Raw genomic sequence first — 57,671 nt, 5'->3', positions numbered from 1 at the left:
GCGGCCCTTTAACCTGCACACCGTTCTCATCTAAAAACGCGTTGCGAAAATTAGGCTGGTTAACAATTTTAAAATCGGTGCTTACATAAGTGAAGCTGAAACCAAAGCTCAGGTCCTGCTGATCGGCGCCTCCACCCCATGCGGGTACACGTTGCGCAAACAATAAATTGCTGCTAAAAATAAGTACAACTACAAGCAGGTAACGGTTTATAATCATTTAATACCGGTGTATATTGAACAGATACCAAACGTTAAAGACCTGCATTTGGTATTTTTAAAGCCCACTTTATCCATCAACCCAACAAAAGCCTGCCCATCCGGAAAAGCAGCCACCGACTCGGGCAAGTAACTGTAAGCCCTTGCATCTTTACTGAACAATTTGCCAATCCCCGGGGTAATATAGCTGAAATAGAAATTATACAACTGCTTTACAGGGAACACTTTAGGCTTCGAAAACTCAAGCACCACTACTTTCCCTCCCGGTTTCAGCACCCGGTTTATATCGGCCAGGCCCTTTTCCAGGTTTTCAAAGTTGCGTACACCAAAAGCAACGGTAACAGCCTCAAACTCTGCCCCCTCAAAAGGCAGCCTTTCCGAGTCGCCCAGTTTTACTGCAAATTTATCGCCTAATCCACGCTTTGCTATCTTTTGCTCGGCAACGTCAAGCATCCCCCTTGAAATATCAACACCGATAATTTTTTCGGGCTTCAGAATAGATAAAGCCTCAAAAGCAAAATCGCCGGTACCGGTAGCAACATCCAGGATCAGTTTTGGTTTATCCTTTTTTAATTCGTTGATGGCCTTTTTACGCCAGATGATATCAATACCAAGCGACATGAAATGGTTCAGGAAATCATAGGTTTTTGATATATTGTTGAACATATCTGCCACCTGCTCTTTTTTGGTAGCCTGCTCATCATGGTACGGTGTTATGGTTTTGCTCATCGCGGCAAAGATAGTGATTGTATGCCGAATGCATTAACACTAACAAAGCCGAAAAACGAATACTGAAACAAGGCTGACAAGTTGACTCACCCCGACATCGCTGCGCTCGTCACCCCTCTCTGCTTCGCAAAGAGGGGATTTTAATATTTATGTTTTTATTATACCCTGTTTACGCAAAGCGTAGAGGATGATCCGGCAAAACACAGACCGGATGAGTTCACTATGCCTTACGCCGTAACTAAACCGATTTTTAAGTTACTACAATTATGTAAATGTTAAGTCAATTCATTATTTTTAAAAACCAATTTTAGCCGGCACATCCCGGCAAATCACATTTAAAAATTTGTTTCCTTATCCTTATGAAAGACGAACAAGAATCCTCGCGCCGCAGTTTTATTAAAAAACTAACCACAGCAACCGCGGCTGTAGCTGCCGGATCGGGCCTTTTAGCCAGCCAAAGCCAGGCCAAATCTTTTTCCATCCAGAAACGCCTTGTAGGCAACAGTCCTAACGACCAGGTAAACATCGCCCTCATTGGTGCCGGTGGCATGGGCACCCAGGATACTATCACCGCCCTGCAGGTGCCCGGTGTTAAACTGGTAGCCGTATGCGATCTGTACGACGGTCGCCTGAAAGATGCCAAGACCCGCTGGGGAGCCGACATTTTTACTACCCGGGTTTACAAAGAGATCCTGAACCGTAAAGACATTGACGCGGTGATCATCGCCACACCTGATCACTGGCACCAGCAAATTTCTGTTGATGCCATGCATGCCGGTAAACATGTGTATTGCGAAAAACCTATGGTACACGCCATTACCGAAGGCCCGGCGGTGATCAAAGCACAAAAGGAAACCGGTATGATATTCCAGGTGGGAAGCCAGGGCGTATCATCATTAGGTAATGAAAAAGCGCATGAGCTGTTAAAAAGCGGCGCTATCGGCGAGTTAAACTATGCCGAAGGTTTCTGGGCCCGTCGCGCGCCGCTTGAGGTTTGGCAATACCCTATCCCTGAAGATGCTTCGCCTCAAACTGTTGATTGGGAAACTTATATCAGCAATACCAAAAAACGCCCGTTTGATGAAAAGCGCTTTTTCCGCTGGAGAAACTATACCGACTATGGTACCGGCATGGCGGGCGACCTTTTTGTTCACCTTTTTTCAAGTCTGCATTTTATAACTGATTCTGTAGGCCCGAATAAAATTTATGCATCCGGCGGCTTACGTTTCTGGAACGATGGCCGCGAAGTGCCCGATGTACTTTTAGGCACTTTTGATTATGGCAAAACCCAGGCGCACCCGGCCTTTAACCTTTCCTTACGATGCAACTTTGTGGATGGCACCAGCGGTACAACTTACCTTAAACTGGTAGGCAGCGAGGGCTCCATGGATATAACCTGGGATAAGGTAACCTTAAAACGAAATAAGATATTAGCGTCTGACGATCCGTTTTACCTTGATAAGCTCAAAAAAGCAGGAAGCGGCTACGCTGAACGTAAAAAAATGCTCCCGCCCGAAGAGATTACCTATGATGCCGATAAAGGCTACCTCGGTGGCCCTTATGATCACATGAACAATTTCTTTACGGCTATTCGTAACAAGGGTAAAGTAACCGAAGATGCTATATTTGGCTATCGCGCGGCGGCCCCTGCCCTGCTTTGTAATGACAGCTATTACAACAACAGCCCAATGTTCTGGGATCCGGAAAAAATGCAGGTTGTTAAAAAATAACAGTTCACAGCAAATACCTTATTATGAAACAACAGTTTAAAAAACTTGGTTTGGTACTGGCTGCCGCAGGCTTAGTTTGCGTGCAAACGTCGGGAATCCCGGTTTATGACGCTAAACCTGCTAAACAGGCTACTCCTGCGAAAAGTACCTGGATAAATTTATTTGATGGCAAAACACTAAAAGGCTGGCATGGCTTCAATAAAAAAGGTAAAGTAAAAAACTGGGCCATTATTGATGGTGCCCTGGTTTGTCTTGGTGCAGCGCAGGGCGATACCGGCGGTGATATAGTAACCGATAAAGCTTACACCAATTTTGAGCTTTCATGGGAATGGAAGATAGAAAAAGGCAGTAATAGTGGTGTAATATACCATGTGGTTGAAGATCCGAAATACCATGGCCCCTATGAAACCGGTCCGGAATACCAGATCATTGACGATACCGGCTGGCCCGACAAACTGGAAGACTGGCAAAAAACAGGCTGCGATTATGCCATGTACCTGCCAAACGCTTCAAAAAAAGTAGCCCCGGTTGGCACCTGGAACACCAGCAAAATTATTTTTAATAATGGGCATGTTGAACACTGGCTCAATGGCAAAAAGATTTTAGCTTTTGAAGCCTGGACCAGCGACTGGAAAAAGAAAAAGGCCGAAGGCAAATGGAAAGATTATCCCGACTATGGCAATGCCAAAACCGGCTTAATTGCCCTGCAGGACCATGGGCATAAAGCTTATTTCAGGAGCATTAAAATAAAGGAATTATAAAATTTATGATTTTTGCTTCGTACCTTCGCGCAACAGTTTTATCTTTATAAAAAAACTCATTGGGGGTACGAAGCAATCCTTAACAGCAGGCAACCATGCAATATCGCCGGCAGAGGACTGCTTCGCCGTTCCGCCTCCCAATGACCGGGAAAGAAATAATCTTTTGATCCCCCGTTGAATATATAACCCGCAATGAGTTTTTTTGTTTGCTTTTAATCTGTTAATTAGCCAGTTGCAGTAAATTTTCTATATCCAGCCTGCGGGTAAACATGGTCAAATTCCCATCCTCATCTATAGGCCATCGTTCTTTTGGGCGGTCCCAGTAAAGTTCAACACCGTTTTGGTCCGGATCGTTAAGATAGATGGCCTCAGATACGCCATGATCAGATGCTCCTGTAATATTGTAACGGGCATCAATCAGTCTTTTAAGTATAATTGCAAGGTCTTTTCTTTCAGGATATAAAATTGCCGTATGATATAGCCCTGGTGCATATTCCGGGGCAGGCGAAGCACCTTTGCTGTGCCAGGTATTTAACCCTATATGATGGTGATAGCCGCCGGCCGATATAAAGGCGGCCTGGTCGCCATACATTGCCATTTTTTCAAAACCCAGCAATCCGCAATAAAAATCAAGCGACTTTTGCAGATTACTTACCTTTAAATGTACATGGCCTATGCGGGTTTGGGCGGGTATTTTATAATCGTTCATTACATTATATGTTTAAACATCAAATTTAGTTATTATTGCGTTAGCTTTTGTTTAACTATTGTAAAACAAGCTTATAAGTAAGCAATGGCTATTTAAACCGGGATTTTACCGCAGTGAACGCATAAAGTAAAAATACTACCTTTGCAGAATGATCGTAAAATCGGCCGAATTTATTTGCAGTAATAGCCAGGTAAGCAAGTTACCACCACCCGTAAAGGCGGAGTATGCTTTCATCGGGCGCTCAAATGTGGGCAAATCATCCCTTATCAATACCTTAACCGGTAAAAAGGGCCTTGCCAAAACATCGCAAACTCCCGGCAAAACACAGCTGATCAATCATTTTTTGATCAACGAGAGCTGGTACATTGTCGATTTACCTGGTTATGGCTATGCCCGCGCATCAAAAACAGAAAAGGCCAAATGGGATAAATTCATCCACACCTATCTGGATAAGCGCGAAAGCCTGCAATGCGTAATGGTGCTGATAGACAGCCGCCTTGAGCCGCAAAAGATCGACCTTGAATTTTGCAACTGGCTTGGTGAAAAAGGACTTTCCTTTGTGCTGGTGTTTACCAAGGCTGATAAACAATCAAGCATTAAAACAGATCAAACAATTGCCCGGTTCAAAAAAACCCTGCTGGCTACATTTGATGAAATGCCACAGTTTTTCATCACGTCGTCAGAAACACAACTGGGCAGGGATGAGATCCTTGAGTTTATAGGTAATATAAATCAGAATTTTGAAGTGCCGTTTTTCCAATCCCCTCTTGAGAATAACAAACAATGAAAAAATACTTATCCTTAGTAACCTTCGCCCATACCATTTTCGCCATGCCGTTTGCTTTTATCGGCTTCTTTTTGGCGGTAACTACTACGCAATATCATTTCGACTGGCTTAAACTGGTGCTAATGGTGCTTTGCATGATTTTCGCCCGAAACTCGGCGATGGCCTTTAACCGATACCTGGACAGGGATATCGATATTCAAAACCCGCGTACCAAACAGCGTGATATCCCGGCCGGGCGGATCAGTCCAAAAGCAGCTTTAACATTCGTTATTATAAACTGCTTGCTGTTTATTACAGCTACCTGGTTCATCAACAGGCTTTGTTTCTTTTTATCGCCGGTAGCTTTATTTGTGGTGATGGGTTACAGCGCAACCAAACGTTTTACCGCGCTCTGCCATTTGGTATTGGGCTTAGGTTTATCGCTTGCTCCTATCGGCTCTTATTTAGTGGTTACGGGGCAGTTTGCAATTACTCCTATCTTTTTTTCATTATCGGTACTTTGTTGGGTTAGCGGCTTTGATATTATTTATGCCCTGCAGGATGAAGATTTTGATCGCAGCAAAAACCTTCACTCTATCCCAGCTTATCTGGGTAAAGTAAACGCATTAAGATTATCTACCTTTTTGCATGTGCTTTCGGCTGTTTTCATCATGATGCCCGCATTTGGAACTCAAGTAGGCTTCCTGTACTACATCGGTATCGCGTTCTTTTGCGCTATGCTTGTTTACCAGCACCTGCTTGTAAAACCAAACGACCTGAGCCGCGTTAACTTTGCATTTATGACAACCAACGGCATTGCCAGCGTAGTATTTGCTGTATTGTTTTTACTCGACAGGATATGGATCCACTAACCGCCCTCCAAAAATTTCGGCAATATTTTGAAAGATATGTTCCGCTTACCGACGAAGAGTGGCAGGCTTTATCACAATACCTAACGGTAGATGCCTTAAAAAAGAAAAGGTTTTATGTTGAAGCCGGTAAAGTATGTGATCATATCGGCCTGGTGGTAAAAGGTTCTGTGCGTTATTACCATGTAAAAGACGGCGAGGAAATAACCGGCTATTTCAGCTTTGAAGATGAAATGCTGAGCTCATACAAAAGTTTCCTCACCCGTACCCCTGCGGCAAATTATATCCAGGCGCTCGAAGATTCGGTGATTGTGAATTTAAGCCACAAAAACCTGAAACAAGCTTGCATGAATGAATTGCTCAGTTTTAAGATGGAGCGTTTTGGCAGATTAACAGCCGAACACTATCTCATCTGCTATGAAGAACGCATTACCGCTTTCATCACCCAATCGCCCGAAGAGCGTTACAGCGATCTTTTACAAACAGGCGGCGAAGCATTGTACCGCATCCCTCAACACTATATTGCCAATTATTTAGGGATTACCCCAGTTTCGCTATCGCGGATCAGGAGAAGGATCATGAAGATAAGCGCGTAACCTCACCCCTGCCCTCTCCAAAGGAGAGGGAGTTAAAACTTTTTTTTTAAGTCCTCTCCTTTGGAGAGGATTTAGGAGAGGTAAATTCCTTATCTTTTGTTAACGTTTTGATTTACAAAGGCCGCCTACCTTTGTAATACACAAAACGAAAAAGATCATGCATACTATATTAGGAGCCGGCGGTCCGGTAGCAAACGCCCTCACCAAAGAATTAATCAACCATAACGAAACCATCCGTTTAGTTAGCCGCAAGCCGGTTAACACCACTAACGATAAAGTAACCTGGCAAAAAGCCGATCTGCTCAATTACGATGAAGTACTGTCGGCAGTAAAAGGATCGACAGTAATTTATCTCGTTGCCGGCCTGGTTTATGATAAAGACATTTGGCGGGCACAGTGGCCCGTAATCATGCAAAACGTAATCAACGTTACCAGAGCCACCGGCGCACGTTTAATATTTTTTGATAACGTTTACATGTACGGGCTGGTTAACGGCTCCATGACCGAAGAAACGCCATATAAACCCAACAGCGTTAAAGGTGAGATCCGTGCAGGCATTGCCGAAATGCTGATGAACGAGGTTAAAGCGGGAAACATCAACGCAACCATTGCCCGCGCACCTGATTTTTATGGCACCGACTCAACCAATAGCTTTATTGATATGATGGTGTTGAGCAACTACTCTAAAAAACAAAGCGCCAAATGGATTGGAGATCCCCATTGTAAACACAATTTTATTTATGTGCCCGATGCGGGTAAAGCCATGTTTTTGCTTGGACAAAATCCGGATAGCGACAACCAGATCTGGCACCTCCCTACCCCGCCTGCCATCACCGGTAAACAGTTTTTGGCTATTGCCGCCGGGGTTTATAAAGTTAAACCCAAATATACGCGCGTTAATAAAGTAATGCTATGGATGCTTGGCCTGTTTAAAAAAGTGGTAATGGGTACTGTAGAAATGTACTACCAGTACGATCACGATTATATTTTCGACAGTAGCAAATTTGAGAAAGCATTCAACTTTAAACCAACAAGCTATGAGGATGCGATAACTGAGATGTCGGAAACGTTTTATAAGTCTTAAGTCCGAAAGTCGGAAAAGTCCGGAAGTCCGAAAGTTGAATAAACTTTCGGATTTTCTTTTTAATGTCAATAACTTTCCTGCGGACTTTCCGACTTGCGGACTTTCCGACTAAAACCGCATATTTGCATATCTCCACATCTAAAAATCATGATCCACAAAAAAACGAGAACATATATCCCGGCTTCCCTTGATATTAAATGGGAAACCCTTGAACCTTTTTATAAAGAATTATTAAATCGCCCTATTAACTCAGTTGAAGAACTGGAGAAATGGCTGCGCGATAAAAGTGAGCTGGAAGCTGCATTAGAGGAAGATTTTGCCTGGCGCTATATCCGGATGACCTGCGATACCACCAGCGAAGATCTGCTTCAAAAGTTCCAGTACTTTGCCACCGAAATTGAACCTAAAATTGCCCCATACAGTAACGAACTGAACAAAAAACTGGTCGCCAGCGCGTTTGTTGATAAACTGGACGGCGAAAAATATTTCATCTTTTTGCGTGCTGTAAAAAAAGCATTGGAGCTTTTCCGCGAGGAAAATATCCCGGTACAAACCGAGATCCAGGTGGAACAGCAAAAGTATCAGTCCATCACCGGTTCCATGTCTGTTCATGTTGATGATAAGGAATTTACTTTAGAACAAGCTTCCGTATTTTTAAAAGGTACCGACCGTGCTAAGCGCCAGGAAGTTTGGGAAAAGATCACCAGCCGTCGTTTACAGGATAAAGACAAACTTGATGAACTTTTCGACCATTTGCGCAAGCTTCGCCACACCGTAGCAACAAACGCTAATTTTGAGAACTTCCGCGATTATATGTTCCAGGCTTTAGGCCGTTTCGATTATACCCCGCAGGATTGTTACGCTTTTCATGCAGCTATTGAAACCGAAATAGTCCCTATCCTCAGAATACAAGCCGAAAAACGCCGCGAGGCTTTGGATCTGCCCGCGCTTAAGCCCTGGGATATGGACGTAGATATATCTGGTAAACCAGCCCTCAAACCATTCCAGAATGGCGATGACCTGATCGAAAAATCCATCCAGTGCTTCAGCAATATCAACCGCTATTTGGGCGAACGTCTGGAGATCATGAAAGATAATGGCCTGTTTGATGTAGAAAGCCGTAAGGGCAAAGCCCCCGGTGGTTATAACTACCCGCTGGCTGAAACCGGCGCACCTTTCATTTTCATGAACTCGGCCAATACTTTTCGTGATTTAACCACCATGGTTCATGAAGGTGGCCACGCAGTGCATACCTTCCTTACCGCCGATCTGGAACTGAATGATTTTAAACACTGCCCATCTGAAGTGGCCGAACTTGCTTCCATGTCGATGGAGCTGATCTCGATGGATAACTGGAACGTTTATTTTGATAACGAAGAAGATTTGAAACGCGCCAAACGTGATCAGTTGGTTGATGTTTTGAAAACCCTGCCCTGGGTGGCTGTAGTCGATCAGTTTCAGCACTGGATCTATACTAATCCAGACCATACCGATGCTGACCGTACCACAGCCTGGATAGAGATCTTTGAACCATTCGGTGCCGGTTTTGCCGATTGGAGCGAACATCGCGAAGCATTAGCAAATCTTTGGCAAAAACAATTGCACATCTTCGAGGTGCCTTTTTACTATATTGAATACGGCATGGCCCAGTTAGGCGCTATAGCTGTATGGAAAAACTACAAAGAAAATCCTGAAAAGGGCTTGCAACAATACTTAGATGCCCTTAAACTCGGCTATACTAAAACTATTAAGGAGATCTACGAAACCGCAGGGATTAAGTTTGATTTCAGCGCGGCTTATGTAAAAGAACTGGCTGAGTTTGTTAAGGCCGAGTTGGATAAATTGAATTAATCAACCCATACAAACAACAAAAGCGCCATTGGCGCTTTTGTTGTTTTATACCTATCTGCCGCAGGTTTAGCGCAGCGTAACCTGTGGTTGGCTATGGCTAAAGTTTCCAACTTTAGTCCCGATGAGCTGAAAGCTCAAATCATACATTACCACGGGTTACGCTACGCTAAACCCGCGGCAGCTTCTTTGCTTTTATCCCAATATCCTATTATACAGCTCCCAATAATCCTTCACCATTTTATCACTCGAAAACTGCGAATTTGCCCAATTGTAACAATCAGCCCTGCTGATCTGATTAAGCCAGTCAACCGCCTGGGCGGCTTCATCAACCGTATTAACCAAAAAGCCGGTCTCTGCGTTTTTGATTAATTCGGGCATAGAGCCGCGGTTAAAAGCTATGACCGGCGTGCCGCAAAGCATTGCTTCAGCCACGCTCAAGCCGAAAGGCTCATCAAAGCTGATGGGATGCAATAGCGCATAAGCCCTGCCTAAAAGTTCCCGCCGCTTATCAGGCCCGGCATGGCCAATATATTCTATATCCGCAGAAAGCAACGGCTCTATCTTTTCCTTAAAGTAATCCGCATCCTGAACTATACCGGCTATCAGCAATTTTCGTTTACTTTTTTTGGCGATATCGATAGCTTCAGCAGTGCCTTTATCGGGATGGATGCGACCGAAGTACAACAGGTAATTATCCGGCTGCTCATAAAACTGAAAATCGCGGGTATCAAGGCCGTTGTATACCGTGGCTAAATAATCAAGCTCCGGACTACGGTCGGCATTGCTGATGGAAACGTAATGCCCCCGGCTATTATATTTTTTATAAACCGGGATGATCTTTGATGATGAAAACCCGTGAATAGTAGTGATCAACGGCGTTTTAATCAGACCTGAATAGGTAAGCGGCAAAAAATCAAAATTATTATGAATGATATCGAACTGACCAGCCTTTTCCATCAGGTTACTGATATGCAGGCATTCCAGCACTTTGGCATCCTGTGTTCTGTCTTCCTCGTAACCTGTGGCACAAATGGCATCGAGCGCACCTGCGGTTATCGAATCGCCCGTGGCGAAGAGTGTTACCTCCGCGCCCATTTTAATGACCCCTTCGGCTATATTTGATGCTATTTGCTCCCAGGGCCCGTAGTGCCTGGGCGGTGTGCGCCAGGCAACAGGGGCTAATACAGCTACCTTCATTTAACAGATCTGCATTTTTTGGCCGTATTTATTATACTCATATTCCAGTTCAAAAGCTTTCAATACCGTAAGGTGCGATATCAGGTAGGCCAGCGTACTTTCGGCTCCCTGGTTACGGTTTATGCCGCCGGGCAGCAAACCATCGCAGCAGCCTTTGGTTTCATGGTCATACAGCGGTGCCCGCAAAGTATTTTCGCCAAGGAACCATTTATAGCTCAGGAACATTTTTTCAATATACTGCGGGATCCTGAAGATCTGGTATGCCTGAAAATGCATCAGCACCATGGCCATGGTTTCAATAGCCTGCTGATCAAACGTAGGGAAAGTGCCACCACGGTAATACCAGCCATCATTACCTACAGGACTTAAATACCCGTTCGATAAGGTAAGCTGATCAAGGAAGGCCATGGTTGCCATGGCTATCTTCTTAGCTTCCTCATTACCGGTGATCTCGCATGAGTGCAGCAGGGCTAACGGAAGAATGGCGTTATCATAAGTCATCTTTTCCTCAAACCATTGCCAATCGTCGGACTGGGTGTTATTATAGGCATCAATCAATGGCTGGGTGAGGTTGGCTAATATTTTAACCATGCCCTCATCAGTAGGATAAACCTGCAGGTAAAGACTGATACCGATTATGGTATTGGCCACACCTCTTAAATGTTTCAACGCTGCAAAATGCGGCACCGATTTATGGAAGATCTCCAGCGCAAATTCACGGTATGAGTTGCTGGCCGCGCAGCCGATCAAATGGCCAAGGGCCCAAATGGTACGGCCAAATGAATCTTCAGATCCAATTTCGTCCAAATACCGCCTGTCAAAACTCAGGAAGTTGCGGAAGTTACCGTCATCCGTTTGCATATAGTGGATATAGCTCAGGTAAATGGGCAGCAGTTCAAATGCTTCACGACTCCCGTTACGTTGGTAGGCCATCAGCGCCATAATAAGCGCGCGGGCGTTATCATCCAAACAATACCCCTCTTTTAAATTCGGGATCCCGTATTTGGCATGTTGTACAATCCCGGTATCGTCAGTTAGCCGTAACACGTGGGTTAAGCTGAATTTTGGCAGGATCTCCGGATCAACAATGCTGTTGCGGAGGATTTTATCGCTGAAATCAAACCGTACCAATGATTCCCGGGCCACTTTAATAAATTCGGCGCCTATAACTGGCCAGCGCAAATGCAAGCCATATTCGTAAGCATTTTCCTTCAGCTCGTTCAGCACACGGTCCTGGTCAAGCAATTCGATAACTGTATCGGCCAGTGCTTCCGAATTTTTAAAGTCAAATAACCTGCCGCGTTTATCGGCCAGCAATTCCGTAGCATGCCAGTATGGGGTTGATACTACAGCCGCGCCTGCACCTACGGCGTATGATAGCGTACCACTGGTGATCTGTGCTTCATTGAGGTATGGAGTAACATAGATTTCACAAGCTGTTAGGTAGTTTACCAATTCCTCTTCAGAAACAAACTTGGCAATAAATGCCAGGTTCTTCGAAACCCCTAACTGCGCTGCAAGCGATTTCAAATGATCGCGGTATTCCTCGCCCGAGCTTTTAATAACCCCGGGATGTGTATTGCCTAATACCACGTACATCACATCAGGGTGTTTCTCCACTATTTTAGGCAATGCTTTTATCACAGTTTCCAAACCTTTATTGCGGCTTAGTAAACCAAAGGTTAACATTACCCTCTTGTTTTTAAATGACGACAAGCTTTTCACCGGGTTCTCGGCAGGGGCTTCCACATCAGGAACGCCATGCTCTATGATCTGGATCTTATCGGCAGGGATCTCATAAATATTGGTCAGGAAATCTACAGCACGTTTGCTCATCACCACAACCTTTGATGATTGCTCGGCAATTTCACGGATGATGATGCGCTGCACATAACTCGGATCTTTCAATACCGTATGTAAAATTGAGATCAGCGGTTTTTCGAGACGATTGATCAGCGGCAAAATATAAATGCCGCTTTCGCCGCCGTATATGCCAAACTCGTGCTCCATAATACATACATCGGCATTACTGGTGTTGATATAATTGGCCGCACGGATATAATCTTTCTGATGGTTTTGGCGAATAATATATTTAACTTCCTCCGGGTATTCATATTCCTGCAGGTTTTCCGAATCATTAAGTGCCACAATAAAACCGTTTTGCGCCAGGGTTTGCCTTTCGGGAAAATTTGAACTGATGGCACGCATCAAATTATTATTAAATGTTGCAAGACCGCATTCGCGGGGGGGATAGGTTGATATATATGCTATTTTCATATGTAGATGTATATAGATGCTTTGATAGTTTGCTTTACAACATTTAATTAATTGTAAAAGCAGGGTGACCTTAAAAAGATGCATCAGTGACCTTATTTATTGCCTTTAGGACACTGGAAACATTATTTCTACAGGCATTGCTATAAATACACAAACCATACCAATTTAACTCAAACAAAAATTTACCAGAATTATGGAAGAGTTGTAACAGGCAAGTTACAGGACGAATAGGTGAGTTATTATAAACGGTGCCATTTCGATAGAGCGGTGGTGGGATTGTGCACCGGTGCGAAAGAGAAATCTCGTACGCCATGCGGCTTTGCTTATGGTCTCTCGCAGGTTTAGGTTTACCCATAAAATCTAAATTTGAACTAAACAACGTCCGGAAAGCAAGTTTTCGATTAGGAGACTCCGCTGGAGTCCAAATTTCTTTAATTTTATCTATAAGCCCTTGGCCTCTCTGAGGCCGGATAACAGGCCAGGTATATATTCAAATATACATCACAGACAAAGCGTTGTTGCCGGCACCAACGGAGCCTCGTATTTATAGCTCTAAACGAGCACGTTTTTCGGCTCCGTGCCTTCTGTTGACATTTCAGGTTGGTGAATTTTATGGGTAAACTTAAACCTGCGAGAGGCCCTGAGGGGACGGGAATGCTATATTTTTATTTGTTGGTGTAGAAATCAATCGCTTCTATAATTACACCACAAGCTTTCCTGATCTCGTCATGGGTAATGATCAGGGGCGGGGCCAAACGCATGGAGTTGCTGCAATGTAAAAACCAGTCGGTTATTACACCGTTTTCAATACAGCGGTCAATTATTTTTTTATTAAGGTCGAAGTTTTCCAGTTCGATGGCCATCATAAGGCCTTTGCCGCGTACCTTTTGTATAGCAGGGTGTACAAGCAAATCACGAAACAAAGCTTCCTTTTCGGCTACGCCGGATACCAGGTCGTTATCCAGCAGAAACTCCAGTGCCGCTAAACCTGCCGCGCAGCATACAGGGTGCCCGCCAAAGGTAGTGATATGACCAAGGATCGGGTTTTCCTTTAACGCATCCATGATTTGGTTTGATGAAATAAATGCGCCTATCGGCATACCGCCACCCAAAGCTTTCGCTAATAATAAAATATCAGGTACAATATCAAAATGCTCAAACGCGAAGAGCTTCCCTGTACGTCCGAACGCTGCCTGGATTTCATCTAATATCAACAGCGTACCGGTTTCGGTACAACGGGCGCGTAAAGCCTGCATATAAGCAAAATCAGGTACACGGATGCCTGCCTCGCCCTGGATGGTTTCGATGATCACACAGGCCGTTTCTTCAGTTATCAGCAAAAGATCTTCCGGGTTATTAAAACGGATGAAATTTACTCCCGGCAGTAACGGACGATAAGCCTGCTTAAACTCCTCATTGCCCATAACGCTCAATGCGCCATGTGTGCTGCCATGATATGAGTTAAGGCAAGCCACAACCTGCTGCCTGCCCGTAAAACGCTTGGCAAGCTTTAATGCCCCCTCTACAGCTTCGGCACCCGAGTTGGTAAAATATACCGACTGCAGATTATCTGGCAATACCGAAACAAGTTTTTCGGCAAAGCGCACTTGTGGGGTTTGTACATACTCGCCGTAAACCATCAGGTGCATATATTTATCAACCTGCTGCTTTATCGCATCAATAACATAAGGATTACTATGCCCAAGACTGCTTACCCCGATGCCTGAGATCAGGTCGATATAGGGTTTGCCCTCCGCATTGTACATATAAATACCCTCGGCGCGCTCAAATTCAAGCAACAAAGGAAAATTGGTAGTTTGTGCATTGTTGGCTAAAAAAAGCTGGCGAAGAGTTGGCATGGAGCAATTATTGATTTATTGAATTAGTGAATTATTGATTTATGCTTTGCATATTTAAATCAATTATGCAAAATTCAACATTTACCTCAATAAAGCCACAAACAAAAAAAGTGAATTGACCAATTCACTAATTCTATAATTCATTAATTGATTTTAATTCCCCGCTCTTTCGCTGCGTTCGCTGAGCTGCTTGATGAGTTCGTCGTTAAATTCCTGCTCGCTCTTGTACAGGACACTCACCTTTTCGGGAGGAAGGATCTTGGCAAAGGAATCGCGATAGCGTTTACGGATCCCAACCAGCTGGCTTTCGTAATAAATTTCCTTATCTATTTGCTCGGTGCCATTGGTTGATGAAGTAGAGTTGTTTAAACGCTTCAGAATGCGCACAGCAGTAAGCTCCTGCTGGTACTGGTTATAAAGCGGCCAGAATTTAGTAGCCTCTTCATCAGTAAGATCAAGCTGGCGGCTGATATACCTGTTACGGGCAGCTTCAAGTCTTTTACCCATAGCGCCCTTTTTGTTGCCATTAGGGCGTACCGGGTTAAGTTGGGGCCTTGAAGGCGTTTGAGCCGGAACAAAGCGGTTAACCTGTCCCACAGCCTCATAGCCTATTGCCATAACAAATAACACAATACAAATATGCCTGATCAATTTACTCATTAAATTTTTTCCTCTGTTTAATTATCTATATAATCCGACAGATCTTCGTCTGCATTACTTGTGTTGCTTTTTTGGTTAGCATCTATCAGTGTACGGGTATCGCTCGCGTCCATGTGTAACTGAAGATAGCTTTTTATTTCATCAACCGGTACTGATGATACCTGCTCGTGCAAATAAGAATGGTTATGGTCCGGCGCCTGGATATCTCCCCTGAAAATAACACCCACACCTAATATCAAAGCAAAACAGGCCGCTGTAGCATACCTGATGGTAGGCGACAACCAAAGCCTCCTTACTATACCCTTTTTCTGTACGGGTTTGGCTTTGTTAATGCTTACAACATTATCAATCTCCTGCTCCTCTTCCAAATCAGCATTAACTGTTTTATCCAGGATACGCTGGTTAAGCTGATTAAAGTAATCTATCGGTACAACAAAGCCTTCGTGCTCAGCATTCACTGCTTCTTCAACAGCTATACGGCTTTGAATATTGGCGCTTAGTTCCTCAAAATAGTTTTCAGGAACAGTAAAACCCTCATTGCCCATGGCCTCCTCAACCGCTATGCGGCTTTGGATGTTGCTGCTCAGCTCATCAAAGTAGTTTTCAGGTACAGTGAAGCCTTCATCAGCCAAATCCATGGCCTCCTCCACCGTTATCCGGCTTTGGATATTGCTGCTTAGCTCATCAAAGTAATTTTCGGGCACCGTGAAACTCTCACCCGCATTCATGGCTTCATCAACCACAATACGGCTTTGAATATTGCTGCTCAGCTCATCAAAATAATTTTCGGGAACGGTAAACCCCGAATCACCGGCGCCAAAAGCACTTTCAATATTTATACGGCTCCGGATATTGCTGCTTAGCTCGTCAAAGTAATTTTCAGGTACGGTGTACCCTGCAGATGGATAGTTTTTTAATCCCTCAAGCCTTATGCGTGTTGTAATGTGCTGCGCTAACTCATGAAAATAGCCTTCAGGCACTGTGAACGGGTTAGTTTTGCTAACCTGTTTCAGCGCGATGAAATCATCCAGCCATTCCCTATTGTCCATATCGCTTTTCATACACAACTATAGATTGGTATAGTGCTAAAAGGTTTAACGTAAATTAAAAAATTAATCCCTGCCGAGCAAATGAGCTTCTATCTTCTTGACTGCCAAGTGAAAAGAAGCCTTTAAAGCGCCCACACTGGTACCCAAAACCTGCGACATTTCTTCGTACTTCATGTCTTCATAATATTTCATATTGAAAACAAGCCGTTGTTTTTCGGGCAGGGTAAGCAGTGCTTCCTGTAGCTTACGCTGTGCTGCATCGCCGTTAAAATAGGTTGAGTCGGCCAGTGTATCGGCCAGCTCATAAGCAACATCATCCAACGAAACATTATTTTTTTGTTTTTTCTTATTCAAAAAAGTAATGCATTCGTTGGATGCTATCCTGTACATCCAGGTGTACAGTTGCGCGTCGTTTCTGAAACCGGCAAGGTTTTTCCAAACCTTTACAAAAACATCCTGAACCAGGTCATCAGCATCGTCATGATCAACAACCATGCGCCTGATGTGCCAGTATATTTTTTGCTGGTATTTTTTCAACAACAGGTTAAATGCCTCATTCCGGGTCTTTTCGTCCTGAAACTTGCTTAATATCTCTGAATCTTCAACCTGTACCGACATTTTTAGAATTTTATTAATGTTAAAGGTTTAATTAACCTTTTTTGTTTTTTCTTTCTATCACCTTTTTCACCGCTGCCACAATATGATCGGCATCAAGGCCGTATTTGGTCATCAGTTGTTCAGGTGTACCGCTTTCGCCAAAGCTGTCATTTACAGCTACGTACTCCTGTGGTGATGGGTTGTGCACTGCAAGTACCTGGGCAACGCTGTCGCCTAAGCCACCCAAACGGTTGTGTTCTTCGGCAGTAACTACGCAGCCTGTTTTAGCAACTGATTTCAAAATAGCCTCTTCATCCAACGGTTTAATGGTGTGGATGTTGATGATCTCGGCATCGATACCCTGCTCAGCTAAAATTTCGCCTGCAAGGATAGCCTGCCATACCAGGTGACCTGTTGCAAAGATACTTACATCGGCACCTTCGTTCACCATCCATGCTTTACCAATTTCAAATTTTTGATCAGGATCGGTAAAAATAGGAACAACCGGGCGACCGAAACGTAAATAAACCGGGCCTTCATAATCAGCAATAGCAATGGTAGCAGCTTTGGTTTGGTTATAATCGCAGGTGTTGATAACCGTCATGCCTGGTAACATTTTCATCAGGCCGATATCTTCCAAAATCTGGTGGGTAGCACCGTCCTCGCCCAAAGTTAAACCAGCGTGTGAAGCGCAAATTTTAACGTTTTTGTTTGAATAAGCTACCGACTGGCGGATCTGATCATAAACCCTGCCTGTTGAAAAGTTTGCGAAAGTACCGGTAAAAGGAATTTTACCGCCTATAGTCATACCGGCAGCAATACCGATCATGTTAGCTTCAGCAATACCTACCTGTACAAAACGCTCGGGGAATGCTTTAATAAAATCGTTCATTTTTAACGAACCGATAAGGTCGGCACAAAGGGCAACAACCTGGTCGTTTTTCTGGCCTGCTTCCAGCAACCCGGCGCCAAAGCCCGAGCGGGTATCTTTTTTATCTGTGTAAGTGTATTTTTTCATTGTTCAAATTCCCTCTGCACAATTGAGAGAGATTGGCATTAAATAGTAATAAATTAAACTGACGCTTTTTTAACTCTCCCCCTTTGGGGGAGCCGGAGGGGGTGGATTAATAATCGCCCAGTGTTTCCTCTAACTGATCTAAAGCCAGTTTAAGCTGCTCATCATTTGGCGCAACACCGTGCCATTTGTGGCTGCCTACCATAAAGTCAACACCGTAACCCATTTCGGTATGCATCAGGATCATGATCGGTTTACCCTGACCAGTGCGGCTTTTTGCTTCTTCAAGCACCCTAACCACATCGGCCATATCATTACCTTTCATATCCAATACATCCCAGCCAAAAGCTTCCCATTTAGCGCGAAGATCGCCTAATGAAAGTACCAGTTTAGTTGGACCATCAATTTGCTGACCGTTAACATCTATAGTCGAGATCAGGTTATCAACATGGTTATGAGGCGCAAACATCGCGGCTTCCCAAATCTGGCCTTCCTGGAGCTCGCCATCGCCATGCAGGGTAAACACCAATGATTTATCACCATTTAATTTTTTAGCCAATGCAGCGCCGATAGCTACAGATAAGCCCTGGCCCAATGAACCCGAAGCAATACGGATGCCCGGAAGGTGCTCATGCGTGGTTGGGTGACCTTGTAAACGCGCGTTCAGTTTACGGAAAGTTGCCAGTTCGGCTTTATCAAAATAACCGGCATGTGCCAATGTGCTGTAAAACACGGGGGAAATATGGCCGTTTGACAGGAAGAAAATATCTTCGCCAACTGCATCCATATTAAATTTAGGATCGTGGTTCATTACCGAAAAGTACAATGCGGTAAAGAAATCGGTACAGCCCAATGAGCCGCCGGGGTGGCCTGATTGACAGCCATGTACCATACGTACAATGTCGCGCCTAATCTGCGACGCGGTTTTTTCTAATGTTTGTAAGTCTGCTTTCATTAATGGAATTTAGGAACTGCTAAAGTAGCTATTTTAATTGTGTTTTCAACACTTATTTTACAAGATCGAGCACTTGCTGAGATGAATTTTGGGTATCCACCTTACCTATCACGTGCGTAATAACCCCTTCTGCATCAATAATAAATGTGGTACGGGCTGTACCCATATATTTTTTGCCATACATGTTCTTTTCAACCCATACGCCGTAAGTTTCAACAATTTTAAGCTCATTATCCGCTATCAGGGTAAATGGCAGGCTGTATTTGGTTTCAAATTTTTTGTGTGATTTTTCATCATCGGTACTTACCCCTATCACCTCAAAACCTTTGCTTAAAAGCGATTGATAGTTATCCCTGAAATCGCATGATTCGGCAGTACAGCCGGGGGTATCATCTTTGGGGTAAAAGTAAAGGATCACATTTTTGCCTTTATAATCGGCAAGGGATACTTCTTTACCGTTTTGGTCTTTAGCGGTAAAAGCAGGGGCTTTATCGCCTTCTTTTAGTGTTGTCATGGTATTTATTGGGTAATTATCTGTAAAAATCGGCGGCAAATTCCGAAAAATTATTCTTGTTATCAACTAATGCCAACTTAAACACGTGTTTACCGGGTGCAATATCGCTATTAAAGGTGTAACTTAATATTTTAGTTTTATAATCATGCTCCATTAGTACCCATTTACCATCAATAGTGCCGGTATAGCTCTTAATTCCTGATAAATTATCGCTCATTCTGAAATTAATACTGCGAGCAGCCTTCATATTGCTCCCGTTTTTGATATTGAGCGGGTGAATAACGGGCGGTACAGTATCTACCTTGATATAATAATCGCCAAAGGCGCTCACCTGCGATATCACATAACCATCTTTAAAGTAACCGCCCTGGCAGCCACCCCATGAACTCACAATTACCGCCTTATCGGTATACTTGCCCAGGTCGGCATCGGGCCTGATCCGGATTTCATAGCTATCATGAATGGGTGTTAACCGGTTATGGATATGGTGCATGGCCGAATAAGCGCCCGCAGGTTTGGCTGATGCTGAATATTGGAAATCAAGGTCATCATACAAGTTACCCGGCATAATAATCACCTTAACCTTATCGTTGCTAAACTCGCTCTGCTTATCATAGTAAAACATAGTACCGGTAGGTTTTACAGGCTGCGGATTGGCAAATGGTGATGACTTTACTTTTAATTTCAACGATGAGGTATTACCGGCAACATCCTTTACCACGTATTCAACCTCATGTATGGCATTGTCATCAAACGTGATGATGCCATTGTTTACCGATTGTGGGTATAGCGAAATGCGGCTGCCGGGCAGGATAAAACATTTTTGCATCCACCTGCGCGATGATTCGAAGGCGGGGTAATCGATATAAGCATTAATAGCATGGGTTTGATCGAACGCGAAACGCTCCACCGCAAAGGTATATACGGTTTTGCCATCCAGTTTTAGTTCGATGGAATAAACACCGTTATGATTAAACGAAGTACTGTTCATATCGGTGGTATTAATCCCGAATCCGATATTACCGCTTAGTTCCAGCGTTTGTGGTTTAATGAGGTGATAATTACCTGCCGACCCGGTAACGCCTAAAAACTCCTTCGGTGTTTTTTCGCTGAAAGGCCTTCCGTTAAGATGGTAAATACCGATAGCAGTGATGGTAGGCGGTACTTTATCCGGGATGGTTAAGCCAAACAATTGCGCATTGATAGTTTCCTCTGTTTTAGTATCCCTGATCTCAAAGTGCACATGCGGTCCCGCTGATGCACCGGCGTTTCCGGAAATAGCTACAACCTCATCCTTTTTTACCGGTACCTGTGTTGGTGTAAGATTAAAATCTGCCTCGTAGGTTTGGTGCTCGTATTGATATTTCTTTACCAACTCAATAACTGCCGGACTAAAACTTTGCAAGTGACCATAGACAGTAGTATATCCGTTTGGATGGGTGATATAGATAGCCCTTCCAAAACCGCCAAACTGTACACGTACCCTTGATATGTAACCTTCGGCGGCCGCATGTACGGGATAGCCCGTACGCTGATTGGTTTTAAAATCGAGCCCGGAGTGGAAATGCGAAGGTCTCAGTTCGCCAAATGAGCCGGCTGTAGTGGGCGGGGTAAGATCAAGCGGATACCTGAAATAGTTTTGCGGGTATGCTCTGCTTTGTATAATATTTTGAGCAAATATGTTTGAGTAAAGCGCCAAACACATTGCACCTGTAACCAGTAGTTTTTTGATCATGTTTATTTAACGTAAAAATCGAGCATTTTCTCATCTTCGAGATATCCCTCAAGTCTGTCGCCGATTTTTACTTTTGATACACCTGGTGGGGTGCCGGTAAATATTAGATCGCCCTTTTTAAGGGTGATGTATTTTGAAACAAAGGCGATAATGCTCTCGAACGAGAAAAGCAGGTCGCGGGTGTTGCCCTGCTGGCGGGTTTCGCCGTTGATATCCAGCTTAAAGTTGATATCATAAACGGATTCAAACTTTGTCTTAGGCACAAAATTGCTGATGGGTGCCGAGCCATCAAATGCTTTGGCCAATTCCCATGGCAGGCCTTTTTCTTTATGGCGTGCCTGAACGTCGCGGGCAGTAAAGTCGATACCTAAGCCAATTTCTTCGTAGTAACTGGCGGCAAATTTTTCGCCGATGTGTTTGCCTTCCTTACTGATCTTCAAAACCAATTCTATTTCGTGGTGAACATCTTCCGAAAAGTCCGGATGGTAAAAAGGCTTGTTCTCTTTTAATAAAGCCGTGTCGGGCTTCATGAAGATAACCGGTGTTGTGGGTACCGGGTTATTGAGTTCTTTGGCGTGTTCGGCGTAGTTGCGGCCAATGGCAATAATTTTCATAAATGAACGCTATAATCGCCAAAGCTAAAAAATTTGATGGGTTTGAGGGGAAGGTTTTGGAGGTGTATTAATAATTTGACGTTTTGCTAAGTAAAAAATCTGGAGTGGGCGGGTTTATAAAAAAGATCGTTTGTAAGCTGTCCATGTCAGCGATAAAGAAAGCAGGGTTGCGTACCTCCGGCACGCTAAATTGGTGGTATATATATTTCTACAAACCTTTTGCCCCGCTGGGGCAGCTTAGCATAATTGGCTCTGTGCCATTATTGGCGTTGTCACCAGCAACATTTTCCATTATCACGAAATTCCTTTTATAGCGTAGGGTTGTTGGTGACAACACCAACAACGGCGAGGAAGATTAAACCAAGAATTTAATTAATAACCGAGATCCTTTTAATAACGGATTCGGTACCGGCTACTACCCTTACAAAGTAAAAACCGCGGACCAGCTTATTACTGATGGGGTAATTGAGATTATGATCGCCGGATTCAACCCTTTGCGAAAACAGGGTAGAAATATCGTTACCCAGCACATCCATTATTTTAATGGTTACGTTGGTATTGCGCGAAATGGAATATTTCAGGTTGATCTGGTCGGTAACCGGGTTGGGGTATAATTGCACATCACTTAGCAGTTTATCATCCGGCCGGGATACGCTCACTTTTACGTTTGAAGTAACAGCAGGCTTCAACGGCGGAAGCGAAAGGTGCAGGCCGTTCTTTAAATAAGATGTTTTGGCCGCCTTGGTTTTTCCCCTAAGATACACGGTATCAGACTTTAGCGAATGCCCATCAGCAACAAAGGCGAAGTTCATGAAAACTGCCATCGCAATTATCACGCCCCATGCATAGGTATAAACATAAGAATATGTAAAATTTCGCCTCATTATTTAGTATGATTCTACAAAAGTATAAATAATGCCTTCATCCCATTATATATTAGTGTTTTTGTAAAACTTTTTAACAAATTTTAACAAAATGCACAGTGTTATTGTATAATAGACACATAATTTCCTTATACGTTTAATCATTGTAATGGTTTAACCAAAAAAATTAATATTTTTGCCATCTCTAAATCATAAAAGTGTCAAATCATAAAGATCTGCATAAACTGTCGGCCGCGGGCTTTCTAATCAGTTTAGGAATAATTTACGGTGATATTGGTACCTCCCCATTATACGTATTCAAGGCCATAGTTGGTCAGCGTCAAATTTCAGAAACATTAATTCTCGGAGGTGTTTCGCTCATTTTTTGGACATTAACCCTGCAAACCACCCTGAAATACGTGGTGATAACATTAAGGGCTGATAACAAGGGCGAGGGCGGCATTTTCTCGCTGTTCTCATTGGTACGGCGTAAAGCAAAATGGCTTATTATACCGGCTGTTGTAGGGGGCTGCGCCCTTTTGGCCGATGGCATTATTACCCCGCCAATTACCATATCATCGGCCATTGAGGGTTTGCAAACGTACTATCCCAATTTACCAACAGTGTATGTGGTAATGGCCATTATCACGGTGCTATTCATCATACAGCAGTTTGGTACATCATTAGTTGGCAAGGCATTTGGGCCTATTATGTTCCTGTGGTTTACCATGATGGGCGTTTTAGGTATCACTTACATTGTACACGATCCATGGGTTATCCGTTCTTTAAACCCGTACTACGCCATTAAATTGCTTACTTCAAGCTCAAGCGATGGCGCGTTTATAATATTAGGTGCGGTTTTCCTTTGTACTACAGGTGCTGAAGCATTGTACTCCGACCTTGGCCATTGCGGTAAAGCCAATATCCGCGTAAGCTGGGTTTATGTAAAAATATGTCTTATCCTAAACTATTTAGGGCAGGCAGTTTGGTTATTGCAGCGTAACGGTCATGTTATGGACCTTAACGCCCAAAACCCTTTTTATCAGATCATGCCAACCTGGTTCCTGATATATGGTATCGGCATTGCTACGGTAGCGGCTATCATTGCCAGCCAGGCGCTGATTTCGGGCTCGTTTACGCTTATTGCCGAAGCCGTAAGGCTTAACCTTTGGCCAAAAGTTAGGATCAACTACCCATCAGAGCAAAAAGGACAGCTATATGTGCCCAGCGTTAACTGGTTGCTTTGGGCCGGTTGTTTAGGCGTGGTGCTGATATTCAAACATTCGGATAAAATGGAGGCTGCTTACGGTTTAAGTATTACCGTAGCCATGCTCATGACCACCATACTGGTATCCAAATTCCTGAAACGCAAAAAAGTACCTAATTATATCATCAATACGTTTTTGGCGGTTTACCTGCTTATTGAGGGCACCTTCCTTACCGGTAACCTGCACAAGTTTTTAGATGGCGGTTGGTTTACCCTTTCTATAGGTTTTGTGCTGTTCACCGTAATGTGGACCTGGCATACCGCCCGCAAGATCAGGAACCGCTATGTTAAGTTTGTTGAAATAGAAGACTATTTTGATATCATAAAGGAACTGAGCCTTGACGAAAGCGTGCCTAAATATGCATCGCAGCTGGTTTACTTAACCAGCGCCAACTTCAATTCGGAAATTGAATCAAAAATTGTTTATTCCATACTGCAAAAGCAGCCTAAACGTGCCGATGTTTACTGGCTGGTACACGTTGACGTAGTGGATGAGCCTTACAAACGCGAATACGAAGTTGACCACCTGGTGCCAAATAAACTCATCCGGATTGACTTTAAACTCGGTTTCCGTGTTGAACAGCAAATAAACCTGCTATTCAGGAAAGTGGTGGAAGACCTCGTTAAAAAAGGTGAGGTTGATATTACCAGCACCTACAAATCACTGAACAGGCACAAAATTGTCGGCGATTTCCGTTTTGTGGTGATCGAAAAGATCTTCTCACGCTCGCATAACCTGTCATTCATCGAAAGGTTTATTATGGATTACTACAAGCAGCTTAAAAAAGTGAGCTTGTCCGAAGAGCGCGGTTTCGGCCTCGACCTGAGCTTTGTAACGGTTGAGAAGGTACCGCTGGTGCTTGCAATACCTGAGGCGATTGAGATCCATAGGGTTAATTAAAAAGTAGCTTAATAAATAAGAAAAGGCTCCAGGAATCCTGGAGCCTTTTCTTATTTAAAACAATCTGCCGCGGGCTTTCAGCCCGTGGTTTACCATGGTTTGAGCTTTCAGCTCAAGAGTGTAAGCTGAAAGCTTACCGCGCGCCACCCACAGGCTGAAAGCCAGCGGTAGTTTACATTTTTATAATCCGTTCTCCCAGGCCATCCGCATATACTTCCTTACTTCATCATTAATATCTTCCTTAAAATACATCCTGAAGTAGTGATTATACTGATCGGTGCCGGGCACCTGTTTTATTTTGCTGAAGCACAGGTTATCGTCATAAACCTGTTTAAAGGAAAATACAACATCAATAAAGTTTTTACCTAATTGGGTAACATAAGCAAAGTTTACCCTTGCTCCCAAAGCTATCATACTTTTGGTAGGATACACTTTAATTTCGGCAATTTGCAGGTACTCGTCAACCAAATGGTCAAACAGCGCTATGGTATGGGGGGGGTTGCCGCTTAGCGCTTCCGATAGCTCCCTGTCGCGGCATGAATGCACCTGGTTTGTGGCAGTAAATTCACGTTCGCATAAGGGGCAGGTCCACATAACATTACGCTGTTTTAGCTTCTTTGCCCAGCACGCTGTTTTTATAGCTGTAAGTAGCATAAATTACCAGGCCTATCACCAGCCAAATTAAAAACCTGAGCCAATTGGTGTAGCCAAGCTCTGTCATGAGGTAAAAACAGCTCATCAGCCCTAAAACGGGGATGAGAGAAAAGTTTTTAATAAAGCTGTAAACCGCAATGATGATAATCAGGATAAAGAAAAGGTAGTTAGGGAAATTATACAGAAAACCGTTAATACCAAGGTTATATTTTTTAGCATCGCTGATGCTGCTTGTTTGCCTTAGCGCGGTATTGAATTTATCTTCTTCTATATCCTTAAAATATTTTTTAGCCGAATCAGGCTGGGCGGCTACGTTGGTGTTGTAAAGCTGATTAGTGGTTTTCAGTAAAGCGAGTTTATCATTGTCATCCAGGTTATCAATAATCTCGCTTCTGTCTTTAAGCTTTTTAAACTGCATCATCTCAACCTGTGCAGCCGGTTTAAAGTAAGCTACTGAGCCCAAAATGATAAGCGTGATAATTGGAATAATGAATTTGCCATTTACATATGGCAGGTGGAATTTACCTTTAACCGCCTCTTCGCGCGGAAGCAGTAATACACCACCGCAAACCAGTACAAATGCAAACAAGGTACCTATGCTGGTTAAATCAGTAACCTCGGTAAGGTTCATGAACAGCGCAGGCACAGCAACCACAAAACCGGTCACCACCGTGGCAAAAGCAGGTGTTTGATATTTTGGGTGGATACGTGAAAATGCTTTGGGCAATAAGCCATCGCGGCTCATGCTCATCCAGATCCTGGGTTGGCCTAACTGGAATATCAGCAATACACTGGCTGTAGCGATAACCGCGCTGATGGAGATTACATAGCTTATCTTATTTAAACCCACTTTTGCAAAAACAAAGGCCAATGGGTCGCCGACCTGCAAATCTTTATAGCTTACCATACCGGTAAGTACCAGCGCTATCAGGATGTATAATACCGTACAAATGATCAATGAGTAGATCATGCCTCGGGGCAGGTCGCGCTGGGGCCTTTCACATTCTTCGGCAGTGGTTGAGATGGCATCAAAACCGATGTAGGCAAAAAACACCCCCGATACGCCTTTCATAACCCCGCTGAAACCGTTAGGCATAAATGGATGCCAGTTTGCAGGTGTTACATAAAAAAAGCCTACTACGATAACCGCTATAACGATCACGATTTTAAGCACTACCATGGCATTAGTGGCCTTTTTTGTTTCGCGGATACCAATATAAACCAGGTAAGTGATGATGATAACAATTAAAAGGGCCGGTAAATTAGCTATGAGCTTAAAACTGCCTATGCCCGGCGCTTGATCCCAGGCCAGTGCCTCGGCTTTTACTTTATCACTGATATCGGCGAGGTTTGCCCCTGCTGCCTGAACCTGCTCATGCCCGCGCAGGGCCGAAACATAGTCCATGGTCAGGAATTTGGGCATATGGATATGAAAGCCCTCCAGCAGGTTTACAAAGTACCCACTCCAGGAAATGGCTACCGCAATGTTACCGATGGCGTATTCCATTAACAGGTCCCAGCCAATGATCCATGCTATCAGTTCGCCAAAAGAGGCATAAGCGTAGGTATATGCACTACCCGCAACCGGGATACGCGAGGCAAACTCGGCATAACAAAGGGCCGAAAATCCGCAGGTAACGGCAGTTAAAATAAACAGGATGGAAACCGCCGGGCCGCCGTGAAATGATGCTTCACCAATTGTCGAAAATATACCAGCCCCCACAACGGCGGCTATCCCCATAAGGGTGAGGTCTTTTACGTTAAGTTCTTTTTTGAGTTGGGATGACGTTGTACCGGGATGCTCACTATCACTAAAACCACATTCAACATCATTTAAAATTTTTGCTACCGACTTTTTACGAAAGATACTTTTCGACATGTAGTTTAATTAATAAGTGCTAACCAATCTCAAAATTAATCATTTTTTTGCATTGAATAAGTATATGCTTACTTTGCGACATGAAGATAGGAATAAAAGACGTTTTGTACAGGATCCGCCCTTTTTTTATCCTTTACCTTATCGTTTTATCGGCCTGTCTGATCGTTAAACTGTTATGTACCCGTGAGGCTATTTTTTTTACTGTAAACGGTTGGCACCAACCATGGCTCGATACCATTGAGCCTTATGTTACAGACATCGGCGACGGCACCACAGCCGTGATAGTATCACTTGCTATGCTTTTATTCAGTTACCGCAGCTGGCTGTTAATGGCCTCAAGTTATGCCATAACGTCCATCGCGGCCCAAATTCTTAAATACATTTATATTGCTCCCCGGCCAAAGCTATACTTTGCCAGCGAGTGGACCAGGGTACATACGGTAGAAGGCGTTTATATATTGGAGAAATACAGTTTTCCATCCGGACATACGGTGAGTGCTTTTTCGGCGGCGCTGGTAATAACGTACCTTTGTAAAAACAAAGGCTGGGGAATCCCAGCCTTGTTTGTTGCCATGATGGTTGGCTATTCACGAATTTATTTAACCGAGCACTTTTATGAAGACGTGCTTGCCGGCTCGGCTATTGGTGTGTTTGTTACTATATTTTGGTTAACCTGGCTTGATGGAAAACAGTTCATCAATTCGGCCAAATGGAACAGGGGCCTGCTTGACAGCATTTTCAAAAAAGCCCCGGTTGCTAATTAAACTCCGGCTTCCAGCTGACTGTTTTTACGTTTGATAACGGTTAATACGATAATCAGTATTATAACGGCGCCGCCACCATAAATCCCTATTTTGGCCGGGGCAGACATGCCTTTTGCGTCAGACAAATACTGATCGCGGCGATCCAAAGTAGGCGCGATTTTGATAGAACCCGAAAATTGTTTCAGCTCGGCCTTTGTCAGGTCAAGTCGTTGCTCCGGATAGTTATATTCAAAAGTGTAGGTGACGTCCTGGGTATATAACAGGATAAAATTTCTTAACTCCGGAGATTCGCCGGTTGAACCGCTGTTATCAATCCTGAGGGTGAACACCTTTCCTTCCAGTTTACCGATAGTGGTATCACGCGGATACATTACACTGCCATTAACAGATTGTTTTTGGATACCTTTGATGTAGGTTTTAAATACATCTTTCAAGTCGCTCTCTTTATTCAAAGGTTTTGTATTAGCGTTTGGCACGCGCAAAACAAGAATATTACCTAATGATGCAGTACCCTGGTATATCTGCTGACCTAATGTATCCTTTTTAGTAAAGCCTTCGGGTAGCGAAACCGTGACGAGGCTATCTATCTTTACAGGTTTAAGTGCCTGGCTAAAACCTGCAAGCGAAAACAGCATTATGCTTAAGCTTAAAATTATCTTTTTCATATTTATTTAACTTGAAAAAGAAGAATAAGTTTTAACTAATAATACATTATGAGATTTACATGAAAGTTAAATGACTTATAATCAACACTTAAGAAAGCTTAAAGCCAAAGGCAAAAAGCTTAAGGCTAAAAATTTTCACAGTGTAGAATTCATTTTTCCCCTCGATTTTGCACAAAAAAACGTCATTATATGGCATGCGCAATCCACCGATTTGCAGGTTCGATCTGTAGGGTTTCGGATTGCTTCGTACCTCGCGACGCCGGATGTAGAAATTCCTTTATGATAGCTTTCTGCTTTCAGCATTAAGCTCTTCTCCGGCTTTCAGCTTATTCAAAAGCTCATCTAAACATACCTCGGCAAAGGCGGTTGACGAGTCGGAAACACCGTAAGGGATAATAAGTTTATTGTTGTGCACAATTACCCCGCATGAATAAAGCACATTGGGTACATAGCCTTCCCGTTCATCACTGTTGGGGATCAGCAATGGCTCGTGCAGGCGGCCAATCTCAACCGTTGGGTCATCCAGTTTAAGCAGGCTTGCACCCAGTACATAACGGCGCATGGGGCCAACGCCGTGGGTTATCATGATCCATCCGTCGGGTGTTTCAATGGGCGAACCGCAATTGCCTATCTGTACAAACTCCCAGCTAAATTTAGGCTGCTGCAGCATCACCGGCTTTTCCCAGATATTGATCTTATCCGAGTACATGATATAGTTATTACAGCCGTCTATCCGCGATATCATCACATATTTGCCGTTCACCTTGCGCGGAAACAGGGCCAGGTTCTTATTTTGCGCGCCGGCCCCATACAAAGGCATGATCTTAAAATTATAAAAATCGGTTGTTTGCAGCAGTTTGGGCATAATCAGCGAGCCGTCGTAGGCTGTATAGGTAGCATAGTACAGTTTACTGCCGTCATCATTGGTAAACTGTACAAAACGGGCATCCTCAATACCCTTACGTTCATATTCGGATATCGGGAAGATCACCCTGTCGGAAATATCGGTATCCAATGAAAAAACAATTTCATAATAGGAGTCTGCAAGCCAAAGTACCTTATCGTACTCCAGCCGCTTCATGTCGTCTTCCTGTAGTTTTTGCGAGTCCATAATGATCCTGCGCAGGTTGGCGTACTCAAAGTGATGATCAAGCTTTGACTCCAGCTCGCTTATAACATCAATATTGATTTGGGTGATGGCTGCTTTTTCAAAAAAAAGCTTTTTATTATAAACGGCATTCCTCACAATTTCGGCTTCATCAATATAGCTGCCGGCGGGTTGTATGCTGATGTTGTTATCCTTATCTATCCAGGCCCGGCGAAAAGTTATGGAAGAGATATGCCCCTCGCCTACAGCCCGGAAACTGATGATCACCCTGCGCTGGCCGTCCTCAAGCTCGGTTTGGTCAGGATCTTCCACTATCGAGGGATTAAAGAAGGCGGCCGATTCTATGGAATACTCATGCGTAAAATAAGAGCCTATAAGCAGCTTGCGATAAACGGTAAGCGTATCAAAATCAATATTAAGCTCTAAAAACAAGGGTTTAAGCTTGCTGCAATGCCTGTTGAGCACACGGGTAATATTGCGGTGCCTTTTGGAATACTCCTGCAGCAAGGGCGATACAATGCCAAAAGCATCATCTTCGCTGATTAGCATTACACGCTCAATAACCTCTTTGGCACGGTCGTTCCCATTAAAAAAAAATCTTGCTATTACACGTTTCGGATCTGGATTTACCCGGATGGGTTTGCGTTCGATAGAAAGTCTCATACAATGAAGTGGTAGCTTTTAGTTTGTAACACCAATCGGCGCAAATTGATTTGCGCTTTTTTAATTTAAACGCAAGATTTAAAAAATGACACTTTACAGGCAGCTATAAAAACCTATCTTCATACTTTATTAATCTTCGGTACGGTACTTTGCCTGCCGTGAATAATCCTGATCCTGTAACCCTTATTGATAGTTCCTGTAAATGCACAATTATGAACGTATTAATTGTTGAAGACGAAAAAGGCCTTGCGCTTGAAGTTGATGAATTTTTAAGCCACGAAGGTTTTACCGTTGAGCATGCCCGCACCAAAAAATCGGCATCTGAAAAAATCTTTGTAAACAATTACGACTTTATCTTACTCGACCTGGGCTTGCCCGACGGTGATGGCTTTGACCTGCTTAAAATGCTGAAAGGCATGAACGAGCGTGAAGATGCCGTAATTATCCTCACCGCCCGCGGTGCTGTTGACGACCGGGTATCGGGCCTTGAGCAGGGAGCCGATGACTACCTGGCAAAACCGTTTTCGTTAAACGAGCTATTAGCCCGTATGCACGCCATCACCCGCCGCAAACACCGCCTGGAAAGTAATGACATTAATGTAAAAGGCTTAAAGATCAATATACAAAACCGTACCGTTACTTACAATGATGAGCGTATAACCCTCACCAAAAAAGAGTTTGAGATTTTCAACTACCTGGTACTTAACAAAAACAGGGTGATATCGCGCACCAACCTTACCGAACATGTTTGGGGCGATGTGCTGGAAATAAATTCCGACTCCAACTTTGTGGATGTTCACGTTAAAAATCTGCGTAAAAAGCTATCGGCATATATTCCTATCGATTGGTTTGAAACCGTAAGGAGTATCGGCTACCGTATCAACATCTGAAATTAACAGCCTCATGAAATTACAGGTAAAACTGGCCCTTTACAATACGTTAACCAAGTTAGCCATCATACTTTTCACTGGCCTGCTTATCCTGCTTTCTATCGAGAAGATCTCGTATAATCATGTAGAGCTCAGGCTTGAGGAAAATGAAAGGGAAACGCTTAAAAATCTCAGCTCAAAAGAGATCAACAGCAAGCTTGCTAATCAAAAGCCTTATACCGATTATAATATTTTAAAAGAGGAGTTCATTATTATAACACCTGTTAAATTTGAGCCCACCGAAACCAAAGCTGTAAAGTTCACAACCGAAACCCGTACCAGTGACCTGGTCACGCAAACTTATCGTATCCTGACTCACCAGTTTAATTTTAATAACCATACCTATCTGCTTGAAATTGGCGTGTCAATTACCTCCATTGAGGAATTAAAATCCATCATTAAACGATTTACCCTTTTAACACTGGTGATAGCACTTGCCCTTACGCTGGTAAGTGACCTGGTGTTCACCAAATTTTTGCTTGCCCCCTTTTATAAGATCATCGACCGCAAACTGATCAAAGTAAATGATCCAATGAACTTTGATTACGAAAAGATCCAGACTACCACTCAGGATTTTGAATTGCTTGATGACAGTATCAGCACGCTCATGAAAAAAATCAGTAACCTGTTTGCTCTGGAAAAACAGTTTATTGCCAATGTATCGCACGAGTTACTTACCCCCATATCAATTATCAGCTCGCGGCTGGAGAATATTTTATTACACGAAGAACTTAGCGAAGCCAGCGAAAACAAAATGCACGCTTCGCTGAAAACATTAAACCGGCTTAAATCTATCATTAATAGCCTGCTGCTGATCTCGAAAGTTGAAAATAACCAATATGCCAAAACCGATGTGGTAATGATAGCAGGTGTAATTATGGAGATCCAGGAAGAACTGGAAGACCGGCTGGAAGAAAAACACCTCACTTTCAACAACAATATCAAATATATTTACTCCATTATGGGTAACCGCCCGCTGATGCACACCCTGTTGTTCAATCTCATTAACAACGCTATCAAGTACAATAAGCCCAAAGGCAGTATTACCATTGCCGATGAGCTTAAGGATGATATTTATATACTTGAAATTACTGATACAGGCCCGGGTATGGACCAGCAACAAATAGAAAATGCTTTTAACCGTTTTGAAAAATTTGAAACTGAAGAAAAGGAAAGTTATGGCCTTGGTTTAGCCATTGTAAAAAGCATTACCGCTTTTCATAGCATCAGGGTAAAAATAGACTCGGTAAGAGATCAGGGCACCAGTGTATTCCTCATATTTGACCGCGAACCAGACTTCACTTAAACTTCATATTGTCTCCATACATTTACAAAGTTTATTTTATAAGTAAATCCCCTATTTAACTATAGAGGCTGTTTTCCAGTTGGTAACAGCCTTTTTTAATTTCAAAAAAATACATTTATAATAAAACCGTCATTGCGAGGCACGAAGCAATCCCCGATTAGCAGAGCGGCTCTGTATAGTTTGGGATTGCTTCGTGCAATGACGCTCTTTTGTAATCCTCTTATATCATCTTATTTCGCTTAACCAGGTAAGCATTCAGAATGTGATGGTAGCCTTCATTGATATCAGCATCAACCAGGTCGATATGATACTGGGCACATTTTAGCTCCAGCTGGTGCCGGTATTCTTTTAGCGATGCCTTGTAGGCATCGCGGATGCGGGCGGGGTTCACCTTTAGTTCGTCACCGCTTTCAATATCTACAAAATGATGCGGGCGGTTATCAAAATTAAGTTCAAGCTCTTTTTGCTTATCGGTAACATTGAAGATCACCACTTCATGCTTATTAAATTTCAAATGCTGAATAGCCGCAAATAAAGCCTGTTGCTTTTCCATATCCAGGTTATTCTCCAGCATATCGCTAAAAATGATCACCAACGAACGCTGGTGAATTTCCTGGGCTATATGGTGCAATACATTGGTGATATTGGTTTGGGTATTTGCTTTAGGACTGGCGTACATTTTTTCCAGCTCGGCATATAAATAAAACAAATGCGTTGTGGTTGATTTTGCTGCACTGATCCAGTCTATTTTATCCGAAAACAGGCAAAGTCCAAACGCGTCGCGCTGTTTTTTGAACAGGTACATGAGCGATGCTATGGCATAAACCGAAAATTGCAGCTTACTGGTACCTGTTTCGGGGAAATTCATGGATGACGACGTATCCAGCAGCAGGAAACAACGCAGGTTGGTTTCTTCTTCAAATTGCTTTACAAACAGTTTATCGGTACGGGCCAGCAGTTTCCAGTCGATATTTTTCACCGATTCACCGTTATTGTACAGGCGATGTTCGGCAAACTCAACCGAAAAACCATGAAAGGGACTTTGGTGCAGGCCGGTGATAAAACCTTCAACTACCTGCCGGGCCAGCAGTTCGAGATTGGCCAGTTGTCTTATTTGCTGATCATCATTTAATTTGGACATAGGCTAATATAGGCATAAAAAAAGCGCTGCAAAATTGCAACGCTTTTCAAAAAATATGTTGTGTTAACGCTACAGTGTGTAGCATTAAATAAGCTTCTTTGAGTTATGCTAACTGTTTTACCAGTTTATCAGTTAATACTGATTTTGGCACAGCACCGATTTGTTTATCCACAATTTCGCCATTTTTGAAGAACAATAAGGCAGGGATGTTACGGATACCATATTTTACAGATATGCCTGGGTTGTTGTCAACATCTACTTTACCAACAACAGCTTTGCCTTCATATTCTTTTGCAATATCTTCAACTACCGGACCTACCATCCTACACGGACCACACCATTCTGCCCAAAAGTCAATTAATACTGGTTTGTCTGATTTCAGGACAAGCTCGTCAAAGTTTGCATCAGTTATTTCTAAAGCCATGATTTCTATTTTTTAAATTTTGTATTTACAAATATATGCTATTCAAATTGCTTGCCACAAGTGTGTTACTGACAATGTGACAATTATATTATTATCATACACGCCCTTAACGCAGGCATGACCATTTGTCGCGTTTACACCACCAAATACCGCTTTGCGACATGACGTATTAACACAAATAACTCATTTACAAAGCATATTTGCAACTGTACAGACGGGTTACTTTTTAACATTAGCGGTATTAATTAACATTATAACTGTCTGAATCAGAATTTTAGAATTAACAAATAGACTGTTTATGAAGGAGGCTACTTGGTAATTTATTGAATCTGCTTAGTATTCCAAAAATTAACTAATTCCGTAAATTCTGATTCAGACAATAAAAATGACCGGAAGCTACAGCCGCCGGTCATCAGTTAAGATATTATCCCCCATCTTTCCCTGACGAAGATTAAAAAATCTCCCCCTTCAGGGGGAGATTTAGAGGGGGCTTAGGCACCTTTTAAAGTGGCCATGCCACCATCAGCAATCAGCTCGGCACCTGTTATAAATGTTGAGTCATCTGATGCGAAGAAAGTAACTGTTTTGGCAATTTCCTCAGCTAAACCAAAACGGCCCATTGGGATCTGTTTTATCAGTTCGGAGCCCATACCTTCCAACTGTTCCTGGGTTAAGCCTAATTTATCGGCAGTATGTAAAGGCGTTACAACCGGGCCCGGGCTTACAGAGTTTACCCTGATGCGGCGAGGTAACAACTCGGCCGAAATGTTTTTAGCCAATGAAAGCAATGCTGCCTTACTTGCTGCATAAACAGTTGCACCAGCCATACCAATATGTGCATTAATTGATGTATTCAGGATGATAGAACCGCCGTCGTTAATTAAAGGCAACAACTGCTGAATACTGAAGTAAGCACCTTTAAAGTTAATGTTCATGATGTCATCAAACATCTGCTCGCTCATCTGCTCAGTCGAATTGAACTGGCCAATACCGGCGTTGATAAACACGATGTCAATTTTTTCGGAAAAGGCTTTTACTTTTTCACCTAATTGTTTTACCTGGCTCATGTCGCCGCTGTCGGCAATTACGCCTTTAGCATCGGCGCCAAGTATTTCAAGTGCTTCATTAATTGATTTTTGGTTCCTGCCGGTGATGATCACTTTTGCACCTTGTGAAATGAACTCCTGTGCTGTGGCCAGGCCTATACCACTATTACCGCCTGTTATTACTGCTGTTTTTCCTTGTAAGTTTTTCATTATCTTTGTTTTGATACATCAAAGATACAGCGGACTACAGTTCCCCACAAGAATGCACCATTTTGTGTGCAACATACTTTTTGGTAGGTTATGGGCCGGTTTGATGCAATCAACATATCGCCTTTTTCATTATGACAAAAAACAGACATTCCGATCATTCATGCACCATGGCAGCGGCCCTCAGCGTGATCAGCGGTAAGTGGAAACTGAGTATAATAAACCAATTATTATCAGGACAAAAGCGATACAGCGAGATAAACCGGGCTATTCCAGGCATGACCGAAAAGATGCTTTCACAACAGATCCGCGAACTGGAAGAGGACGGTATAGTATCACGCCACATTTTTCCCGAAGTGCCCCCAAGGGTTGAATACTCCCTTACCCTTATTGGCGAAGAATTATCATCTATATTTTACACCCTCGAAAGATGGGGCAGCCATTACATGACTGTTACTAATGCTAACGGAGAAGTGATCAAGCCTGATTATACTTGTTATACTTTAATTAAGCAGGATGATGAGGTGATGAAGGCGGAGGTGTAAAATGTAGATATTGTAAAACGATATCTCTACAGGTTTTTCTTGTATTTTTTACCAGGGCGACGACTGGTATGGAATATTGAATAAACAAAGATGAGATTCTTCTCAGAGTAAGCTCTAAAAATGATCAAAAAAGGAAAGTCGTCTACTTTACATTCACGTAATTTTCCACTTTTATTAGGATAAAAAAGAGGGTTATTACTTATACTATTTAATTTTCGCTCGACGGAAGTTTCAAAACGATCACCCAGTCCGACTAATTGCTCCTCATACCACCTGTATGCTTTCTGATATTCTATTTCGGCCTTCGGAAGTAATTCAATGTTATATCTCATCAGAACTACCGCGCTCTTGCATTTTTCTTAACCTGCTCCCAGGGAATTCCTGCAACTCTGCCGCTCTCATAATCATCTACGCGGCTTTTCATTTCGTTTAAGAAGTCCTGGTCCTCCCACAAATCGAGTTCGTCCTGTATCTCATTCTCAACCATTGTGTATATGGCTGCTACTTTTTTATCATCAGCAAAACGGATATACTCCTGTAGTCTTTCCCTAATAACTTCTGTTTCCATAATAACGATCACTTGTTAAACAAATTTAACTTATTAATTCAACTATACCAAGCCTGTTCATATCCTAACTCAGCACCGGCTCCTCATTAGTCAAACTATGTATCCCGGCCATAAAATCATCGCTTGGGTTTACTTTAAATGATTTGGATGACAGTTCAACCAGCATTACCTCTTCCCTGTCCCTGATCTGAAAGCGGAGCTTGCAGTTTTTTACCGGGTATTTTTGGTTATTTTCATCAATCATGTGCTGGATATCATCAAGCAGTTTGCTGTTAAGCATGTTCATATCGATGCAAACAGTTAATGATTTGGTGAGTTTATCACGCATTTCTGATAGCAGGTCCATTACCGCGATGCGCAGGTCCCAGTTATCTTTCTGACGGAATTTTTCTTCGATAGTTCCTTTAATATGCAGAAAGTATCCTTCCATCATCATATTGCGAAACTTTACATAGTCGTCGCCAAAGAGCGCAAACTCGTATGATTCATTATAGTCTTCAAACACAAAAGTGCCGAATGGTTTACCTGTTTTAGTCATTTTATGCTGAACGCTTGATACCAGGCCGCCAATCCGCAACTCACCCCGACGGCGCAGTTCATTGAACGCCGCAGTTACATCCTCGCCACCTTCGCCCGAGCGGGCTTTTTGCATTAGCTTCAGATCGCTGATATTGGCGTTGCAGAAACGTTTAAGCTCAACTTTATAATTATCCAGCGGGTGACCGGTTAAATAAATGCCAATAACCATTTTTTCGTATTTCAGCTTTTCTATCAGCGGCCATTCCTCAACATCGGGCATGGCCGGCTCAGGTACATATGACGCTACCGAACCGCCAAATAATGACGACTGCGAGCTGCTTTGCACGTTTTGATAATCATTGGCGTACTTAATGAGCCGTTCAACACCGGTTAAGGTGCCCAACTCAGTTTTGGCAAAAAACTGGGCGCGGGCAATCCCGAAACCATCGAACGCACCACCATATACCAGGTTCTCGTACGATTTACGGTTAACGCTGCGCGTATTGGAGCGCCGTGCAAAGTCATATACGGTTTCAAAGGGACCATTGGCGTTACGTTCTTCAATGATACTTTCTACCGCTTTATCGCCCACACCTTTTACACCGGTTAAACCAAAGCGTACCTGCCCGCGCTTGTTTACCGCAAAGGCCATGTCCGACTCGTTGATATCCGGCCCTAAAACCTCAACCCCCATACGGCGGCATTCCTCCATAAAGAAGGTAATTTTTTCAATGTTATTCTGGTTATTCAAAACCGCCGCCATATACTCTGACGGATAGTGCGCTTTTAAATAAGCGGTTTGGTATGCCACAAAAGCGTAGCATGTAGAGTGCGATTTATTAAACGCGTACTGGGCAAATGCCTTCCAGTCGGTCCAGATTTTGGTAAGCTTATCTTTGGGGTGGCCTTTAGCTACTGCCCCATCCATAAACTGGGCTTCCATTTTGTTCAGTACCTCAATTTGCTTTTTACCCATAGCCTTACGCAAAACGTCGGCATCGCCTTTACTAAAGCCTGCTAACTTTTGCGACAGAAGCATCACCTGTTCCTGGTACACGGTAATACCGTAGGTTTCGCCCAGGTACTCTTCCATGTCAGGCAAATCGAACACTATCGGTTCGCGGCCATGCTTACGGGAAATAAAGTTTGGGATATACTCTATCGGGCCCGGGCGGTAAAGTGCGTTCATGGCTATCAAGTCCTCAAACTTATCGGGCTTTAGCTCGCGCAGGTACATTTGCATACCATCACTTTCAAACTGGAAAGTACCGTTGGTATCGCCACGCTGATAAAGCTCGTAAGTTTTAAGGTCATCAAGCGGGATGTAGTCAATGTCTATTACAACGCCGTGATTTTGTTTGATCATGCGCAGGGCGTCCTTAATAATGGTAAGGGTTTTTAAGCCCAAAAAGTCCATCTTAATTACACCCGCATCCTCAATTACACGGCCGTCATACTGGGTAACCAGCAGGTCCGAATCTTTAGCGGTAGCTACGGGTACAATGTCGGTAAGATCATAAGGAGCAATAATGATCCCCGCGGCGTGTACACCGGTGTTCCGTACCGAGCCTTCCAGCTTTTCGGCCTCGCGTAGTACCTGTGCTTTGAGGTCGTTACCGTTGAGGATCTCTTTTAATTCCGGAACCTGCTCAATAGCATCCTTCAGGGTGATACCCAATGTTTCGGGCACCAGCTTTTTCATGGCGCTTACATCGGCCAGCGGCATATCAAGCACACGGCCTACATCCTGGATACTGGTACGCGCAGCCATTGAACCATAGGTAATGATCTGGGCCACCTGATTTTTGCCGTATTTATCAACAACGTAGTCAATAACCCTTTGCCTGCCGGCATCGTCAAAGTCCGTATCAATATCGGGCATCGACTTACGGTCGGGGTTCAGGAACCTCTCAAACAGGAGGTTGTACTTCATAGGGTCGATATTGGTAATCCCGGTACAGTAAGCCACCACCGAACCTGCTGCCGAACCACGGCCGGGGCCAATGAACACCCCCATATCACGACCAGCCCTGATAAAGTCGGCCACGATGAGGAAATACCCTGCAAAACCCATGGTACGAATGGTGAACAATTCAAAATTGATACGTTCTTCAGTTTCCGGGCTAATATCACGATAGCGCTCCTTGGCACCCATAAAGGTAAGGTGTTTCAGGTATTCCCATTGATTAAGGGTATCAGCATCAGGCGTTTTATGAATTTTAAATTCTTCAGGGATAACATAGTTGGGCAGCAGGATATCGCGTTTAAGCTTTAATACCTCTACCTTATCAACTATCTCATTGGTATTATCTAACGATTCGGGTATGTCATGGAACAGCTTACCCATTTCTTCCTGTGTTTTAAAGTAAAACTGATCGTTAGGGAAACCGAAACGATAGCCTTTACCACCTTCTTCGTCGGTAGCTATCGGGGTGCTTTGCATATCGCCTGTGTTTACACAAAGCAAAATATCATGGGCGTTGGAGTCCTGCTGATCCACATAGTGCGAATCATTTGAGCAAATCACCTTAACGTTATACTTTTTAGCATAAGTAAGCAATACATTATTAATAGTTTGCTGTTCGGGGATCTCGTGGCGTTGCAGCTCGATATAAAAATCCTCGCCAAACAGATCAAGCCACCATCTGAATTCCTTCTCGGCATTTTCGGGCGTATCTCTTAATATAGCCTGTGGTACTGAGGCGCCTATACAGCAGGTAGTAGCGATGATACCTTCGTGATATTTTAAGATGAGCTCTTTATCAATACGGGGCCATTTACTGTACAGGCCTTCCATATACCCCAGCGAGCATAGCTTTACCAGGTTTTTATAACCTGTAGGGTTTTTAGCCAACATGAGCTGGTGGCGGCGAACATCCTTATTTTCTTTGGTAAACTGCTTTTTATGCCTGTCTTCAACCACATAAAACTCGCAGCCTACAATGGGTTTTACATTGTGCTTGCCGGCTTCGGCCACAAACTTAAATACGCCAAACATATTACCATGATCGGTAATGGCCAGGGCCTTCATCCCATCCTTGGCAGCCTTTTTATACAGCTTGGATATATCGGCTGCCCCATCAAGCAATGAGAACTGGGTATGTACGTGGAGGTGAGAAAAATCAGGCATAGTTAATCCGTTTCAGCAAAATCGTTATGAAGTACAAAGTTATTAAAAAACAAGTTCAGGGGGTTACGTGTTGAAAAACAAAAGTAGCGGCCCGCCCCTCCCAACCCTCCCCGGAAGGGAGGGCTTTAAAATTTGCAATTAAAAAGTCTCCCCTACCGGGGGAGATTTAGAGGGGGCTTGGCTTATTATTTGTTTATATTAACCAGCGCGATCTTCACCTTTGAAATACACATACAATTGAAAAAAATACTACGAATAACCCTTAAAACAATACTTTGGATACTGGTGAGTGTAGTTCTGCTGGTTATCCTTGTAGTAATTTTGATACAGGTTCCCGCTGTACAAAACTTCGCGAAAGATAAAGCCGTAACTTTTTTACAAAATAAGATCCATACCAAAGTTAAGATTGGCCATATCAGTCTCGGGCTGCCCAAGCTGCTCGTGCTGGAAGATGTGTATTTTGAGGATCAGAAAAAAGACACCCTTATAGCCGGCGAAAAACTTAAAGTTGATATCAGCATGCTCAAATTGCTGCACAGCGAGGTTGAGGTAAACGAGGTAAACCTGCAGGGCATCACCGCCAATGTAAACCGTGGCGCCGACAGTGTGTTCAACTTCGACTACATTATGAAAGCCTTTGTTGGCGAACAAAAGAAGGAAGTTAAGCCAACCGATACCACCTCAACCATGAAATTTTCTGTTGATAAGATCATCCTCGATAAGATCAACGTAAAATATAAAGATGCCATTACCGGCAACGATGTAAAGTTTTTATTAGGCCATTTTGATACCCGCATAAAAGATTTTGATATGGATAAGATGAAGTTCACCATACCCAAAACCACCCTGAGCGATGTAAATGCCAAAATCGTCCAAACACCAACCGGTCCGCCGCCTCCTGATACAGCCACAGCCCCACTTAATATGGATTTGAATTTAGGCGTGATTGATATCTCCAAAATCAAAGTCGATTACCAAAGCGCCGAAATGGGTGCCAAGGTAGACCTGAACAAGTTTTTAGTGGAGATGGATAAGATCGACCTGAAAAACCAAAAGGTGGGTATCAAAAATATTGAACTGAGCAATACCAAAGCCGGATTGACCCTTGCCAAACCCAAAACGGTAGTTAAAGAAGTTGTTAAAACAATTAAAAAGCTGGATACGCTGGTGTCCTCTCCTACCAAATCGGCATGGCGGGCAACCATTGGCAAGGTTACTTTCACTAACGATAATATTAAGTTTGATAACGAAGCGCAGAAAGCCATACCCAAAGGCCTTGATTTTGGCCACATGGATATCCGCAGCCTTAATGCCGAAGCTGAAAATATATCTTACAGTCCCGATACCATTTCGGGCAAGATCAACTCATTCACCTTTACCGAAAAAAGCGGTTTAAAGATCAACAAGTTCCATACCGCATTTTTGTACGGGCCAACCAACGCCTATATGAATGACCTGTTACTGGAAACCCCTAATACCAGGCTGCAAAAATCAGTTCAGGTACGTTACCCTTCTATTGATGCCATCACCAAAAACATTGGCGCTCTGGGTATCAATGCCAATTTAGACGGCAGCCGTTTGGGTTTAAAAGATGTTTTACTGCTGATGCCGACCATGGCAGCTATGGAGCCCTTCAAATCATCGCCGGGTACGGTGTTCAAGATCAATGGCCGGGTGAGCGGCCAGGTTGATAACCTTGACATCCCTAACCTTGAAGTCACGGGATTGAGCAGTACCCATATAAAAGCATCGGCTAAAATGAAAGGACTGCCCGATGTAAAAAAAGCTACTTTTGATGTTAGTATTGCCGACTTCAGCACCAGCCGCAGCGACATAACCAAACTGGCCCCGGCAGGCAGCATCCCGCCAAATGTGAGCATTCCTGAAAAAATGAACCTTAAGGGTAACTTTAAAGGCAGCATGTACACCTTTAGTACTAAAATGATACTCCGCTCAAGCTATGGTGCGGTTGATCTGGTTGCAGCTTTAACGAACGGACAAAATAAAAATACAGCTACATACACGGCCAATATCAAGGCCAATGAGCTCAATATTGGTGCACTTACCAAACAACCGCAAATGGTTGGCCGCATCACCATGAACGCCAATTTAAAGGGCAAAAGCCTCGATCCCAAAAAGGCAAGCATAGCATTTAACGGCAATGTGGCTAAGGCCTATGTTAAGGGTTATACCTACCAAAACCTGGTAATGAATGGCACTTCAAGCAATGGCGCTTATACGGCCGTTGCCCGCATGAAAGATCCTAACATTAATTTCAGCCTTGATGCCAAGGCCAACCTCAATAAAAAATATCCGGCAGTTAAAGCTACTTTAAATGTGGATAGCATCAACCTTAAAAACCTCAATTTTGTTAAGGACGATATGCGTTTTCATGGCAAGATCATTGCCGATGTACCAACTGCCGATCCTGATTATCTGAACGCCGATATCAAAGCCACCGACCTGTTGGTAGTTAACAAAGGCCAGCGCATCCAGATGGATACCATCAGCCTCATTTCAACAGCCAGTGCCGACAGCAGTACGCTTCGTTTAAAAACCTCTGTAATGAGCGCTCACATGGCCGGTAAGTACAAACTTACGCAGATAGCCCCGGCCCTGCAGGATGTGATCGACAAATATTTTAACACCGCCATTGCCGGCGGGCAGCAGGTGGCTGTAAAAACCAAGGGCGGCAAAACCATTAAAACCAAGCCCGCACCGGTAGTTAAGTACGATGCGCAGCAGTTTAAGTTTGAAGCCCGGTTAGTTAAAACCCCATTGCTTACCCAGTTTGTACCAGACCTGAAACAGCTTGACCCTGTGTTATTGAACGGCAGCTTCGACAGCCAAACAGGTGAATTGGTTGTTAAAGGCTCCATACCAAAAGTGGTTTACGGCACCAATACGGTTAACAAGGCATCTCTTAATATCAATACGGCCAATAATGCGCTTAACTATAACTTTTCGGTTGATGAGGTTAAAGTTGGCACCTCTGTCGATCTGCTGAATACCAGCATCTCCGGCGCTGCCCGGGATAATAAAGCTGGTTTAAGCCTACAGATCCGCGATGCGGCTAAGAAGGAACGTTTCCGTGTAGCGGGTACCTTCAGCATCTTGCCGGATGAGTACCAGTTCAGCTTTAATAAAGATGGCCTGCTGCTTGATTATTTGCCGTGGGCGGTTAGCGATGATAACTTTTTGCAATACGGGCCAAAAGGCATTTTGGCACACAACTTTACCATTACCAATAACAACCAGGTACTGAGCGTTAACAGCAGTACGCAGGAGTTTAACAGTCCGCTGAATATCAAGTTTAACAATTTCCATATTGAGGCGCTTACCAAAATGGCCAAACAGGATTCGTTACAGGTAGGCGGCACCATTAATGGCGATGCTACTGTAAGCAACTTCCAAACAACTCCTGTATTTACCGCCGCCATCAACGTTAACGATTTCAACTTTAAAGGCGATACGGTAGGTAACATTGCCCTTAAAGTAAATAACCAAACCGCCAATGCTTATGCAGCACAAATGAGCATAACGGGCAAAGGCAACCAGGTTGATCTCACTGGCACCTATTATACCTCGCCAGAAAGCCGTTTTGACCTCGACCTGAATATCGTGAACTTGAGCATGAAGAGCATCGAGGGTTTCAGCTTTGGCAACCTGCGCAATGCTACGGGCAATATTACCGGAGCACTTAAAATATCAGGTACTACGGACGCTCCATCAGTGCGGGGCGACGTCAACTTTAATAAAGTAGGCTTTAACGTAGCCATGCTTAACTCCTACTTCCGAATGCCGCAGGAAAGTATCACTTTTAATAACGAGGGGATCCGTTTTAATGATTTCACTTTGGTTGATTCAACCGGCAACAAGGCTGTGGTAAGCGGCAGTATTTATACCAAAACTTACACCGATTTTGCCTTCGGTATGGATATCAACGCCAATAATTTCAGGGTTACCAATTCAACCCAGGCCGATAACAAACTTTATTACGGCAAGCTTTATGTGGATACCCGCATCAAGATCCGCGGTAATATGACTAAGCCGGTGGTTGATGCCAACCTTACCGTTAACGACAAAACCGACATGACCTTTGTACTGCCTACCAACGACCCGGCGGTAGAGGACCGAAAAGGTGTGGTTGACTTTATTGACAAGGATGCCCCTAAAATGGACTCCATCCTGCTGGCCAGGCAACTGGACTCGCTTAAAAAATCGGATGTTACGGGGCTGGATGTTTCTGCAACTATCAACGTAAATAAAAACGCGGCGTTTACTATTGTAGTTGATGAGCGAAACGGCGATATCGTACATCTTAAAGGCGAGGCCAGCCTGAATGGCGGCATTGACCCAAGCGGCAAAATAAACCTTACCGGTACTTACGTAGTTAACTCAGGCTCGTACAACCTGGCCTATGCAACTGTTAAACGTACCTTCAACTTTAAAAAAGGCAGTACCATTGTTTGGACGGGCGATCCAACCAGCGCCAATATTGACCTTACGGCCATTTATGTAGCCAATGTGCCTCCTATCGACCTGGTTTCAAACCAACTTTCGGATGCTCAAAACAGTACGATGTACAAGCAAAAACTACCTTTCAATGTTAACCTTAACCTGAAAGATCAGTTGCTAACACCTAACATAAGTTTTGACATTGTATTGCCAGACAGTTCTTATTCCGTATCATCAGATGTGGTAAACACCGTAAATACCAGGCTAACCCAGATACGGCAAGACCCTAACGAACTTAATAAACAGGTTTTGGGCGTGCTGGTACTGGGCCACTTTATTGGCGATAACCCGCTGCAAAGCCAGGGTGCAGGCACTACGGTTGAAGGCACTATCCGTAACAGTGTAAGCAGCCTCCTTTCAGATCAGTTAAACCGTTTGGCGGGCAGTTTGATCTCGGGTGTCGACCTGAACTTCGGCCTTACATCCGGTGAAGATTATTCATCGGGCACGGCAACCAATCGTACTGACCTGAACGTTGGCCTGTCCAAACGTTTCCTCAGCGACCGGCTTACCGTAAGCGTTGGTAACAACTTTAACCTTGAAGGCAATCAACCGGGTCAAAAAGCATCCAACATAGCGGGCGACGTATCTATAGCATATAAACTAAGTAAGGATGGCCGCTATACATTGCGTGCGTACCGCCGCGATGAATTTATTGTGATCCAGGGCCAGATCATTGAAACCGGTGTAGGCTTCACCCTAACGGTTGATTATAACCGTTTCAGGGAGATCTTCCGCAAGCGTACCCCTGAAGAGCGCAGGTTACGCCGCCAGTACCAGCAACAAGAAAAAGAAAAGAAACAAAAGCAAGAAGAAGCCGACAAGGCGCTGGAACAAAAAAACATGCAGCAGCAACAGGAAAACAAACCGCAAACTACTTCAAACTAAGCTCATGATCAAACCTTTAAAATATATACTGTTATCATCTGTTTTACTGAGCGCCTGCAGTACCACTAAATTCCTGGCGCCCGGTCAAAAACTTTACACAGGGGGTGAGGTAGTGATAAAAGACTCAACCCTGAAAAAAAGTGAGAAGAGTGCACTAAGCGAAGAGCTCGGCGCTTTATTAAGGCCGGTACCTAACAGTAAAATACTTGGTTTGCGCTTTAAGCTTTGGCTGTACTTTAAAACCAAGACCAATAAAACCAAAGGCCTGGCGCACTGGCTCAATAAAAAAGGCGAGCCCCCTGTACTGATCAGTGCTGTTAATCCAGAGCAAAACAGCAATATCCTGCAAAACAGGCTACAAAATGAAAGCTACTTCCAGGCGCAGGTAACCGGCGATACCGTAAGCAAAAAACCGTCATCAAAGGTTGCTAAAGCTGTATATACCGCGGTAACCGGGCCGGGGTACAAGATCAGGAAGATAGTGTTCCCGCAGGGTAAAAGCACTATTGATACGGCGGTTGCAGGAACATCGGCAAAAACACTGTTAAAAACCGGTGATAAATATAACCTTGATGTTATCAAAACCGAGCGCTTACGTATTGACGCACGACTGAAGGAAGAGGGCTTTTACTACTTCGCACCTGAAGACCTGATCATGCATGTGGATAGCACCATTGCCGGTCACCAGGTTGATATTTTTGTAGCTGTGAAGAATGAAACCCCGGGCAGGGCCAAAAACATCTATACTATTGATAATATCTATGTTTACCCAAGTTATTCATTAAGGGATACCTCGTTAATGAAGGATAAAGCCATCTTTTACAAATGGTATAATATTGTTGAGCGCCGTAACACGGTACATACCTATGTATTTGCCAACACCGTACTAATGCGCCCCGGCCAGGTTTATAACCGTACGGCACACAACAATTCGTTGAACCGCTTTATTAACCTTGGCCCTTATAAATTTGTAAAAAACAGGTTCGATGATGTATCGGCAGATTCGTCAAAGCTTAATGTTTACTACTTTTTAACCCAGTACAAAAAGAAATCGCTGTCGCTGGATATTTTAGGCCGCACCACATCGGCTAACTATACCGGTACACAGGTTAACTTAAACTGGCTCAACCGCAATGCTTTTAAAGGTGCCGAATCTTTAAAGATCACCTTATTTGGAAGTACAGATGTACAGGCTGGCGGGCAAAACGCCGGATATAACGTGTACCAGGCCGGTATCCAGACGACGCTTTCGTGGCCGCGGTTTATCGGGCCTATTTATCCAAAAGCGGCTGATGCATACATTCCGCATACTAACCTGAGCCTGGGTTATTCTATCGTAAACCGTCAAAAGCTGTATAATTTAAATTCGTTTAATTTATCATTCGGCTACCAGTGGCGCGAAACAGAGCACCGTTCACATGAGCTTAACCTGATCAACTTCCAATTTGTGAATCCGTTGAGCGTATCTGATGAATATAAACAAAGCATCAGTCCTGTTAACGGCCCGGTAAATCCAGCTTTAAAGCACGTAATTGACAAGCAGTTTATATTAGGCCCAAGCTACAGTTATACCTTTACTAACACCAACGAAGATTACCGCACCAATACGTTTTATTATAATGGTAAGGTTACCCTCTCAAACAATATATACGGTTTAGTAACTGGTGCCGATAGTGCAGGTGGTAAACCTAAAAAGCTATTTGGCGCGATATTTAACCAGTTTGTAAAGTTTGAAAATGAGATCAGGTATTTCCATAAAACCGGCCCGAACAGTACCATTGCAACGAGGTTTATTGTAGGCGTTGGTTTACCTTATGGCAACTCAACCCAGTTACCATACAGTCAGCAGTTCTTCATCGGCGGGCCAAACAGCTTACGCGGTTTCAGGGCAAGGGCTATTGGCCCAGGTTCGTTTGATCCTCAAACAGGCGTAGGTACCGGTGGATTTTTGCCGGATGAATCGGGCGATATTAAAATAGAGGCCAATATCGAATATCGGCCAAAGCTGTTCAGTATTGTACGCGGTGCATTGTTTGTTGATGCTGGTAACATTTGGTTACTGCACTCCAATAGTCAACAACCCGGAGCGGTGTTTAGTAACAAGTTTTACAACGATTTTGCCGTTGATGTCGGTTTCGGTTTAAGGTTTGATTTAACCGTGCTGGTGCTCCGCACCGACCTGGGTATCCCGCTCCGTACACCGTATGTGCGTGCCAATGAGCCACGCTGGGATTTCAACTTTAACCGAAGCGTATTTAACCTGGCTATCGGGTATCCGTTTTAATCTGACTTCCCGGCATAACGAAAGCCGGGGTATAGTGTTTGTTGTATAACGAGGCAAGGGGTTCGCACAATTGCCCAAAAGGATTGCGTTGCTTTCTTTAATATGTATTTTATTAATAAATAACACTTTATACATACATTAGTAACATACAAGACAAATAAGATTACTATACGCGTGCTATTGTGGCACAGGGGATCAAAAGAGCATCCGGTCCTTTGATTATTCAAACTGTATTTATTTACAATAGCATTTCTTTTTATATTTATCGGTATACAACAAAGCCATACACCGTATCATTGTATATTGTTAAAAAGTCAGCGATGTTAAAATTGATACCAATAATAAAATGCCGTTAAAAAGCTTTTTTTTTAAACTTTTAATATTAACTCAATTTTTATTTTCCGGCGTATATGCCAGTATTCCCTACCAGGAAGTTTACCTGAAAAACTACAGTGCACCTGATGGCCTGCCCAGTTCACGGGTTTATTATTTAATGCAGGACAGCAGGGGTTTTATCTGGATAGCCACGGATAAAGGTGTGAGCAGGTTTGATGGTCAGCATTTTAAAAATTTCACATCCGCCGATGGGCTCGAAAACAATGAGTGTTTCCGGATAGCAGAGGATAATTACCACCGGATTTTTTTTTACTGCAATAATTATCGCGTTTGTTACTATGAAGACGGACTTATACATAAGCTAAGTTCACCTCAAAAAGTAACAGTATTACCTTTTGCCAATCTCTTTTTTAACCGGTATAACGAGCTTTGCGTAAATTATAGGCTTAGCACTACAGTATATCATTTTGATGAGTTAAAATCGGGAAGACACACTATCCAGCATTTGAACGGGTATATTTATGGTACGGACGGAGAAGAGTTCATCTTATCAGAAAATGACCTTAAAATACTTGAACAAGAGCTATCGGCAGGGCAGTTAAGTTATCAAACGGCTAATACCAATACCAAACCTTACCGATTGGCTATACAGCAAAATTACCTGTTATTGCTAACTAAAGATTGGGTGCACGTTTACCAGTATCAAAAAAGCGGAATCACTTCTCTCAATAAAATCTATTTTACCGGCAATGTAACTTCGGTTTATCTTACCGGTAAAAATACCTTTACTGTTACAACGGTAAAACAGGGGACGTACATTATAAACTATCTTACCGGCGAACGGAAAAATTACCTTAATAATCATATTACCACCTCAACCCTTATTGACCGGGGAAATAATTTATGGTTTGGCAGTTATGACAAAGGCTTTTTTTTGTGTACCAATCCCGAAGTAAAAATCATTAACAAAGAAAGCGGCCTGGCGAATGAGGATGTTTTAAAACTGGGCGTTGCCGGGGGCTATCTTTTTACCGGGCACGTTTTAAGTGTACTTAATTACATAAAACTCGGTGTAAATCCGATCCCACCATTAGGCAGCATAACTATAAAGCAGGACAGGTCTGATTTTAACCGGATAACCAGCCTGGTCACAATTACTGGCGACAGGCTCATGATTGGTACCGATAACGGCTTATTCGGGTTAGATGTGTCCAATAGCAACCCGTTATCATGGCACCCGGTAAAATATGCCAAAGGTCCAATAAAGGCAATCACGCAGCAACATGATACAGTGTGTTTTATTTCACAAGACAATGTTATTATATTGACAAATCAGCTCAAGCATGACCAGGGCTATAGATTTAAGCCTATACGTACAACATCTCTTACCAAGTATAAAAACAGCCTGTTGATAGGTTCACTTTATGGGTTATACCAGTTTGCACCCACTCCTAACAATCTTATCAGGGTCCGAATATTGGCCAGGAACGGAATAAATGTTGTTAAATGCCTGGCATCAAATAATGAAGTATGCGCGATAGGTACCGAAGCCCAGGGAGTGTTTTTGCTGGCCGGCGAAAAAATTGTTCGGTTTAGATCTCCTGTTATTTTTTCAGGTGACATCCGTAAACTGGTATGGACAGATGCCAATACACTATGGGCCTGTACCGCAAATGGCGTAAGCATTATCAGCTTCAGTAATAATTATCACAATTACCGCATAAGCTTGCTCAATACCAGTAACGGGCTCCCCTCAGATAACGTTGCCGATGTAGTGCAGAATGGCCATGATTATTATATAGCCACCGATCAGGGCATAGCAGTTACTCAAAATTTAGGGAATACGGGCCTGCCCAGGCCGGTATTGATTAATGACGGAATACCCGGAACTCAAAGCAGCTTTACTTACGGCCGGCCCGTTGTATTTAACTGTGTTGCCCTATCCTACAAAAGCATGGGTAAAATACAATACCGCTTCAGGCTCAGGGGTGTCGACAAAAATTGGAGCACTGCTCCATCCGGCGAAAAACGGTTCGACCTGCTCCCCCCCGGAAACTATGAGCTGGAAGCGGTGGCCGCCGATCGCTTTAACCAGTTAAGCCCCCCGCTCATTTTTAAATTTGCCGTTATACCTTTATGGTACCAGCAGCTATGGCTGCAGATTGTGGCTGTTCTATGTGCTATAATCATCGTTTTTTTGCTGGTACAAAAATATTATCAGTCCATCATCGGCCTGCAAAAAAAGGACTATGAAAATGCCCTTGCCCTACAGCGTGAACGCCAGCGCATCAGCAGTGAGGTGCATGATGATTTGGGGGCAAGCATCTCCGGCATTAAGCTGCGAACCGAATTACTTAGCCAAAAAGTAGCCGATCAGCCTGCTTTTAAGGAGATTGATGCCATTCATGAAGCTATTACCGATATAGCTACCCAAATGCGGCTGATTATCTGGAGCCTCGATGCTGAAAATGACGAGGTGAGCAACCTGGCCGGTTTTATTCATAAACAGGCCGTTAAAATATTTGAATACAGCAAGATCTCCCTTCATGTAAATGCCTCGGTTAGCGAAACCGGGGCTACCATCAGCGGCGAAAAAAGGCGCCAGGTATACCTCCTTGTGAAAGAGGTTTTAAATAATATTGTCAAACATTCAAAGGCGCAAAACGCTTTTCTGGAAATCAACCTTTACAAAAACCGGCTGCAGATCAGTATCCGTGACGACGGCCGGGGCTTTGACCCCGACGTTCGTAAACACGAAACCATGGGGATCCGTAATATTTATGCACGTGCAAAAAGATTGAATGCCGAACTAAAAATTGATACTGCCCCGGGCAAAGGAACATCCATCAGCCTTAAACTAAACCTTTAAACTACCCCATAATAGGTATAAAGAAAGCCGGCATAATTTAGGACATTAGCATTTTATATTGACCGTAAGCATGCTCCAGATAATTTTGTTAGAGGATAATTTACATTACCGGCGCGGGCTGGAACAGATTATTCATGATATGAGCGGCGTAAGTTTGATGGGCTCATACGCTAATGCCGAAGCCGTATTAAAAAAGATAAACGAGCTTAAACCCGATATTTTTATCGTTGACATAAACCTTGAAGGCATGTCGGGCATTGAATTTATACGGCGGGCCAAGCCCCTGCTCCCGGATGCCGAATTTTTGATGTGTACCATCAACGACGACAATACCAATATTTTTGAATCGCTAAAGAGCGGCGCAACAGGCTATATGCTCAAAGAATCATCGGCCGATGAGATCAGGAATGCCATTACCGAAATCGCGGCCGGCGGTTCGCCCATGAGCGCCTATATCTCACGCAGGGTCATCGCATCATTTAATACTGCTGCTGCAAAACCTGCCACTGTTGCCGCCGAAAACCTCACAGAGCGCGAGGTTGAAGTACTTAACCACCTGGCGCGCGGCCTCCAGTACAAAGAAATTGCCGATCGCCTTGAAATTACTACCGGTACCGTTAAAAAACACATTCGCAATACCTACATCAAGCTGCAGGTACAAAACAAAGTAGAAGCGATTAATAAATTCCGCGCAATTTGATATACTACTTTTTCAGTATTGCAGGGCTTAATGGTTAAGGCTAATTTAGCGCCATAAAGAAACTAAAAGGCTATGTTTAAATTAACTTCCCTCTTTAGTGGTTTTAATGCCTAAACCTTATCACAATTGAAAGATTGAGCCCTGAAAGATGGCATTTTATAAATCTTAAAGTTATCGCTGCATTTTTTTTCTAACACGACCAATAGGAATCACTGCTTTAATCTGCACATTTGCACATCTGTAATTGGCATATCCGCAATGATGATATCTGTCCCGCTCCGTATTATCGACCTGCATGATGATGGTTTTCACCCGCTGGTTGAAGTTGGGTTATTTGGAAAAACTTTTATTATGGTGCTGGATACCGGCGCGTCAAAAACCGCTTTTGATCAAACGATGCTTTCCGAAGCCAATGAAACCATGAACATCTTAGCCAGCGATAAACTCTCCACGGGCCTCGGCACCAATACCATGGAATCTTTTACAGCAACAGTAAGTGACCTGCACATCGGCGACTTACCTATTGCTGAATTTGAAGTAGCTGTACTTGACCTTTCCACCATTAATGTAGCCTACGGCCAAATGGGGTACCCGCAGGTATTGGGTGTTTTGGGCGGGGATATTTTAATGAAGTATAAAGCGGTTATTGATTATGGAAAACAGGTGCTGAAACTAAAAAAGCCACTGTCGGGCAAACGTAAGGCCTTGCATATCCTGAAATGATTTTTAACTAATCCACAAGTTGTGCCCCCAAAATACGCCACCAGTTAAAACAAATCTATAATTGGCATAATAGTCAAAATGACAATTATAATTTCGATATCAATAGGATAAAACGATAATAATTCCTAAAAAGAATATTTTTTTGCTATTTTCTATTAATAAATTCATAACATTTTATTTATATATTGCGTATAAGTTAATAGCACTGGCCGGTTGCTGAAATTAATTCTTCATTTACATCTAAAACGTAACGAAAACAATGAAAAGAAAACTATTATTAGGGATCGGATTAAGCGTGCTTGTCGGGGTCTCTGTACTATTCTCCTGTTCAAAAGACAAGGCTGCAAAAACTACAACCGCCAGCCAAACCGCTATCCCGGATGATGTACTGAAAAGCATTTCAAACTTAGGCTTCAGTACCGATGAAGTGCGCAAACAGGGCAATGGATATCTTGTTGAAGGAGATATTCTCTTAACCCAGGCCAATTTATCTGAAGCAAGCACCAGCCCTACCTTAAGAATTGCTGATGTTGAACAATACCGTACTACAAACCTGGTTAAAAACCTGCCCAGAACGGTAACCGTATCGGTTTCAAATTTACCTACTGTTTACCTTAACGCGGCTACCGCAGCGGTTGCACGTTACAATGCGTTAAACCTTACACTTAAGTTTCAAATGGTAAGCAGCGGCGGTACAATCCAGATCATCGGCTTTAACGAGGGGCCAAGCGGTGGTTATATTACCTTAGGTTCATCAGGCTTCCCTACTTCATCGGGCAACCCATATAACCAGATCCAGATGAATACCAACGAACAGGCTTATGGTGCAAACCCTGATCTGGGTTATGTAACATCAGTTATTCAACATGAGCTGGGCCATTGCATCGGTTTCCGTCATACCGACTATATGAACCGCGCTTTCAGCTGCGGTGGCCGACATGTAAACGAAGGTTCGGCAGGTATTGGCGCTATCAACATTCCGGGCACACCAACCAAAGCCGATGCCGGTTCATGGATGTTAGCCTGCTCAAGCGGTACCGACCGTACGTTCAATGCCAACGATCAGGTAGCGTTAAATTATTTATACTAATAACGCCTATAGTTGTTTTTACATTTCAACTAAATAGCTTTATCAATGAAGGGGATGCTGCAGCTCCCCTTTATTGGTTTTGATCACATTACCGCCTATGATAAAAAGAATACCTGTTACCGTATTACTCCTTTTTTTATGCTTTAAGGTGTCATGGTCACAAAAACACATGAGCGATGAGGTAATTGTTTCACTTTATAAGGCAACATCTTTATCTCCGCAAAAAAATCCCAACCAGTATTACCTTGTAAAATTTAAAGATCCGGCACATATCGATAACCGGAAATACAATATCATCAAACGGGTTTCCTATAACTATTATGTAGTATCATCAGCCTCAGCCATCAAAAGCGATGCTAATATTATAAATAACAGCGCCGCTTCTCCCATCTGGAAAGCTTCGGATAACCTTGCGAAAAGCTGGAAACAGCATCCGGCACGCACACAAGCTATTGAGGTTACGGTTACTGCTGTTAATGACACCGTTATCAGCCACATCCAACAATCCGGAACCATTACCGGCCAAACCGGCAACCTGGTACGCCTCAATATCAAATTAGAAAACCTGCCGGCCTTACTGCAGCAGGACTATATACTATTTGCCAATGAGCTGCGCCGGCCTCATGAAGAACTTGCCATTAACGATATCGACCTCGGCTTAAATACCATGTCGGCTATAGGGGCTAATTTTCCGGGAGTAACAGGATCCGGCATTAATGTTTCTGTAAAAGAAGACCGCTATGACAATGACCTCGACCTGTTAGGCCGCAGCTTCACATCATTCAAAACATCCGATATCACATCGGGGCATGCTACCACTATGGCAACACTTATAGGCGGCAACGGAAACTCATACATTAAAGGTTTGGGGGCCGCACCCAAAGTAAATTTCACCTCATCATCATTTGAACAATTAATGCCCGATAGCACCTCCATTTTTAAATCATTCAGGATTTCGGTGCAAAACCACTCGTATGGCACCGGCATTGAAAATTATTATGGGGCCGAAAGTGCCGCTTATGATCAGCAGATTTTTGAAAACGACTCGCTGGTGCATGTATTTTCATCGGGCAATATCGGCACTTCCGCGCCCGAAAGCGGGGTGTACAGCGGCATAAGCGGGGTAGCCAACCTCTCGGGCGATTTTAAGCAGGCTAAAAATGTATTGGTAGTTGGCGGCACCGGCAGAACAGGTGCCCCCGAACCCTTAAGCTCGGCCGGGCCAACATATGATGGCCGCATCAAACCCGAATTGATTGCCGATGGTGAAGACGGTACTTCTGGTGCTGCAGCCCTGGTATCTGGCACTGTGGCATTACTACAGCAGGCCTATAAAACACAAAACCAACACCTGCCCTCTGCCGCACTCATAAAAAGTGTACTCATTAACTCGGCCGATGAAACAGGCTCATCCGGGCCAAGTCATAAAACTGGCTATGGCTCGCTGAATGCATTGGAGGCGTTGCACACCATCAATGAAAAACGCATTTTTACCGGTTCGGTCAGCAATGCTGCACAAACGGATTATCCTATAACAGTCCCCGCAAATTGCCGGGAGCTTAAAGTTTCATTAGCCTGGAACGACCCCGCAGCGCCTGTTAATGCAGCATCGGCACTGGTGAATGACCTCGACCTTACTGTCACCACCCCATCCGGGCAGCAAATTTTACCATGGGTGCTCAGCAGCTTCCCTTCTGCCGATTCATTAGCTGCTCCGGCAAAAAGACGGGCAGATACCTTAAACAATACAGAACAGGTAAGTTTACAAAACCCTGCGGCAGGCACATACATGATACACGTTAAGGGCAGAAAGATTACTGCCGGGGCTCAAAAATTTTATGTTACCCACCAGGAGATCATAGCCAACAGGTTTGAATGGATCTACCCATCGGCCGGCGACCAGCTTTTTGCCGGCGAGGATAATTACCTGAGATGGCAAAGCTCATTCAATACCACATTGGGTACAATAAGCGTTAGCTATGATCACGGCCAAACCTGGCAGGTCATCAATAACGCCACGCTAAAAAAACGTTATTACACCTGGGCAGCGCCTAACGTTTTTACCAAAGCCATGGTTAAAATGGATATTGGCAGTCAAATTTTTATCAGCGCCGAGTTCAGCATTTCAAAACCTTTAACACTTGATGTAGGATACCATTGCAGCAGCGGCACCCTCCTGCAATGGAACCCCCAACCGGGCAGCACCGGCTACAGCATTTATACTATTAAAGACAACCTGCTTCAAAAACTTGCATCAACCGCCGATACCAGCATTATTATACCCACGCAGCAACAAACTTCAACTTACTTTGCAGTAAGCGCCACAGGCAGCGGTTTTGAAGGCATAAAAAGTTATACCATTGATGCAACCACGCAGGGGGTTGGCTGCTATGTAAAAACATTACTGGCCAATGTGGTCAACAATACTGTGGTGCTCAACCTTCAATTGGGCAGTGTTTATAATCTTAAATCCATCACCTGGGAAAAAACAACCGCCGCGGGCCAATACAATACTTTAGCCACCATACCGGTTAGTACAACGGTAAATTATATATACACCGACAATAATCCCCGGCAGGGCAAACAATACTACCGGGCTAAGCTTACCACTGCCAACGACGAAATCATTTACTCCAACATAGCCGATGCCGTTTATTTACAGCCAAGCCAGTTTGTGATATACCCCAACCCGGTTGCCGGGCAAATCAATATCATCAGCGGCGATATCAACAATTACGAATTTAAATTATACGGCACCGATGGTAAGTTAAACATGGTTAAAAGCATCAACGAATTGCAAAACACCATCCCCGTAAAGCTCATGACAGGCATTTATGTTTATACCATCGAGCTAAATGGCAAAGTGGTTTATAATGGTAAACTGATAAAGATTTAAACAATCATCTCCACTGTCAAATCCACAAAAAAGCTCGGTTCTCTTTTGAGAACCGAGCTTTTAAAATATATCAACCATCCCTCCCCCTTTAGGGGGTCGGGGGGCGATTTATGAATCTATCTTAGCGTATTTAGCGTTGCGCTCAATGAACTCGCGGCGAGGTGCAACTTCATCACCCATCAGCATGCTGAAAGTATGGTCGCATTCGGCGGCGTTTTCAATGGTAGCACGTTTAAGTGTACGGGTTGCCGGGTTCATGGTAGTATCCCAAAGCTGAATATCGTTCATCTCACCCAAACCTTTGTAACGTTGCACATGTACGCTATCTTCCTTACCGGCACCTTTAAGGCGTTGTATGGCGGCATCACGCTGCACATCATTCCAGCAGTATTCATACTCTTTACCTTTTTTAACCTGGTAAAGCGGCGGCGAAGCAATATACACATAACCGGCCTCAACCAGCTCCTTCATATAACGGAAAAAGAAAGTAAGGATCAGCGTGGTAATGTGCGAACCGTCCACGTCCGCATCCGTCATGATGATGATCTTGTGATAACGGAGTTTGGTTAAGTTTAGGGCTTTATCATCTTCAGGCGTACCGCGGCTTACACCCAAACCGGTAAACATGTTCTTGATCTCCTCGTTTTCGTAAATTTTATGCTCCATGGCTTTCTCCACGTTCAGGATCTTACCACGTAATGGTAAAATAGCCTGGTATTCGCGGTTACGGCCTTGCTTGGCGGTACCACCCGCCGAGTCACCTTCGACAAGGAATAACTCACAAAGGGTTGGATCGCTGTTGGCACAATCCGACAGTTTGCCCGGCAAACCCGAGCCTGTCATCACGCTTTTGCGCTGTACCATTTCGCGCGCTTTGCGGGCAGCGGCGCGGGCAGTAGCGGCCAATATTACTTTATTAACAATCAGGCGGGCCTCTTTAGGGTTTTCCTCTAAAAAGTTACCTAAAATTTCACCCACAGCTACGTCAACCGCACCCATTACCTC

General features: G+C 43.6%; 45 protein-coding genes (2 of these 45 running past the window's edge). 19 read left to right on the top strand and 26 right to left on the bottom strand.

Translation table 11 applies throughout. The features are described from left to right. A protein-coding gene (locus SNE26_RS00780; protein WP_321557497.1) for an outer membrane beta-barrel protein crosses the window boundary here: on the bottom strand, window positions 1-217 show its beginning. Its footprint begins 518 nt before the window's first position; the window shows 217 of its 735 coding nt (coding positions 1-217); it begins with the start codon at window positions 215-217; the stop codon falls past the left edge of the window. Continuing rightward, window positions 214-945: a bifunctional demethylmenaquinone methyltransferase/2-methoxy-6-polyprenyl-1,4-benzoquinol methylase UbiE gene (gene ubiE, locus SNE26_RS00775; RefSeq protein WP_321557496.1), complete on the bottom strand. Its 732-nt coding sequence runs from the start codon at window positions 943-945 to the stop codon at window positions 214-216. Before ubiE ends, SNE26_RS00780 begins: the two co-directional genes overlap by 4 nt. Window positions 946-1,304: 359 nt before the next feature. On the opposite strand from ubiE, the gene SNE26_RS00770 reads away from it, so the two are divergent. Together SNE26_RS00770 and SNE26_RS00765 are read left to right on the top strand one after the other, a co-directional pair. Next, a complete protein-coding gene (locus SNE26_RS00770; RefSeq protein ID WP_321557495.1) occupies window positions 1,305-2,675 on the top strand; it encodes a Gfo/Idh/MocA family oxidoreductase in 1,371 nt (456 codons plus the stop codon). A gap of 23 nt (window positions 2,676-2,698) precedes the next feature. Continuing rightward, on the top strand, window positions 2,699-3,436 hold the full coding sequence (locus SNE26_RS00765; protein ID WP_321557494.1) for a DUF1080 domain-containing protein: 738 nt from the start codon (window positions 2,699-2,701) through the stop codon (window positions 3,434-3,436). Between the two features lie 220 nt (window positions 3,437-3,656). Here SNE26_RS00765 and SNE26_RS00760 read toward each other — a convergent pair whose 3' ends face one another. Continuing rightward, a complete protein-coding gene (locus tag SNE26_RS00760) occupies window positions 3,657-4,145 on the bottom strand; it encodes a VOC family protein (RefSeq protein ID WP_321557493.1) in 489 nt (162 codons plus the stop codon). Between the two features lie 148 nt (window positions 4,146-4,293). Between SNE26_RS00760 and yihA the strand changes: the two genes are divergently transcribed. The 5 genes from yihA to SNE26_RS00735 all read left to right on the top strand — a co-directional run bounded on the left by yihA (window position 4,294) and on the right by SNE26_RS00735 (window position 9,311). Continuing rightward, window positions 4,294-4,932: a ribosome biogenesis GTP-binding protein YihA/YsxC gene (yihA, locus tag SNE26_RS00755; protein WP_321557492.1), complete on the top strand. Its 639-nt coding sequence runs from the start codon at window positions 4,294-4,296 to the stop codon at window positions 4,930-4,932. Beyond that, on the top strand, window positions 4,929-5,783 hold the full coding sequence (locus SNE26_RS00750; RefSeq protein ID WP_321557491.1) for a UbiA-like polyprenyltransferase: 855 nt from the start codon (window positions 4,929-4,931) through the stop codon (window positions 5,781-5,783). The genes yihA and SNE26_RS00750 overlap by 4 nt, the downstream gene beginning before the upstream one ends. After that, the gene (locus SNE26_RS00745; RefSeq protein WP_321557490.1) at window positions 5,771-6,376 is read left to right on the top strand and encodes a Crp/Fnr family transcriptional regulator; all 606 of its coding nucleotides are present in this window, start codon (window positions 5,771-5,773) and stop codon (window positions 6,374-6,376) included. Before SNE26_RS00750 ends, SNE26_RS00745 begins: the two co-directional genes overlap by 13 nt. A gap of 157 nt (window positions 6,377-6,533) precedes the next feature. Beyond that, window positions 6,534-7,460 (top strand): NAD-dependent epimerase/dehydratase family protein, encoded by a 927-nt coding sequence (locus tag SNE26_RS00740; RefSeq protein WP_321557489.1) that lies wholly within the window; start codon window positions 6,534-6,536, stop codon window positions 7,458-7,460. A gap of 147 nt (window positions 7,461-7,607) precedes the next feature. Then, complete coding sequence (locus SNE26_RS00735; RefSeq protein ID WP_321557488.1) at window positions 7,608-9,311, top strand: M3 family oligoendopeptidase; 1,704 nt, start codon at window positions 7,608-7,610, stop codon at window positions 9,309-9,311. Window positions 9,312-9,503: 192 nt separating this feature from the next. Here the strand turns inward: SNE26_RS00735 and SNE26_RS00730 are convergent, their stop codons facing one another. From SNE26_RS00730 to SNE26_RS00675, 12 genes are all read right to left on the bottom strand, one after another. After that, entirely contained in the window at window positions 9,504-10,508 is a 1,005-nt protein-coding gene (locus SNE26_RS00730) for a glycosyltransferase family 4 protein (RefSeq protein ID WP_321557487.1), read from the bottom strand. Beyond that, the gene (locus SNE26_RS00725) at window positions 10,509-12,785 is read right to left on the bottom strand and encodes a glycosyltransferase (protein WP_321557486.1); all 2,277 of its coding nucleotides are present in this window, start codon (window positions 12,783-12,785) and stop codon (window positions 10,509-10,511) included. Window positions 12,786-13,450: 665 nt separating this feature from the next. After that, window positions 13,451-14,644, bottom strand: coding sequence for an aspartate aminotransferase family protein (locus SNE26_RS00720; protein ID WP_321557485.1), 1,194 nt, complete (start codon window positions 14,642-14,644; stop codon window positions 13,451-13,453). A gap of 153 nt (window positions 14,645-14,797) precedes the next feature. After that, entirely contained in the window at window positions 14,798-15,304 is a 507-nt protein-coding gene (locus SNE26_RS00715; RefSeq protein WP_321557484.1) for a hypothetical protein, read from the bottom strand. A 17-nt stretch (window positions 15,305-15,321) separates the two neighbouring features. Further along, window positions 15,322-16,365: a hypothetical protein gene (locus tag SNE26_RS00710; RefSeq protein ID WP_321557483.1), complete on the bottom strand. Its 1,044-nt coding sequence runs from the start codon at window positions 16,363-16,365 to the stop codon at window positions 15,322-15,324. A 51-nt stretch (window positions 16,366-16,416) separates the two neighbouring features. Continuing rightward, complete coding sequence (locus SNE26_RS00705; protein WP_090531966.1) at window positions 16,417-16,971, bottom strand: RNA polymerase sigma factor; 555 nt, start codon at window positions 16,969-16,971, stop codon at window positions 16,417-16,419. Between the two features lie 31 nt (window positions 16,972-17,002). After that, window positions 17,003-17,968, bottom strand: a complete 966-nt coding sequence (locus SNE26_RS00700; protein WP_321557482.1) for a transketolase C-terminal domain-containing protein — start codon at window positions 17,966-17,968, stop codon at window positions 17,003-17,005. Between the two features lie 106 nt (window positions 17,969-18,074). Beyond that, window positions 18,075-18,920, bottom strand: a complete 846-nt coding sequence (locus SNE26_RS00695) for a transketolase (protein ID WP_321557481.1) — start codon at window positions 18,918-18,920, stop codon at window positions 18,075-18,077. Between the two features lie 52 nt (window positions 18,921-18,972). Then, entirely contained in the window at window positions 18,973-19,434 is a 462-nt protein-coding gene (bcp, locus tag SNE26_RS00690; RefSeq protein WP_321557480.1) for a thioredoxin-dependent thiol peroxidase, read from the bottom strand. A gap of 16 nt (window positions 19,435-19,450) precedes the next feature. Beyond that, entirely contained in the window at window positions 19,451-21,169 is a 1,719-nt protein-coding gene (locus tag SNE26_RS00685; RefSeq protein ID WP_321557479.1) for a M23 family metallopeptidase, read from the bottom strand. A 2-nt stretch (window positions 21,170-21,171) separates the two neighbouring features. Then, on the bottom strand, window positions 21,172-21,783 hold the full coding sequence (locus SNE26_RS00680; RefSeq protein ID WP_321557478.1) for a fumarylacetoacetate hydrolase family protein: 612 nt from the start codon (window positions 21,781-21,783) through the stop codon (window positions 21,172-21,174). A 368-nt stretch (window positions 21,784-22,151) separates the two neighbouring features. Continuing rightward, the gene (locus SNE26_RS00675; protein WP_321557477.1) at window positions 22,152-22,667 is read right to left on the bottom strand and encodes a T9SS type A sorting domain-containing protein; all 516 of its coding nucleotides are present in this window, start codon (window positions 22,665-22,667) and stop codon (window positions 22,152-22,154) included. A gap of 197 nt (window positions 22,668-22,864) precedes the next feature. On the opposite strand from SNE26_RS00675, the gene SNE26_RS00670 reads away from it, so the two are divergent. Continuing rightward, window positions 22,865-24,814 carry a KUP/HAK/KT family potassium transporter gene (locus SNE26_RS00670; protein ID WP_321557476.1) on the top strand — a complete coding sequence of 650 codons (1,950 nt, stop codon included), beginning with the start codon at window positions 22,865-22,867 and terminating at the stop codon, window positions 24,812-24,814. A gap of 180 nt (window positions 24,815-24,994) precedes the next feature. Here the strand turns inward: SNE26_RS00670 and SNE26_RS00665 are convergent, their stop codons facing one another. Together SNE26_RS00665 and SNE26_RS00660 are read right to left on the bottom strand one after the other, a co-directional pair. Continuing rightward, window positions 24,995-25,408 (bottom strand): DUF5655 domain-containing protein, encoded by a 414-nt coding sequence (locus tag SNE26_RS00665; RefSeq protein WP_321557475.1) that lies wholly within the window; start codon window positions 25,406-25,408, stop codon window positions 24,995-24,997. Between the two features lie 4 nt (window positions 25,409-25,412). Next, window positions 25,413-27,347, bottom strand: coding sequence for an amino acid permease (locus SNE26_RS00660; protein ID WP_321557474.1), 1,935 nt, complete (start codon window positions 27,345-27,347; stop codon window positions 25,413-25,415). Between the two features lie 80 nt (window positions 27,348-27,427). Here SNE26_RS00660 and SNE26_RS00655 point away from each other — a divergent pair, with 80 nt between their 5' ends. Next, window positions 27,428-28,111: a phosphatase PAP2 family protein gene (locus SNE26_RS00655; protein WP_321557473.1), complete on the top strand. Its 684-nt coding sequence runs from the start codon at window positions 27,428-27,430 to the stop codon at window positions 28,109-28,111. On the opposite strand, the gene SNE26_RS00650 is transcribed toward SNE26_RS00655, so the two are convergent. Next, window positions 28,108-28,776: a hypothetical protein gene (locus SNE26_RS00650; protein WP_321557472.1), complete on the bottom strand. Its 669-nt coding sequence runs from the start codon at window positions 28,774-28,776 to the stop codon at window positions 28,108-28,110. The two genes, SNE26_RS00655 and SNE26_RS00650, sit on opposite strands and share 4 nt — an antisense overlap. Window positions 28,777-29,053: 277 nt before the next feature. Continuing rightward, entirely contained in the window at window positions 29,054-30,547 is a 1,494-nt protein-coding gene (locus SNE26_RS00645; RefSeq protein WP_321557471.1) for a glycoside hydrolase family 130 protein, read from the bottom strand. A 212-nt stretch (window positions 30,548-30,759) separates the two neighbouring features. On the opposite strand from SNE26_RS00645, the gene SNE26_RS00640 reads away from it, so the two are divergent. Both SNE26_RS00640 and SNE26_RS00635 read left to right on the top strand, forming a co-directional pair. Continuing rightward, window positions 30,760-31,437: a response regulator transcription factor gene (locus SNE26_RS00640; protein WP_091172639.1), complete on the top strand. Its 678-nt coding sequence runs from the start codon at window positions 30,760-30,762 to the stop codon at window positions 31,435-31,437. A 13-nt stretch (window positions 31,438-31,450) separates the two neighbouring features. Further along, on the top strand, window positions 31,451-32,782 hold the full coding sequence (locus SNE26_RS00635) for a HAMP domain-containing sensor histidine kinase (RefSeq protein ID WP_321557470.1): 1,332 nt from the start codon (window positions 31,451-31,453) through the stop codon (window positions 32,780-32,782). A gap of 220 nt (window positions 32,783-33,002) precedes the next feature. On the opposite strand, the gene SNE26_RS00630 is transcribed toward SNE26_RS00635, so the two are convergent. The 3 genes from SNE26_RS00630 to SNE26_RS00620 form a co-directional block, all read right to left on the bottom strand. After that, the gene (locus SNE26_RS00630) at window positions 33,003-33,923 is read right to left on the bottom strand and encodes a DUF58 domain-containing protein (RefSeq protein WP_321557469.1); all 921 of its coding nucleotides are present in this window, start codon (window positions 33,921-33,923) and stop codon (window positions 33,003-33,005) included. 103 nt (window positions 33,924-34,026) lie between these two features. Continuing rightward, window positions 34,027-34,347, bottom strand: coding sequence for a thioredoxin (gene trxA, locus SNE26_RS00625; protein ID WP_090531998.1), 321 nt, complete (start codon window positions 34,345-34,347; stop codon window positions 34,027-34,029). A gap of 491 nt (window positions 34,348-34,838) precedes the next feature. Next, complete coding sequence (locus SNE26_RS00620) at window positions 34,839-35,603, bottom strand: SDR family oxidoreductase (RefSeq protein ID WP_321557468.1); 765 nt, start codon at window positions 35,601-35,603, stop codon at window positions 34,839-34,841. Between the two features lie 131 nt (window positions 35,604-35,734). Between SNE26_RS00620 and SNE26_RS00615 the strand changes: the two genes are divergently transcribed. Further along, entirely contained in the window at window positions 35,735-36,145 is a 411-nt protein-coding gene (locus tag SNE26_RS00615; protein ID WP_321557467.1) for a helix-turn-helix domain-containing protein, read from the top strand. Window positions 36,146-36,171: 26 nt separating this feature from the next. Here SNE26_RS00615 and SNE26_RS29490 read toward each other — a convergent pair whose 3' ends face one another. The 3 genes from SNE26_RS29490 to dnaE all read right to left on the bottom strand — a co-directional run bounded on the left by SNE26_RS29490 (window position 36,172) and on the right by dnaE (window position 40,362). After that, window positions 36,172-36,477, bottom strand: a complete 306-nt coding sequence (locus SNE26_RS29490) for a type II toxin-antitoxin system RelE/ParE family toxin (RefSeq protein ID WP_373695588.1) — start codon at window positions 36,475-36,477, stop codon at window positions 36,172-36,174. A gap of 5 nt (window positions 36,478-36,482) precedes the next feature. After that, on the bottom strand, window positions 36,483-36,713 hold the full coding sequence (locus SNE26_RS00610; protein ID WP_321557466.1) for an addiction module protein: 231 nt from the start codon (window positions 36,711-36,713) through the stop codon (window positions 36,483-36,485). A gap of 64 nt (window positions 36,714-36,777) precedes the next feature. After that, window positions 36,778-40,362, bottom strand: a complete 3,585-nt coding sequence (dnaE, locus tag SNE26_RS00605) for a DNA polymerase III subunit alpha (protein ID WP_321557465.1) — start codon at window positions 40,360-40,362, stop codon at window positions 36,778-36,780. 237 nt (window positions 40,363-40,599) lie between these two features. Here dnaE and SNE26_RS00600 point away from each other — a divergent pair, with 237 nt between their 5' ends. The 7 genes from SNE26_RS00600 to SNE26_RS00570 all read left to right on the top strand — a co-directional run bounded on the left by SNE26_RS00600 (window position 40,600) and on the right by SNE26_RS00570 (window position 56,666). After that, window positions 40,600-45,768, top strand: coding sequence for a translocation/assembly module TamB domain-containing protein (locus SNE26_RS00600; protein WP_321557464.1), 5,169 nt, complete (start codon window positions 40,600-40,602; stop codon window positions 45,766-45,768). A gap of 4 nt (window positions 45,769-45,772) precedes the next feature. After that, window positions 45,773-48,052 (top strand): BamA/TamA family outer membrane protein, encoded by a 2,280-nt coding sequence (locus tag SNE26_RS00595; protein ID WP_321557463.1) that lies wholly within the window; start codon window positions 45,773-45,775, stop codon window positions 48,050-48,052. A 346-nt stretch (window positions 48,053-48,398) separates the two neighbouring features. Beyond that, window positions 48,399-51,257, top strand: coding sequence for a histidine kinase (locus SNE26_RS00590; RefSeq protein ID WP_321557462.1), 2,859 nt, complete (start codon window positions 48,399-48,401; stop codon window positions 51,255-51,257). 70 nt (window positions 51,258-51,327) lie between these two features. Then, a complete protein-coding gene (locus SNE26_RS00585; RefSeq protein WP_321556205.1) occupies window positions 51,328-51,957 on the top strand; it encodes a response regulator transcription factor in 630 nt (209 codons plus the stop codon). 258 nt (window positions 51,958-52,215) lie between these two features. Continuing rightward, entirely contained in the window at window positions 52,216-52,680 is a 465-nt protein-coding gene (locus SNE26_RS00580) for an aspartyl protease family protein (protein ID WP_321557461.1), read from the top strand. Window positions 52,681-52,939: 259 nt separating this feature from the next. Next, window positions 52,940-53,770, top strand: coding sequence for a M57 family metalloprotease (locus SNE26_RS00575; protein ID WP_321557460.1), 831 nt, complete (start codon window positions 52,940-52,942; stop codon window positions 53,768-53,770). 97 nt (window positions 53,771-53,867) lie between these two features. Next, entirely contained in the window at window positions 53,868-56,666 is a 2,799-nt protein-coding gene (locus SNE26_RS00570) for a S8 family peptidase (RefSeq protein ID WP_321557459.1), read from the top strand. A gap of 108 nt (window positions 56,667-56,774) precedes the next feature. Here the strand turns inward: SNE26_RS00570 and gyrB are convergent, their stop codons facing one another. Next, window positions 56,775-57,671, bottom strand: the end of a protein-coding gene (gene gyrB / locus SNE26_RS00565) for a DNA topoisomerase (ATP-hydrolyzing) subunit B (protein ID WP_321557458.1). Its footprint extends 1,062 nt past the window's final position; the window shows 897 of its 1,959 coding nt (coding positions 1,063-1,959); its start codon lies off the right edge, out of view; it ends in the stop codon at window positions 56,775-56,777.

The sequence above is a fragment of the Mucilaginibacter sp. cycad4 genome, from assembly GCF_034263275.1.
GTDB lineage: Bacteria > Bacteroidota > Bacteroidia > Sphingobacteriales > Sphingobacteriaceae > Mucilaginibacter.
This window is presented reverse-complemented; position numbering and strand designations above follow the sequence as displayed.

Excerpts from the sequence above, each read along its gene's own strand:
- ubiE (WP_321557496.1), bottom strand. The coding sequence starts at position 945 with ATGAGCAAAACCATAACACCGTACCATGATGAGCAGGCTACCAAAAAA.
- SNE26_RS00770 (WP_321557495.1), top strand. The coding sequence starts at position 1,305 with ATGAAAGACGAACAAGAATCCTCGCGCCGCAGTTTTATTAAAAAACTA.
- SNE26_RS00765 (WP_321557494.1), top strand. The coding sequence starts at position 2,699 with ATGAAACAACAGTTTAAAAAACTTGGTTTGGTACTGGCTGCCGCAGGC.
- SNE26_RS00760 (WP_321557493.1), bottom strand. The coding sequence starts at position 4,145 with ATGAACGATTATAAAATACCCGCCCAAACCCGCATAGGCCATGTACAT.
- yihA (WP_321557492.1), top strand. The coding sequence starts at position 4,294 with ATGATCGTAAAATCGGCCGAATTTATTTGCAGTAATAGCCAGGTAAGC.
- SNE26_RS00750 (WP_321557491.1), top strand. The coding sequence starts at position 4,929 with ATGAAAAAATACTTATCCTTAGTAACCTTCGCCCATACCATTTTCGCC.
- SNE26_RS00745 (WP_321557490.1), top strand. The coding sequence starts at position 5,771 with ATGGATCCACTAACCGCCCTCCAAAAATTTCGGCAATATTTTGAAAGA.
- SNE26_RS00740 (WP_321557489.1), top strand. The coding sequence starts at position 6,534 with ATGCATACTATATTAGGAGCCGGCGGTCCGGTAGCAAACGCCCTCACC.
- SNE26_RS00735 (WP_321557488.1), top strand. The coding sequence starts at position 7,608 with ATGATCCACAAAAAAACGAGAACATATATCCCGGCTTCCCTTGATATT.
- SNE26_RS00730 (WP_321557487.1), bottom strand. The coding sequence starts at position 10,508 with ATGAAGGTAGCTGTATTAGCCCCTGTTGCCTGGCGCACACCGCCCAGG.
- SNE26_RS00725 (WP_321557486.1), bottom strand. The coding sequence starts at position 12,785 with ATGAAAATAGCATATATATCAACCTATCCCCCCCGCGAATGCGGTCTT.
- SNE26_RS00720 (WP_321557485.1), bottom strand. The coding sequence starts at position 14,644 with ATGCCAACTCTTCGCCAGCTTTTTTTAGCCAACAATGCACAAACTACC.
- SNE26_RS00715 (WP_321557484.1), bottom strand. The coding sequence starts at position 15,304 with ATGAGTAAATTGATCAGGCATATTTGTATTGTGTTATTTGTTATGGCA.
- SNE26_RS00710 (WP_321557483.1), bottom strand. The coding sequence starts at position 16,365 with ATGAAAAGCGATATGGACAATAGGGAATGGCTGGATGATTTCATCGCG.
- SNE26_RS00705 (WP_090531966.1), bottom strand. The coding sequence starts at position 16,971 with ATGTCGGTACAGGTTGAAGATTCAGAGATATTAAGCAAGTTTCAGGAC.
- SNE26_RS00700 (WP_321557482.1), bottom strand. The coding sequence starts at position 17,968 with ATGAAAAAATACACTTACACAGATAAAAAAGATACCCGCTCGGGCTTT.
- SNE26_RS00695 (WP_321557481.1), bottom strand. The coding sequence starts at position 18,920 with ATGAAAGCAGACTTACAAACATTAGAAAAAACCGCGTCGCAGATTAGG.
- bcp (WP_321557480.1), bottom strand. The coding sequence starts at position 19,434 with ATGACAACACTAAAAGAAGGCGATAAAGCCCCTGCTTTTACCGCTAAA.
- SNE26_RS00685 (WP_321557479.1), bottom strand. The coding sequence starts at position 21,169 with ATGATCAAAAAACTACTGGTTACAGGTGCAATGTGTTTGGCGCTTTAC.
- SNE26_RS00680 (WP_321557478.1), bottom strand. The coding sequence starts at position 21,783 with ATGAAAATTATTGCCATTGGCCGCAACTACGCCGAACACGCCAAAGAA.
- SNE26_RS00675 (WP_321557477.1), bottom strand. The coding sequence starts at position 22,667 with ATGAGGCGAAATTTTACATATTCTTATGTTTATACCTATGCATGGGGC.
- SNE26_RS00665 (WP_321557475.1), bottom strand. The coding sequence starts at position 25,408 with ATGTGGACCTGCCCCTTATGCGAACGTGAATTTACTGCCACAAACCAG.
- SNE26_RS00660 (WP_321557474.1), bottom strand. The coding sequence starts at position 27,347 with ATGTCGAAAAGTATCTTTCGTAAAAAGTCGGTAGCAAAAATTTTAAAT.
- SNE26_RS00655 (WP_321557473.1), top strand. The coding sequence starts at position 27,428 with ATGAAGATAGGAATAAAAGACGTTTTGTACAGGATCCGCCCTTTTTTT.
- SNE26_RS00650 (WP_321557472.1), bottom strand. The coding sequence starts at position 28,776 with ATGAAAAAGATAATTTTAAGCTTAAGCATAATGCTGTTTTCGCTTGCA.
- SNE26_RS00645 (WP_321557471.1), bottom strand. The coding sequence starts at position 30,547 with ATGAGACTTTCTATCGAACGCAAACCCATCCGGGTAAATCCAGATCCG.
- SNE26_RS00640 (WP_091172639.1), top strand. The coding sequence starts at position 30,760 with ATGAACGTATTAATTGTTGAAGACGAAAAAGGCCTTGCGCTTGAAGTT.
- SNE26_RS00635 (WP_321557470.1), top strand. The coding sequence starts at position 31,451 with ATGAAATTACAGGTAAAACTGGCCCTTTACAATACGTTAACCAAGTTA.
- SNE26_RS00630 (WP_321557469.1), bottom strand. The coding sequence starts at position 33,923 with ATGTCCAAATTAAATGATGATCAGCAAATAAGACAACTGGCCAATCTC.
- trxA (WP_090531998.1), bottom strand. The coding sequence starts at position 34,347 with ATGGCTTTAGAAATAACTGATGCAAACTTTGACGAGCTTGTCCTGAAA.
- SNE26_RS00620 (WP_321557468.1), bottom strand. The coding sequence starts at position 35,603 with ATGAAAAACTTACAAGGAAAAACAGCAGTAATAACAGGCGGTAATAGT.
- SNE26_RS00615 (WP_321557467.1), top strand. The coding sequence starts at position 35,735 with ATGACAAAAAACAGACATTCCGATCATTCATGCACCATGGCAGCGGCC.
- SNE26_RS29490 (WP_373695588.1), bottom strand. The coding sequence starts at position 36,477 with ATGAGATATAACATTGAATTACTTCCGAAGGCCGAAATAGAATATCAG.
- SNE26_RS00610 (WP_321557466.1), bottom strand. The coding sequence starts at position 36,713 with ATGGAAACAGAAGTTATTAGGGAAAGACTACAGGAGTATATCCGTTTT.
- dnaE (WP_321557465.1), bottom strand. The coding sequence starts at position 40,362 with ATGCCTGATTTTTCTCACCTCCACGTACATACCCAGTTCTCATTGCTT.
- SNE26_RS00595 (WP_321557463.1), top strand. The coding sequence starts at position 45,773 with ATGATCAAACCTTTAAAATATATACTGTTATCATCTGTTTTACTGAGC.
- SNE26_RS00590 (WP_321557462.1), top strand. The coding sequence starts at position 48,399 with ATGCCGTTAAAAAGCTTTTTTTTTAAACTTTTAATATTAACTCAATTT.
- SNE26_RS00585 (WP_321556205.1), top strand. The coding sequence starts at position 51,328 with ATGCTCCAGATAATTTTGTTAGAGGATAATTTACATTACCGGCGCGGG.
- SNE26_RS00580 (WP_321557461.1), top strand. The coding sequence starts at position 52,216 with ATGATGATATCTGTCCCGCTCCGTATTATCGACCTGCATGATGATGGT.
- SNE26_RS00575 (WP_321557460.1), top strand. The coding sequence starts at position 52,940 with ATGAAAAGAAAACTATTATTAGGGATCGGATTAAGCGTGCTTGTCGGG.
- SNE26_RS00570 (WP_321557459.1), top strand. The coding sequence starts at position 53,868 with ATGATAAAAAGAATACCTGTTACCGTATTACTCCTTTTTTTATGCTTT.